Origin of the sequence: Tardiphaga sp. P9-11 (assembly GCF_008329525.1) — a bacterium.
In the GTDB taxonomy this organism is placed as follows: Bacteria; Pseudomonadota; Alphaproteobacteria; order Rhizobiales; family Xanthobacteraceae; genus Tardiphaga.
On sequence record NZ_NPKQ01000013.1, the window covers coordinates 1 to 57,543 of the forward strand.

General features: G+C 58.2%; 56 protein-coding genes and 2 tRNA genes. 11 read left to right on the forward strand and 47 right to left on the reverse strand.

Annotated elements, in window-relative coordinates:
• Positions 1-520: 520 nt before the first annotated feature.
• The 3 genes from CIW50_RS29795 to CIW50_RS26570 all read right to left on the reverse strand — a co-directional run bounded on the left by CIW50_RS29795 (position 521) and on the right by CIW50_RS26570 (position 2,239).
• Positions 521-652, reverse strand: a complete 132-nt coding sequence (locus tag CIW50_RS29795) for a hypothetical protein (RefSeq protein WP_283808866.1) — start codon at positions 650-652, stop codon at positions 521-523.
• Positions 653-656: 4 nt separating this feature from the next.
• Positions 657-1,010 carry a hypothetical protein gene (locus CIW50_RS26565; protein WP_149534165.1) on the reverse strand — a complete coding sequence of 118 codons (354 nt, stop codon included), beginning with the start codon at positions 1,008-1,010 and terminating at the stop codon, positions 657-659.
• A gap of 431 nt (positions 1,011-1,441) precedes the next feature.
• Positions 1,442-2,239, reverse strand: a complete 798-nt coding sequence (locus tag CIW50_RS26570; protein WP_149534166.1) for a hypothetical protein — start codon at positions 2,237-2,239, stop codon at positions 1,442-1,444.
• Between the two features lie 52 nt (positions 2,240-2,291).
• On the opposite strand from CIW50_RS26570, the gene CIW50_RS26575 reads away from it, so the two are divergent.
• From CIW50_RS26575 to CIW50_RS26585, 3 genes are all read left to right on the forward strand, one after another.
• Entirely contained in the window at positions 2,292-2,579 is a 288-nt protein-coding gene (locus CIW50_RS26575; RefSeq protein ID WP_149534167.1) for a hypothetical protein, read from the forward strand.
• A 266-nt stretch (positions 2,580-2,845) separates the two neighbouring features.
• The gene (locus CIW50_RS26580; RefSeq protein ID WP_149534168.1) at positions 2,846-4,141 is read left to right on the forward strand and encodes an NACHT domain-containing protein; all 1,296 of its coding nucleotides are present in this window, start codon (positions 2,846-2,848) and stop codon (positions 4,139-4,141) included.
• Positions 4,142-4,168: 27 nt separating this feature from the next.
• Complete coding sequence (locus tag CIW50_RS26585) at positions 4,169-7,018, forward strand: hypothetical protein (protein ID WP_149534169.1); 2,850 nt, start codon at positions 4,169-4,171, stop codon at positions 7,016-7,018.
• Positions 7,019-7,073: 55 nt separating this feature from the next.
• Here the strand turns inward: CIW50_RS26585 and CIW50_RS26590 are convergent, their stop codons facing one another.
• The 3 genes from CIW50_RS26590 to CIW50_RS26600 all read right to left on the reverse strand — a co-directional run bounded on the left by CIW50_RS26590 (position 7,074) and on the right by CIW50_RS26600 (position 8,344).
• On the reverse strand, positions 7,074-7,406 hold the full coding sequence (locus CIW50_RS26590; protein WP_149534170.1) for a helix-turn-helix domain-containing transcriptional regulator: 333 nt from the start codon (positions 7,404-7,406) through the stop codon (positions 7,074-7,076).
• A gap of 53 nt (positions 7,407-7,459) precedes the next feature.
• Positions 7,460-7,780 carry a type II toxin-antitoxin system RelE/ParE family toxin gene (locus tag CIW50_RS26595; RefSeq protein ID WP_149534171.1) on the reverse strand — a complete coding sequence of 107 codons (321 nt, stop codon included), beginning with the start codon at positions 7,778-7,780 and terminating at the stop codon, positions 7,460-7,462.
• Between the two features lie 111 nt (positions 7,781-7,891).
• Positions 7,892-8,344, reverse strand: coding sequence for a MarR family winged helix-turn-helix transcriptional regulator (locus CIW50_RS26600; RefSeq protein WP_246664475.1), 453 nt, complete (start codon positions 8,342-8,344; stop codon positions 7,892-7,894).
• 92 nt (positions 8,345-8,436) lie between these two features.
• Here CIW50_RS26600 and CIW50_RS26605 point away from each other — a divergent pair, with 92 nt between their 5' ends.
• The gene (locus tag CIW50_RS26605) at positions 8,437-9,336 is read left to right on the forward strand and encodes an SDR family NAD(P)-dependent oxidoreductase (RefSeq protein WP_197738403.1); all 900 of its coding nucleotides are present in this window, start codon (positions 8,437-8,439) and stop codon (positions 9,334-9,336) included.
• A gap of 364 nt (positions 9,337-9,700) precedes the next feature.
• Positions 9,701-10,459, forward strand: coding sequence for a hypothetical protein (locus CIW50_RS26610; RefSeq protein WP_149534172.1), 759 nt, complete (start codon positions 9,701-9,703; stop codon positions 10,457-10,459).
• Between the two features lie 334 nt (positions 10,460-10,793).
• Here CIW50_RS26610 and CIW50_RS26615 read toward each other — a convergent pair whose 3' ends face one another.
• From CIW50_RS26615 to CIW50_RS26630, 4 genes are all read right to left on the reverse strand, one after another.
• The gene (locus CIW50_RS26615; RefSeq protein WP_149534173.1) at positions 10,794-11,408 is read right to left on the reverse strand and encodes a DUF4238 domain-containing protein; all 615 of its coding nucleotides are present in this window, start codon (positions 11,406-11,408) and stop codon (positions 10,794-10,796) included.
• A gap of 97 nt (positions 11,409-11,505) precedes the next feature.
• Positions 11,506-11,757 (reverse strand): DUF4238 domain-containing protein, encoded by a 252-nt coding sequence (locus CIW50_RS26620; RefSeq protein ID WP_149534174.1) that lies wholly within the window; start codon positions 11,755-11,757, stop codon positions 11,506-11,508.
• 30 nt (positions 11,758-11,787) lie between these two features.
• The gene (locus CIW50_RS26625) at positions 11,788-13,236 is read right to left on the reverse strand and encodes a hypothetical protein (RefSeq protein ID WP_149534175.1); all 1,449 of its coding nucleotides are present in this window, start codon (positions 13,234-13,236) and stop codon (positions 11,788-11,790) included.
• Complete coding sequence (locus CIW50_RS26630) at positions 13,233-14,936, reverse strand: VPA1262 family N-terminal domain-containing protein (RefSeq protein WP_149534176.1); 1,704 nt, start codon at positions 14,934-14,936, stop codon at positions 13,233-13,235. Before CIW50_RS26630 ends, CIW50_RS26625 begins: the two co-directional genes overlap by 4 nt.
• A gap of 450 nt (positions 14,937-15,386) precedes the next feature.
• On the opposite strand from CIW50_RS26630, the gene CIW50_RS26635 reads away from it, so the two are divergent.
• Positions 15,387-15,716: a hypothetical protein gene (locus CIW50_RS26635; RefSeq protein WP_149534177.1), complete on the forward strand. Its 330-nt coding sequence runs from the start codon at positions 15,387-15,389 to the stop codon at positions 15,714-15,716.
• Here the strand turns inward: CIW50_RS26635 and mobQ are convergent.
• The 7 genes from mobQ to CIW50_RS26670 form a co-directional block, all read right to left on the reverse strand.
• Complete coding sequence (gene mobQ, locus CIW50_RS26640; protein ID WP_149534178.1) at positions 15,685-16,839, reverse strand: MobQ family relaxase; 1,155 nt, start codon at positions 16,837-16,839, stop codon at positions 15,685-15,687. The two genes, CIW50_RS26635 and mobQ, sit on opposite strands and share 32 nt — an antisense overlap.
• Before the next feature lie 381 nt (positions 16,840-17,220).
• Positions 17,221-18,060 (reverse strand): hypothetical protein, encoded by an 840-nt coding sequence (locus CIW50_RS26645; protein ID WP_149534179.1) that lies wholly within the window; start codon positions 18,058-18,060, stop codon positions 17,221-17,223.
• Between the two features lie 88 nt (positions 18,061-18,148).
• Entirely contained in the window at positions 18,149-18,766 is a 618-nt protein-coding gene (locus CIW50_RS26650; protein ID WP_149534180.1) for a hypothetical protein, read from the reverse strand.
• A 236-nt stretch (positions 18,767-19,002) separates the two neighbouring features.
• A complete protein-coding gene (locus CIW50_RS26655; protein ID WP_149534181.1) occupies positions 19,003-19,296 on the reverse strand; it encodes a hypothetical protein in 294 nt (97 codons plus the stop codon).
• Between the two features lie 161 nt (positions 19,297-19,457).
• Positions 19,458-20,126, reverse strand: a complete 669-nt coding sequence (locus CIW50_RS26660) for a DNA methyltransferase (RefSeq protein WP_149534182.1) — start codon at positions 20,124-20,126, stop codon at positions 19,458-19,460.
• Positions 20,123-20,329 carry a hypothetical protein gene (locus CIW50_RS26665; protein WP_149534183.1) on the reverse strand — a complete coding sequence of 69 codons (207 nt, stop codon included), beginning with the start codon at positions 20,327-20,329 and terminating at the stop codon, positions 20,123-20,125. Before CIW50_RS26665 ends, CIW50_RS26660 begins: the two co-directional genes overlap by 4 nt.
• A complete protein-coding gene (locus CIW50_RS26670) occupies positions 20,326-20,526 on the reverse strand; it encodes a hypothetical protein (protein WP_149534184.1) in 201 nt (66 codons plus the stop codon). The genes CIW50_RS26665 and CIW50_RS26670 overlap by 4 nt, the downstream gene beginning before the upstream one ends.
• Positions 20,527-20,925: 399 nt before the next feature.
• Here CIW50_RS26670 and CIW50_RS26675 point away from each other — a divergent pair, with 399 nt between their 5' ends.
• The 3 genes from CIW50_RS26675 to CIW50_RS26685 all read left to right on the forward strand — a co-directional run bounded on the left by CIW50_RS26675 (position 20,926) and on the right by CIW50_RS26685 (position 28,710).
• Positions 20,926-21,186, forward strand: coding sequence for a helix-turn-helix domain-containing protein (locus CIW50_RS26675; RefSeq protein WP_149534185.1), 261 nt, complete (start codon positions 20,926-20,928; stop codon positions 21,184-21,186).
• A gap of 326 nt (positions 21,187-21,512) precedes the next feature.
• Complete coding sequence (locus CIW50_RS26680) at positions 21,513-27,977, forward strand: hypothetical protein (RefSeq protein ID WP_149534186.1); 6,465 nt, start codon at positions 21,513-21,515, stop codon at positions 27,975-27,977.
• Positions 27,865-28,710, forward strand: a complete 846-nt coding sequence (locus CIW50_RS26685) for a hypothetical protein (protein ID WP_149534187.1) — start codon at positions 27,865-27,867, stop codon at positions 28,708-28,710. The genes CIW50_RS26680 and CIW50_RS26685 overlap by 113 nt, the downstream gene beginning before the upstream one ends.
• 128 nt (positions 28,711-28,838) lie before the next feature.
• On the opposite strand, the gene CIW50_RS26690 is transcribed toward CIW50_RS26685, so the two are convergent.
• The 12 genes from CIW50_RS26690 to CIW50_RS26745 all read right to left on the reverse strand — a co-directional run bounded on the left by CIW50_RS26690 (position 28,839) and on the right by CIW50_RS26745 (position 38,999).
• Positions 28,839-30,101 carry a tyrosine-type recombinase/integrase gene (locus tag CIW50_RS26690; protein ID WP_149534188.1) on the reverse strand — a complete coding sequence of 421 codons (1,263 nt, stop codon included), beginning with the start codon at positions 30,099-30,101 and terminating at the stop codon, positions 28,839-28,841.
• 133 nt (positions 30,102-30,234) lie between these two features.
• Positions 30,235-31,794, reverse strand: coding sequence for a site-specific integrase (locus CIW50_RS26695; RefSeq protein WP_149534189.1), 1,560 nt, complete (start codon positions 31,792-31,794; stop codon positions 30,235-30,237).
• A gap of 86 nt (positions 31,795-31,880) precedes the next feature.
• A tRNA-Phe gene (locus CIW50_RS26700) sits at positions 31,881-31,956 on the reverse strand.
• Positions 31,957-32,114: 158 nt separating this feature from the next.
• On the reverse strand, positions 32,115-32,291 hold the full coding sequence (yacG, locus tag CIW50_RS26705; protein ID WP_092145259.1) for a DNA gyrase inhibitor YacG: 177 nt from the start codon (positions 32,289-32,291) through the stop codon (positions 32,115-32,117).
• Positions 32,281-32,904 carry a Maf-like protein gene (locus tag CIW50_RS26710; RefSeq protein WP_149534190.1) on the reverse strand — a complete coding sequence of 208 codons (624 nt, stop codon included), beginning with the start codon at positions 32,902-32,904 and terminating at the stop codon, positions 32,281-32,283. Before CIW50_RS26710 ends, yacG begins: the two co-directional genes overlap by 11 nt.
• A 136-nt stretch (positions 32,905-33,040) precedes the next feature.
• Positions 33,041-33,508, reverse strand: coding sequence for an arsenate-mycothiol transferase ArsC (locus CIW50_RS26715; protein ID WP_149534191.1), 468 nt, complete (start codon positions 33,506-33,508; stop codon positions 33,041-33,043).
• 74 nt (positions 33,509-33,582) lie between these two features.
• Positions 33,583-34,080: a UPF0262 family protein gene (locus tag CIW50_RS26720; protein ID WP_089266102.1), complete on the reverse strand. Its 498-nt coding sequence runs from the start codon at positions 34,078-34,080 to the stop codon at positions 33,583-33,585.
• The gene (hisD, locus tag CIW50_RS26725) at positions 34,077-35,372 is read right to left on the reverse strand and encodes a histidinol dehydrogenase (protein WP_149534192.1); all 1,296 of its coding nucleotides are present in this window, start codon (positions 35,370-35,372) and stop codon (positions 34,077-34,079) included. The genes CIW50_RS26720 and hisD overlap by 4 nt, the downstream gene beginning before the upstream one ends.
• A gap of 103 nt (positions 35,373-35,475) precedes the next feature.
• The gene (locus CIW50_RS26730; protein WP_149534193.1) at positions 35,476-35,922 is read right to left on the reverse strand and encodes a DUF2948 family protein; all 447 of its coding nucleotides are present in this window, start codon (positions 35,920-35,922) and stop codon (positions 35,476-35,478) included.
• Positions 35,923-35,940: 18 nt separating this feature from the next.
• The gene (murA, locus tag CIW50_RS26735; protein WP_149534194.1) at positions 35,941-37,230 is read right to left on the reverse strand and encodes a UDP-N-acetylglucosamine 1-carboxyvinyltransferase; all 1,290 of its coding nucleotides are present in this window, start codon (positions 37,228-37,230) and stop codon (positions 35,941-35,943) included.
• Between the two features lie 126 nt (positions 37,231-37,356).
• The gene (locus CIW50_RS26740) at positions 37,357-38,022 is read right to left on the reverse strand and encodes a Rossmann-fold NAD(P)-binding domain-containing protein (RefSeq protein WP_149534195.1); all 666 of its coding nucleotides are present in this window, start codon (positions 38,020-38,022) and stop codon (positions 37,357-37,359) included.
• Positions 38,023-38,060: 38 nt separating this feature from the next.
• Positions 38,061-38,999 carry an SDR family oxidoreductase gene (locus CIW50_RS26745; protein ID WP_149534196.1) on the reverse strand — a complete coding sequence of 313 codons (939 nt, stop codon included), beginning with the start codon at positions 38,997-38,999 and terminating at the stop codon, positions 38,061-38,063.
• A 105-nt stretch (positions 39,000-39,104) separates the two neighbouring features.
• Here CIW50_RS26745 and CIW50_RS26750 point away from each other — a divergent pair, with 105 nt between their 5' ends.
• Positions 39,105-39,767, forward strand: a complete 663-nt coding sequence (locus CIW50_RS26750) for a TetR/AcrR family transcriptional regulator (RefSeq protein ID WP_149534197.1) — start codon at positions 39,105-39,107, stop codon at positions 39,765-39,767.
• A 21-nt stretch (positions 39,768-39,788) separates the two neighbouring features.
• Here CIW50_RS26750 and CIW50_RS26755 read toward each other — a convergent pair whose 3' ends face one another.
• The 5 genes from CIW50_RS26755 to CIW50_RS26775 form a co-directional block, all read right to left on the reverse strand.
• Positions 39,789-40,295 carry a hypothetical protein gene (locus CIW50_RS26755; protein ID WP_149534198.1) on the reverse strand — a complete coding sequence of 169 codons (507 nt, stop codon included), beginning with the start codon at positions 40,293-40,295 and terminating at the stop codon, positions 39,789-39,791.
• A 149-nt stretch (positions 40,296-40,444) separates the two neighbouring features.
• Positions 40,445-41,368, reverse strand: a complete 924-nt coding sequence (locus CIW50_RS26760) for an alpha/beta fold hydrolase (RefSeq protein ID WP_149534199.1) — start codon at positions 41,366-41,368, stop codon at positions 40,445-40,447.
• Positions 41,369-41,408: 40 nt separating this feature from the next.
• A complete protein-coding gene (locus tag CIW50_RS26765; protein ID WP_149534200.1) occupies positions 41,409-41,717 on the reverse strand; it encodes a UBP-type zinc finger domain-containing protein in 309 nt (102 codons plus the stop codon).
• A 20-nt stretch (positions 41,718-41,737) separates the two neighbouring features.
• Complete coding sequence (locus CIW50_RS26770; protein ID WP_149534201.1) at positions 41,738-43,447, reverse strand: FAD-dependent oxidoreductase; 1,710 nt, start codon at positions 43,445-43,447, stop codon at positions 41,738-41,740.
• 35 nt (positions 43,448-43,482) lie between these two features.
• Positions 43,483-43,695, reverse strand: coding sequence for a hypothetical protein (locus CIW50_RS26775; protein WP_149534202.1), 213 nt, complete (start codon positions 43,693-43,695; stop codon positions 43,483-43,485).
• A 330-nt stretch (positions 43,696-44,025) separates the two neighbouring features.
• Here CIW50_RS26775 and CIW50_RS26780 point away from each other — a divergent pair.
• A tRNA-Thr gene (locus tag CIW50_RS26780) sits at positions 44,026-44,100 on the forward strand.
• Between the two features lie 435 nt (positions 44,101-44,535).
• Here the strand turns inward: CIW50_RS26780 and CIW50_RS26785 are convergent.
• The 13 genes from CIW50_RS26785 to CIW50_RS26845 form a co-directional block, all read right to left on the reverse strand.
• Positions 44,536-45,051 (reverse strand): Lrp/AsnC family transcriptional regulator, encoded by a 516-nt coding sequence (locus tag CIW50_RS26785; protein ID WP_149534203.1) that lies wholly within the window; start codon positions 45,049-45,051, stop codon positions 44,536-44,538.
• A 224-nt stretch (positions 45,052-45,275) separates the two neighbouring features.
• On the reverse strand, positions 45,276-46,037 hold the full coding sequence (locus CIW50_RS26790; RefSeq protein ID WP_149534204.1) for an SDR family NAD(P)-dependent oxidoreductase: 762 nt from the start codon (positions 46,035-46,037) through the stop codon (positions 45,276-45,278).
• Positions 46,034-47,542 carry a class I adenylate-forming enzyme family protein gene (locus tag CIW50_RS26795; RefSeq protein ID WP_149534205.1) on the reverse strand — a complete coding sequence of 503 codons (1,509 nt, stop codon included), beginning with the start codon at positions 47,540-47,542 and terminating at the stop codon, positions 46,034-46,036. Before CIW50_RS26795 ends, CIW50_RS26790 begins: the two co-directional genes overlap by 4 nt.
• A 24-nt stretch (positions 47,543-47,566) precedes the next feature.
• Positions 47,567-48,556 carry an ABC transporter ATP-binding protein gene (locus CIW50_RS26800; RefSeq protein WP_149534206.1) on the reverse strand — a complete coding sequence of 330 codons (990 nt, stop codon included), beginning with the start codon at positions 48,554-48,556 and terminating at the stop codon, positions 47,567-47,569.
• Positions 48,534-49,556: an ABC transporter ATP-binding protein gene (locus CIW50_RS26805; protein WP_502707547.1), complete on the reverse strand. Its 1,023-nt coding sequence runs from the start codon at positions 49,554-49,556 to the stop codon at positions 48,534-48,536. The genes CIW50_RS26800 and CIW50_RS26805 overlap by 23 nt, the downstream gene beginning before the upstream one ends.
• 7 nt (positions 49,557-49,563) lie before the next feature.
• Positions 49,564-50,409 carry an ABC transporter permease gene (locus CIW50_RS26810; protein WP_149534208.1) on the reverse strand — a complete coding sequence of 282 codons (846 nt, stop codon included), beginning with the start codon at positions 50,407-50,409 and terminating at the stop codon, positions 49,564-49,566.
• Positions 50,410-50,412: 3 nt separating this feature from the next.
• Complete coding sequence (locus tag CIW50_RS26815; protein ID WP_149534209.1) at positions 50,413-51,381, reverse strand: ABC transporter permease; 969 nt, start codon at positions 51,379-51,381, stop codon at positions 50,413-50,415.
• Positions 51,382-51,395: 14 nt separating this feature from the next.
• Entirely contained in the window at positions 51,396-52,970 is a 1,575-nt protein-coding gene (locus CIW50_RS26820) for an ABC transporter substrate-binding protein (RefSeq protein ID WP_246664467.1), read from the reverse strand.
• A gap of 97 nt (positions 52,971-53,067) precedes the next feature.
• Positions 53,068-53,493 (reverse strand): PaaI family thioesterase, encoded by a 426-nt coding sequence (locus CIW50_RS26825; protein WP_149534211.1) that lies wholly within the window; start codon positions 53,491-53,493, stop codon positions 53,068-53,070.
• Entirely contained in the window at positions 53,490-54,503 is a 1,014-nt protein-coding gene (locus CIW50_RS26830; RefSeq protein ID WP_149534212.1) for a quinone oxidoreductase family protein, read from the reverse strand. The genes CIW50_RS26825 and CIW50_RS26830 overlap by 4 nt, the downstream gene beginning before the upstream one ends.
• A gap of 21 nt (positions 54,504-54,524) precedes the next feature.
• Positions 54,525-55,646 (reverse strand): M14 family metallopeptidase, encoded by a 1,122-nt coding sequence (locus CIW50_RS26835; protein WP_149534267.1) that lies wholly within the window; start codon positions 55,644-55,646, stop codon positions 54,525-54,527.
• On the reverse strand, positions 55,646-56,506 hold the full coding sequence (locus CIW50_RS26840) for a VOC family protein (protein ID WP_149534213.1): 861 nt from the start codon (positions 56,504-56,506) through the stop codon (positions 55,646-55,648). The genes CIW50_RS26835 and CIW50_RS26840 overlap by 1 nt, the downstream gene beginning before the upstream one ends.
• A 75-nt stretch (positions 56,507-56,581) precedes the next feature.
• Complete coding sequence (locus CIW50_RS26845; protein ID WP_149534268.1) at positions 56,582-57,301, reverse strand: aspartate/glutamate racemase family protein; 720 nt, start codon at positions 57,299-57,301, stop codon at positions 56,582-56,584.
• Positions 57,302-57,543: the final 242 nt, after the last annotated feature.

A 57,543-nucleotide genomic window follows, 5' to 3' on the forward strand; every position in this document is an offset into this window, starting at 1 on the left:
TCCACGATCAGCATCTCCGACCACCTGCTCTGTTACGAAGCAGGCAGCGCAACAGGCCAATGGTAGGGGGTCAATTTTGGACGCCGATCCCCCGGCTTACGGGGTCAATATTGCAGGCCGAATGACAGATTTGCTCCGCGACAGCCTCGACCCCGCGCCTCTGGTCATCACCACGTACATCAACGTGCATCCTGCGCAGACCCGTTGGAGCGGCTCTTCTTGTCGCTGTCGGCTGCTCCGATCCCACCCTAGCTGCTCAGTCGGCTGAAACTCCTTCCGGCAAGACAGGTGGGTCAAGCGGCTTCGTCTTCGACGCGAAATCAATCAGGCATTCAGCAAAACCCGCGCTGCTTATCCGCATTGGCGAGAAGCTTTCAAGACAGGCGCTCAAACGTCGCTTTGCGGGCACCGATGTCTATTACGCCAAGGGCGAGGGGTGCCTTACCTGCGCGGTCATCTCCGGGTCAGACGGACTATTCGACGTCGACTTCGACCAGGATGGCCAGACCGTCACCCGTCTTCAATCCATCGACAATCGCATCCGCGACGCCAATGGCAACGCGATCGGGTTATCACTCAAGAACGCCCTGGGTGCCGATACCGCGACCTGCGACGCCGGCGAGAGCACGACATGCGCATCCACCGCGATCAAGGGGCTATCCTACATCGTCACCGAAGGTAACCATTGCCCGATCACCGTTCAAGAAAGACAACCCACCGGAATCCCCGCCTGCGCCCGCATCGCTGGCTTCCAGCTCCTCTCTGCGGCGTCCACCTCTGAGGCACCGGGCGTCTACAACTACATCTGCAAATACCAAGGACAAGCTTGGCCGCTCAAGATCAATGCCGCGAAGAACATCCTGGAGTGGCGAAATATTGTCTATCGCATCAAGGAAGCGGAGGGCTGCGCCAAGTATGGTTGGCGCGCTGAGATGGATGGCATCGCGTTCAATTTCTGCACGGCAACTCAAGGCTACGCGGACTTCCAGCACAATGGCAATACGGTCCAATGCAATCTGCAGCGGCGCAAATTAAATATGCCATCGAGCGAAAAATAACCGGCTCGCTCTGTTGCCGCAAACTTTACGAAGTTTCCATCGAAGCCCGGACAGATTTATCTCTCGGAGGCATCGATGAAGCGAAGCATAAACAGCCCGTCTACCTGGACCGGGAAAGATCTAGCAGGCGAATGGCAGGTCACCCTCAAAATCGACGGTGTTCGCGCAATTTGGCATGAAGAGCTCGGCTGGCAGAGTCGTGCGAACAAGCCGCTCTACAACATTCCACCCTGGCAACCAGGACAGGCCCGCGACTGCGAACTCTACGTCCATTCCTTCCGCGACACCATCATCGCCAGCCGCACGCGTCTCCCGCACAGTAACACTCCGTCTATTCGTCAGCAGCATTTGTATGGGCTCGATCGACTAGACCCTCGACTCCACTACGCCCACGTGGTCATCATCGAGGCGAGGACGGGCACCGGGCAGGCGAACACAAGTCGCCGGTCGCGCAACCAGGTGCTTTGTAATGCCACGACCCAGTAGCGCATTGGTGGGTCGAAATTAAATCCGAAGATGGGACCACCGCTCATGCCCTTCACACTGCTAAGCGACAAATTCCCGCTAATTTGCCCCACAAAACGCGGATGCCTGGTCGCTACGACCCCATCAGGCAGCGTTTTCAACTGCTTAACCGCTAACATCGTAGCTGAGACTCGTCCCTCTCCAGCAGCATCTACACGATCGGACGTGTATTCCACTGGCAGGCCAAGCATTAGATGCGCGTCGAACTCAATCGTATGCTGATGACTCCAATTTTTCTCTTCTAACGCCACCAAACCGTTAGCCGCCAGCAAGCGAACGTAATATGGCCTCAACGCCACAACGCCAAAATCCAAGCCTTCTTCATCATCATCGATGAAGAACATGGGCGCATTCTTCAGATCAAAAGGAATTGGCAGATTGCTAATACGCCCCGCCCCAAAATTATCGCTCAGGACAGCATTGAGGATTTCGACCTCGTTACTCTTTAGTGCGTCGTGCAGCTCACTAAGGATGTGACCAGCGGTCAGAAAGAAGATCGCGCCCTCTATCGAGATGAGAGTGCCAGCATAGGCCCTGAAACTGGGGGCCTCGTTGGGCTTGTCACTCTCACGGAACGTGACGCACAGGGCGACCAAATGACGGCCGAAAAACTGAAGGAATTCAGATTCTCGTCTTTGCTCATCGGGTGTTTTCATGGCGAATCATATTAGCATCTGTCAGCAATGCTGTATCCACTAGAGACTGACCATGTCTTGGGCTCTAACGAGCATTCAAAATGGCATTCCATTCGTCGCAGCAGCCTGCGGATTGATATCCGCCGGATATTGGTATCTCGCGAGCCGCGTCGAGATCGCGCCACTTTGGCAAAAGCTCGGCACTCCTGAACCCGTGGTTCAGGAGTTGAGAGAAAGCGGTTGGATACACGGAATTATCGAAGCCGGAACGGAGTCCGCGCGCCTCAACAAGATTGCTGCAATTTGGACAGCAGTTGCAGTATTTCTCGGCTCCGTTTCGGCATTTTTGCCGAAACCGTAGCGCGGCAGATGCCTCCTATCGTCTCGCGAATCATCGCAGCCTGTTAGAAATCCAACGACAATTGTGCGAGACTCCTTTCTATGAGGGACAACTTTAGCCAGCAGACGAAGGAGATTATCGCCAAACAGGCTGGGTATCTTTGCTCCAATCCTGATTGCCGCGCACCGACTGTAGGTGCGGCGTTCGGAACCGACGGAATCCAAATTGTAGGTGTCGCATCACATATCGCGGCAGCATCGGTAGGTGGGCCCCGTTACGACGCTTCGATGACCCCCACAGAAAGGCGCCATCATAGTAACGGCATCTGGCTCTGTCAGACGCATAGCAAGCTGGTTGATGGTGACGATAAGACGTTCCCGGTGGACTTGCTGCGAAAATGGAAGCAAGACGCGAAAGAACAGTCCTTCGAAGCCCTGCTCAAGCCCAATGCCCCTCGGGCAGTTCGCATCCAAGGCGTTGACGCAGCCATTGAAAAACTGGTCGGCGCACTTGGTCTTCCAGCACAGGATGATTTGGAGAGCGTTGCCGGGCAACTGCACGCCAGTGCCGACACGGATCTCGCGGCCTTCATGCGCATGGCGGGCTGGCCACAGCACCCCATAGCATTGAACTTAAAACTGATTGAGGATGGAAAACAACGGCCGTTCCAGGCGTCTGGGCTCGCAGCAGCGATTAATAGTTTTAATGAGCTTGCCGTTATTTCCCCTCCTGGAACAGGTAAGACGACAACGCTCCTCCAGGTAACGCAGGCGATTCAATCCACGACCGATTCCGTCGCCGTATTCGTGCCCTTGGGCGAATGGTCGTCGCGTTCGGAATCTCTGCTGGGAACGATCGTGAGACGTGCGGCCTTCACGCAGGTTCGCGAACAGCACCTCATGTTGCTTGCTTACCACGGTCGCTTGGTTCTGGCGCTGGACGGGTGGAATGAGCTCGACACCACCGCGCGGAAGAGAGCGACGAGCGAGATTCGCCAACTTCAAAGGGAGTTTCCGCAACTCGGGATTATCATCAGCACCCGGCGTCGGGCGCTCGATATCCCGATTGGCGGCCCTATCGTCGAAATCGACCTCCTTTCACTTGACCAACAAATCGAGATCGCGCGGGCTTTGCGGGGCGCGCCGGGTGAGGCAATGATCGAAGAGGCCCGGCGGATAGCCGGAGTTCGCGAACTCATTGCAATCCCCCTTTATCTGACTGCCCTGCTCTCGCGGGCGCCCGGCGGGGCCATGCCGACCACCAAGGAGGAGGTGCTAAGGCTTTTTGCCATTCAACACGAGGAGTCTCCGGAGAAGGCCACTACACTGCGGGAAAGCCTTTTCGACTGCCAGCGCGCCTTTCTTACCGCGATTGCATCGGATGCGACCCGCTCGGCGAATACCGCTCTAACCGAAATCCGGGCCAAATCCGTTGTTAAGGCGATCGAGGACGAGTTGTCAGCAGCGGGCCATTTCACGGTCGCTCCGCAACCAACAGCTGTTCTGGATCTCCTGGTTGATCACCATACTTTGGTGCGCTCAAATGACGTCCTGTCCTTTCAGCACCAGCAGTTTCAGGAATGATATGCCTCGTTCGAGGTCGAGCGAACGATGCGAGCCGCCGCAACGGGCGATGCAGCTGCGTTAAGAACGCTTCGCGTTGAGATGTTGAACCGACCGGCTTGGGAAGAAGCCATTCTTTTTGCATGCGAGCGCCTGTCCCGACAGGACACCGCAGGAAACTCAACGATCGCCGCCGCCGTCATGGTGGCGCTCAAAATCGACCCTATTCTTGCGGCTGATATGATCTTCCGATCGTCTCCAGACGTTTGGGAGGCGGTTAAGGGCCGCATTGTCGCCTTCGCAAACCGTTGGCATAAGCCGGGCCAAGTCGATCGAGCTGTGAGATTCATGCTCACAACGGGCAGACCAGAATTCTCCGAAATTATCTGGCCCCTCATGCTCAATAAGGACGTCCATGCCCATCCTGGAGTGGTCCGGGCTGCTCGACGCTTCCGCCCGACAGTGCTTGGCGCTGAAATTACAAAGCGCATGGCTGCCGCGCCTGAGGTCGTACGTAAGAGCGTGATTTCCGAGATCGCCAGTCGGAGCGGTCTCGATGGCATTGATTTGGCCACACAGTTGGCCAAGGAGGACAATAGCGCAGACGTAAAATTCGAGGTCGTCCAGTCGCTAATCTTCCGTGGCGCAGATCGACATGCCCTTGAAGTACTGCAAACGGCGCCGCCAGAAGTCTGGTCGGAGCTGGCGAGAAAAGGCTACGCGCAGGAAGTTACCGAACCCACCGCAGCCGCGCGAATCGAGCAGGAGCGGCAACGACTCATCGCAGGCGAGCCCGATCCGTTGGTCCGCTTGGGTCTGATTTTGGAAGCACAGCCCCCCTCCCCTTCAGACATCGATCAGATTTCTAAGATTATAGCGGCGCCGGACTTTCCATTAAAATCCGACGGCGCCCTTTATAGTATCCGCCGACTCGCTGAAAGTTTTCCGGTGGACATCGCGAACGCCTTTAAAGCGCGGCTGTCCGCTGGTCTCGAATTGCCGTTCCACGCCGAGGAACTGCTGGCTGAGCTGGCCCCGGTCGACGACGGACCTATTGCGGCATTGGCCAAAAATTTGGATGGCTCGGACGTGATTGGAAACATCGCGGCCACCCTTGTTGGCCCCGAGACTGTAGGTGAACTGATAGACGCTGTACTCGACGCTAATTCGTGCGTCGACCGGGCGAGTCCCGATTTTCAGTCGATGATAGAACAGCGGAATAAAATCGAAACACGCGTTGCTTCATCACGCGCCCGGTCGTTCATTGAAGCCCTGCTAAACCGCAATATCACAACCGAGCCTGTGGAAATTAGCCTGCTGGCAGATCTGATGATGCGGCACGGAAGACGTGGATCTTCCGGCGACCTCATCGGCATCGACGGGGATAAAGAGGAAAGGATCGTCGCGCTTCTTCGACAATGGGGAAAGACGCTTGTGGAATCTAGGCTCTCCACGCGTTCTCAGATGGCATACGTCGCCGCAGCCATGGGCCGCACGGGTCTGCCGTGTTTAGCGGTCGACCTGAAGCGCCTTCTTCAAGAAGACCAGCGACGCCTGCGAGAGGGGTCTGACCCAAGTACATGTTGGACAACCTGGTATAGGACCGTCTTTCAGAAAATTGGTGGTGACGAGGCGGCGCGCATTCTCAAGGAACGTCTTGAGGATATCTCGTTCGGATTCGACGCCGCCTGCGCATTGATGGAGATATGGAAAAAAGCCAACGGCATTCCGGAACCTCAACCCCTGTGGAGGTCATGGCCTGACTTCTCAACCGTAAAGGCACGGCGGGTCGAACGAAAATTCCCTTCCGATGTCGAAACGCCCTTCGCTACAGCGATCTTCACTGCGGTCGAGCATCTGGTCGCCACTGAAAAATCCAAGGAGGAGCATGAGCTGGCAATCAAACTGACCCGGATTGCGTTGAGCATGCCCCATACAGAGCGAACATCGCTTGTTCAGAAGGTTTTGGAACTGCCAGAACCCATCAGAACGAAGCGTGAGCTTCTAGCCGCACTGGTGTTGGATGGAGAAACCATCGCGGCGGATCTTGTCCTAGAGGGGATCAAGACTTGGCTTGATGACGCGGCGGTGAATACCTGGCGATATGAACAGGGTATTTGGGAATTGGTTGGCTGGCTTGAACTGATGCCTTTCAGCGATCGGCCAGCAGAGCTCGTTGGCATCATTGAGACGGTCAGTAAGGTGCTTCCGTACACACATGAGCTGGAGCGCGTGGTCACCGCGTTGGTAAATTCGCCAGCGGTCGGAATAGAAGACGTCATCCTGCAATTGATCCGGAGATTTCCAAAGTTCGCAAATCATCATACGTGGGCGCAGGCCGTTCTCAGTCAGGGGAGCGCATCCTTTTTGCTGGACCTAGTGGAAGACGGCAGTCTGAATGGCCCCGGTCAAACTGACAGTTGGTGGTTGTCCGAACAAATAGCTGAACGATGCCGACTGAATCCGGACTTCAAGGCCGTAGTCGTCCAACGTTATCCGTTGTCGAGCCCGGGCAAGAGCCGTGAACTTATCGAGCTCGCCGCCTCGAAAATCGGAGACCCGACACTATTCATGGACATGGTCAGGAATTATGCGTCGAGTGGCAGACCCTTTGATGGCATTTTGGATATGGCCATTCGAGAAATGGGACTCACCAAGGAACCGACCGACGGCTGGAAGGGCGCTTATGATGTCCACCCCGTGCCACTGACAACCGTTCGAAAGGAGCTCTTCTCCATGCTGCTCGCCTCCCCACAAGAGGCCAACCTGGCAGAAGCTTGCCTTGTACAAATCGATCGGCTTCGTGACGACTACGGACAGGCAGAATTTGAACCGCGTCATCCGGACGTGGAAACAGATCGCGCTTGGCCGACTGCCGCCGAAGAGCCAACAGTCTAGTCACGTCGGAAGCTTTATAACGTTGGGACCAGCTCCATCTCATTGCGGTTTATTGTTACGCTGCCCGTTTCCTACTGCCGCTGGCGACCGCAAGATGAACGCCGGACACCCGCTGGAGCTTGCCGATAACGGCAAACAGGTTGTTCGCACGCGGATTTCCCTTGGGCCCAAACATGCGCATCAAGCTCTTTGAGGGCGTGCCGGTCGCTTTCGCCAGCTTCTCAAACCCAACGGTTGCATTGATGTAGTCACGGAGAACCGCTTTACCGACTTCGACCTCGCCAGCAATGAGCTGCTCCACGGCTTCAGTCAAAAGCGCTTCACGGAACGTTACATCACGCTCAGCGCGAGCCTTTACGGTCTCCTTGAAGTCTCGGGTTAGTGCCATTGGTTCTCTCCTGTTCGCTATTCGGGCTTTTGCCACAGGCCTGCGTTGCCCTCTCAACCTTTTTTGCGCTTCTTGTAGTCGGCCCATCGCTTCTGCGCTGTTACGATGTCCTTCTGCTGGCGGCTCTTCGTGCCTCCCGCCAACAAAATCACGAGACGGTCGCCATCCTTACCGAAGTAGACCCTATAACCTGGCCCGAAATCGATCCGGAATTCCTGGACCCCTGCCCCGACTCCCTTCACGTTGGAAAGGTTGCCAAGCTCTATGCGAGTCAGCGCAACCGTAACCTTGGCGGCGGCCTGGGCATTGAGATGCTCAAACCAGTCCCGGTACGGACTGTCTCCAGCTGCATCGAGGTATTCAAGGATCTGCACCCGTAGATAGTAACATATACGTTACCATACAAGCAAGCGGCATTTCATCCCTGACAGGGCGTCACCATCTTGTTCAAATTCAAACACTTAATCAGAGGAGGTGCGTGAACCTCACGTCGGGGATACGTCGGTGAGCTTGCGGAGCAGGTCTGTACACAGAGCCAGATCTTCCTCACTCCAAGATGCGATCCGCTCCTGAAATATTGCCCCTTTGGCCCGCATCGCGACATAGATCCGTCGGCGCCCCTCAGCGGTGAGTGACAGGACGACACCTCGCCCATCGGAAGGATCGGTTGAGGTCTTAACCAGCTTCAGGCGCACCAGCTCACGGGTCAGGCGACTCGCCGCGCTGCGGTCCATGGCAACGGCCTGCGCCACCGCGCTCGGCTTGGCCGGGCCAAACGTGTTGAGCCAGAGTGCGATATGGAAGGCGGCGGGCTGCAGTTCAGGATGAAATGTCGCCGCTGCCTGTGCGGTCAAAGCTCGGGCCTGACTCACCAGCGCGTTCAGCGCCCCGCCCAACGCAAGAATGCGCTGTTCGCGATGCGCACCACTTCCCTGCACCTTACCCAATCCCAATCCCTTTATTGCCGCCTGACTTATTGGCATTATAATTGACATAAGTCCACTATCTATCTAATGGATAAATCTCCATTATGAAAGACGTACTCATGCCGCAGCCTGTTCCGACCATCGTGATTACCGGAGCCACCAGCGGCATTGGTCAACGCGCGGCGCTTGCGCTGGCCCGCGAGGGCGCCCGCCTCGTCCTCACCGCGCGGAATCAAGCCAAGGCCGAGGCTACGCTGAAGATGATCGAGGCCGCCGCGCCGGGCACGCGGGTTGACGTCTACTATGGCGATTTCACCAGCCTCGCCTCGGTCGCGGCACTCGGACGCGAGATCATCGCGCACCACCCACGTATTGATGTGCTGATCAATAATGTCGGGATTCACGCCTTCACCCAGCGTATCACCGCTGATGGATATGCCGAGATGGTCGCGGTCAACTATCTGGCGCCGTGGCTCTTCACCAACATCCTGCGCGAAACCATGGTCCGCTCAGCGCCATCCCGCATCGTCACGGTCGCATCGGAAGCCTCGCGGCAGGGCGCCGGATTTGATCCGCTTGCTGCGCTCATAAACAAACGCCCCTTCACTGCACGGGGTTCTTCAGCGGTCTACGGCCAGACCAAATTGATGGATATCATGTTCTCGCAAGAGCTTTCACGGCATCTGAAAGGCACCGGCGTAGCGGTGAACTGCCTCTGTCCCGGGTTCAACGTGACAGGACTCGGACGCGAGCTGTGGTTTGCTGCCCCCCTCCAGCGGTTTCTGGCCTGGTTAAAAATCGGAAATCCCGAGCGCGGCGCTGGCATCATCGTGCGCCTGGCCACTGATCCCGCATTCGCGGAAGTGACCGGCGGCTATTTTTCCGTCAAGGACGCACGTCCGCTCACACCCGTGGCACCCGGCAACAATGAAAAAGCCCAGCAGGCGCTATGGAATGCAACAGTCAAACGGTTGAGTAACTTCAAACTTAGCCATATAGCTTAGTGGCTTGACACAGCGGCTTCTCAGCAAGCGCGCGTAGCATTGCTTCCGCGCCAAGCGACTGGCCGAAGCTATCGGTCGTAAGGGGGCTTTCCGGCCGCACTGCGGTTTAAGCCACGCCTAGCCTCTTGCTCCGCGAAAGCTTGCGGAGCCCCGTCGAAGCGGATTATCACATGGGATGTCTTGGTATAAGTAATCGCTCGACGGGGCGGCCTGGCTTATGTTCACACTCCGCAGTAATTGTCTTACGCGAGCGATTGGATCAGATATGGTCGGCTTGGCCGGTTTCGGGAAAATCGATAACGTTCCCCGCTACAAGCCACCACTTATTTTTATTATGAATTCCCGAGAAGATTGAGCTCACGGAATGAAAGAAATTCTAATCGCGATCTTGGGAGTAGCTTCCGCGATCTTCGGAGCAAAATGGTTCAATCCCGATTTCGATCACTTTCCTTACTTTTGGAAAAACAGCGACATCATAATTTCTAGCGATTTAGTATATGTACATTTCGATTTTTTCGCCGACCAGAAGAAGGACCAAGCCGTCGAAACCACCGCCAAAGGCGTACCGGTCTTTGACAAAGTGACGTATGTCGAGAATGTCGATATGCATCGCACGAGCGCCACATACACCATCCGACTTTCCAGCAGCGGCATTGAGCCTGAAATAAAAGCGATCGCACCAAAAGTTCGACCCACGTTAAAGCGTGCGCCAGGCGAAGACAAAACCGCGATCGAGTATACGGTGGAAGCTGAACTGGACCTTGATCAGAACAAAGAATATGCGCTGACCGGCGTGTCACCAAGCCCGCGCATGATTTATGTGTTTAGGAACGGTTTCCAAGGCAGGAACTCCCTGGGTGGCAAGGATGTGAAATACCCGACCGACAAGCTGACCTTAGTCTACAACTTTACTTCCATTCGATGGTCAGACTATGCCGAAACCCCTACGCCCTCGGCCTGCCTCAAACGCGCGAATGAGAACGATCCACGCCCCGTCGATGTTGAATGGCAGAATGGGATTGCTATCGTTGAAGCCGTCAAATTAAAAGCAGGTGACAAAGTTCGGGTCTACTGGACGTGGCGCGGCCAGAGCCCGCCTGTTTCCTGCATTGACGCCCTATGAACCGATTGCAAAGCGCAGGTAGCTTCAAGATAACCTACGACAGCAACCAGCCGTGAAAGCGTAACGACTACATAGCCCCCTGTTGTCGGTTGGACACGGGCCACGCGGCCGTAACGCCGCTTAAGCGATGCCAAGCCCCTTGCCGCGCCAGCACAGCCGGGTCAAGGCCGCGAAGCGCCCGCAGGGCTCGGCCTTGATGCCGTTGGGGTGGAGTGGCCCTTGCGTGAGGGATTGTCACCGGCAGGCGAAGACGCTCGTATGAAGTCGAGCGGCTTCGGGCAAAGCCTAAAGCCCGACTGCAGGTCACGCCATGCGCGAGTACTGACGACTGCTGTCAGGCGCCACCGCTGAATGACTGCTGGACAATCATCTGGCTCGCAATATTCAGGAAGCCCGTGCCGCTTGGCACGCGCGCGGTCACCGACTCGATGCGGTACGCGCGGTTCTTCTCGATAAACCTCGGAATCCAGTCGAGCTGGTCGCGATAGAACACACCGTCCTCCGCACTCCTGACCGGAAGCCGATTGATCGTCATGGCTTCTGTTCGCCCAATGCGCCGGTCGCGGAACGTAAATCGACGGAAAGAGAGATCTGGAGCCATCCCCCTCAGTCGCTCATCGGGCATGATGCGAACAGCCAGGTCGGGAGCCAGGGGAACTATCCAGTTGACCTGGCCGGTGTTGCCATGGGTCTCCAGCGCCACCGGATAATCGCTCGTAAAAAACGGGCTATCTGTTACCTGATTGCGCAGAACTTCCCACTGGGAGTTACCGAACACCGACACCCGCGCTATGATTGTCGAGATGCCAAGCGCCTGCGGATACTTCCCGTCGATGTCGACAACGAGCGTACCGTCAGCCAGCAACTCGGTCAGCAGCTTGTTTCCAAGAATATCAGGTGACCGTGGAATCTGGCCACTTCTCTCCAGCAGGGCGGCCTCGGATTCCACCACCGCCCGTAACGGGCCCGCGTGTATCCTCATCGCCGCAGGCGCGCAACACGTCACATAAGCCACAAACCCGGCGACAACATATACAGCCTCATGCTCAAACTCCCCTGCCCTTAACTGCGCCAAGGGAGACATTGTACTTGGGCTCGATCTCTTTCAAAAACTCCTCGATTGCGCGCTCGTCCTGCAAGTAAGCGTTCCTATTCCCCTCATCGATCCGGCAAATATCCTGAGAGCGCGGCGTAAACGCCTTCAGGTCGGACTTACGCACGGCATAAAGCCGCTCCCCTAATACAGGAGAGTAGAAATTCCGCAGGTGTAGCTGCGATACATAATGGTCAAGCGCCATGCCCTAAAAACGTCCAGTGGACGAACAAAATCATGCCATGCGATATTTCAACTTGAGATAATCGGTCTGCGTATCGGTGGGGAGATACATTCCGGCTTTGCACAACCAGTCCTCGTTACTGTTTGCCAGAACATACTCGGCGTGTGCGAAAGGCTGCAACCATGACAGAGAGCGATTCCAGTCCGCGACCATATCTGATGACGAGAGGTACCAGTTCTGATGTAGGGTAAGGGCCTTCGACACGATGTCTATGCGCACCTGCATCGCTGCATTCGGCCCAAGGCATTCAATGGCATACCCGACGATTGCGTAATCAAGAATCGACGCGCGTATTCCCAGCAGATGAGGCTGGGGGTCGAGTCGTCCAAAGTCCCATGTAAACCAGCGATCATAGGCCAGCTTCCACATCGCCTCACGTTGACTGCGGCTTGCACACGCTTGAAATGCACGCAAGCAAGTTGCCACATTCTCCCTGCCAGTGTCATCCAACGCCACATCATGCAATTGGACCGCAGCTATATATGCCTCAATCGCTGGTAACGGGACGCCCGCAAGCGCCGTACCAAGAGCTTCTTGAAGCCGAGGATACCGGACAGGATACCGATTAAAAATATCCATGAGCGTGCGCCAACGATCAGGGTCAGCGGACATTTTCGTTATCAATACGTCCAACCCAAGGACGGAAGGCGTTGGGTGGCCGCGTCCATAAACAGCGCTTCTGAGGGCAGCAAACTCGAAGTAAGGGCTAGAACACGCAACTGCCAGCGCGAGACAGGCCTCCTCATCACCGACAGCGCCTACAAACGAGACCGCAAGAAGAGCCTCATCAATTCCCGAGAGAACAACCAGCAGCTCATTTGGCCCGCATCGCGAAAGAATGCGCGTAGCCTGCGCTTGGAGAAGCGACGCAGAAACAAAGTCGCCGGAACGATCCAGACATTCGTTGATCTCCTTCCAATCCTTGGACGTATTAGCAGCTGCAAAACGTTCAACGGCGGCCTTTGTGGAGATCGGAGACTGGGTACGTAGCGGAGCATCGATGGTTACTCTGCAGGCTCGCAACATGGCCTGCAGTATTGCGACGAGTTGCTGGTTCGCCGCGAAGGGATTTGACAAAAGTCCCCACAACTCGTGGCCGATATCGCTCATGGTGCCAGCTACAAAAACCGCCGCAAGTGTCCGCTGCTGCGGATCGTTGACGGGATTCCATCCAGTAAGTTGTTCAACCATCCAGCGAAAAAGAGCGCTCCACCTTTCCATATCAGCCGGACTGGGGCGCACACCTGCGACACGGGCCAATTGAATAAAGCCATACTCACGACTAAACGCGTCACATAGCGCGTGACATTGATCCCAGTTGGTCAGCAGTTCCATCGGACGATCGATGGCTGCAAGAGCTGACAACACGCTAGCGGGGCCGCAAGCCGGGCCCGGATTACGCGCGCTAACCAGAACATCCGCCAGAACAGGATGCGTCATGGCGTTTTCCAGATGAGATGTTCGGGCTTTGCCAATTCATCCCATAGGTCGAGGAAGGCATCCATGATGCGACGCCCATCATCGACACGTTGCAGGATGTGGTGTGAGCGCCCGATCTGGTTGACGGAGATGCCGAGCGACCATGCAAGCGCACTGCCGTCTTCCTGTGGAAAGATAAGGAATCGGTCGTGAAACGGCCAACCGTCCTGGCCTGCCTTCATTCGATATTCAAAGCGAAGCCCAATGTTATTGGATTCCGCAGCCGTGAGTTCTTGCTGTTGAAGTTCAGCGAAGCTTGGTGGGGTCGGAGGCCGCAGATAGGGGATTGTAGCGCGAAGGACCGCAAGGGCATGGACCAGGAGCGATGTGAAAGTCGGCTTCGTGCGAACAGACTGGTGCGGGGGCTCGTTTGCGGCCGTCAAAGCACGCAAATCCGCACCACTGTGGATGCAATAAAACAGCGTCTTTAAAACGTCGTGCGCGGAAAGATATGGGTCCCACAACCAAGCGCCATATCGGCCGTGGCGGTTGATCAATCGGCGTATGTCATCCAGGGCTGATTCATGCATCTGGGAGGACGGTGCATCGCCCGGAGTATACTGCTTGAACAAGCTCTGTTCGACCAGGCGGTCATTCTCCTCGCGGTAGATCCGCGCACGCGCCCAATCAAAGGCACGTTGATCGGTGAGCGGGCCAACCGTAGAATTCATCGCACTCGAAACGCCAATCTGTACGCTCTGGTATTTTCCCTTACCATCCCTGACCTTAAAGGCCCGGGGCTCCGCATTACCCCCAAGGGCATGAATGCCAAAGTTGATCTGCCTTATGAATCCTGTGCGACCCTGGGCCGCGAGAAGGACGCCTTCCTGGTCGTCCCAGAGATAATTCTCCATCTGTCCATCACCTGCCGCCGTTGGCAAAGTCGCTTGAGGCGCAGCAATCGCTTGCGATGCATATCCATCGATGGCGTTATCGAACTCCGTCGCACTCACTGCCCTCAATGGACGCGGCGTCGCACTCGGGTGCCAAGCGAGGGTGATATGTGTGTCTCCCGACGCCCGTAACTGGGAAAATCGCGCCAAGACGACGGTCACAGGTATCTGAACAACGATATTGCCTAGCTTATCGGACATGCTGCCGATGCGTATTGGCACCCGCTCCATGACTTTGGCAGAGAGGTCTAACAACAACCGAGGTGTATCGAAAAAGGGACGGAAGCTGTGCTTCGTCTGGTCGATCAACTCAAATACATGCGCTCCGTTGTCGAAGTTGTTTTTAAGCAGCCTGTTCCAGGGGACCTCGAATGAACTGTCCGGTGCCACGAATACAGGTGTACCGGATGCCATCTCTCCAAGATCAAAGGTGCCGCTTGAGGATCGCCAAATGCCATCAAGGATATCGTTGAGGCAGGGCAGTATGGCTGCAATCGGCCGTACCGTGCGACGAATCCCAAAGAAGGAATCTCTAAAGTGAGGCAGGCGTATGCGTTCGCCAAGCCAAACCGGTTTCTCACTAACTCCGGCACTATGTTCTTCCGCCACCAGGAGAGTGAAGACGTTGGTCGTCTTACGCGTTGTGTTAGAAAATTCGAATATCTCGGTTATTTCAAAGTGCGTGTGAAACCCCACCACGCCCGGCACCGCAATTTTTGTAATCCGCGCTATCGCTCTCGCAAACGATAACTCGCGCTCTTTTGCCAACTCTTCCTTCGTAGGTCGTAGCGCTCGGGTCATCTTGTTCGACAATCGGTTTCGGTGAAAGTGACAGCGGGGGCCTCAAAACTAGAGGCTCCATGGCGATGATCACAGGTTTTTCGACTTAGCGCATCACTTCTGGCTAAAGCTTATAGCTTTCTCCCCAGTCTACGAGAGCAAGCCCACACCAATGTCGTGGCAAAAGCGCTACGCCACTGCCACGCATTTCACCAAGGTAGCTGTTGTGTACCATTAGTCGAGCTAGCATGGGGTCATGTCGCGCCCCCTCGCCCGCTTGCTGCTCGCATCATTGCTGATGGCAGTCGCGGCGTCAGGCACCAATGCCTTGCCCGTGATATCGTCTACTACCCCAGCCGCACGGCCTGCAAAGCAATCCGAGTGCAAGCCAGGCACTGAGCAGGTCAACCCGCGAACCGGCCGGAAGCAACTCTGCCGGTGAGAACCCTCGCCTTCCTCCTCGCTGCGTTCATGGCCCTGGCCATCCAGACGCATGCCCAGGACTGGTCAGATTTCGCGACCGTCAGCATGACCAACCCGAGCACACCGAAACTTACAGCCAACCGCCTCTGCTATACCGACGGGCGCGACCTCCTGTGCGACGGCGCCGCAGGCCTGCTGGTTACCAGCGGCACCATCGCCATCACCGGTATCCTCCGCCATCCGGTGCTGGCATCGAAGGTCAACTATCGCTCGTGGCGCAACTGGCGCTGGCGCGGCAAATACGACACTTGGCCTATTCCGGCATCCAGACACGCGACCGTGTGATGCCCCGCGTCCGCGAACCTAGCCTGTTGGCCCAGACGGTGCGCCGGACCAATTGACTCTCGCGCAGCCTCAGCAGCGCGAAGAAAAGAAGGTCAAGCTCGCTGAGCCAATAGGCGATCTCCGCCAGGCGCTTTTGCGCGTGCGCACGCGACGCCGCTCGCTGCTGTGCTGCCTCGGCTTTCGGCGTCTGCACCGCCTTCGCATAATAAACCTGCCGCTGGCGCAACCGCGCCATCTGCTTCTCCGCCTTGGCGGCAACCACCGCATACGTGCGCGCATTGCGCGCAAGCCGTTGCATGGTCCACTGGGCGCGGCTGCCGCGATCAAACTCGGGATATCGCACCTCGCGGCGCTCTACGGGAAACTTGGGCTCCCGCTTCCTTGGAGGACCCGCCTTTCGCGCAACGCTCTTCGGCGGTCGCTCCTTCCACGCCTTCCTCGCCTTCGGGCCGACGTGGATTTCAGGAACGCGCGACAACAGCACGGCCTCTCTCGCGTTTCCCTGTGACGCGGCGTCCTGCCGCCGCGCGGTGAAACTGCGATGGTCCACCCGGTCCCGATGACCGCCGCTCTCCAATGCGCGGTTCTGGTGCGCAGCCCATGCACTACGCCACGCAATCAGCATGGCGTCACTATTCCATTCGCGGGTCTTGACCCGCCGCAGGCCCCCTGCCCCGGCCTGCCGCAAGGTCAGCAGCACATGCGCATGGTGGTTGCGCGGATCGTCGCCCTTTTCCACCACGGGTGCATGGATGGCGATATCCGCCACCATGCCCAGCCCGACAAACTGCTCGCGGACAAAGGCGCGAACGAGCGCCAACCGCTCCTCGTCACTCAGCTCATGCGGCAAGGCCATGTTGATTTCGCGGGCAAGCTGGGCGTCGCGGCGCACCTCCATCGCTTCCACCCGATTCCATAATGTCTCGCGGTCCAGCAACCAGGACGCGCACCCTTCCGGTGCGACGATCTCGGCATGTACCACGCCGCGCCGCTTGCTGTAGTCCGCCACGGTGGTGTGGCGCTCATCTTTCAATCGCTCACCGGCCCGGTAAGCCGCCATCGCCACCACCGACCGGCCTTCTGACCGTTTCACCGGCTGTGCTGAAAGATGATATGAAGCCATTCCCCTCCCAAACCTTGTCGCGGGAACGACGCGCTACGGCCATTAGACACATCCCTGTGTCGGCCGTGCACCTATGTCGCGCAGCGATGTATAAGTGCGCCATTCCCTTCCCTTAGCATTCCTCAATCCGCTTTTGACGGCAATTGAGCAACAGGGGTTCGGGGAATATTTGCGCCACCAAAAGAATCAGGTAGGCGCATCAACTGCTCCGACGTGAACCCCAGCAAAGCGCTCCACAGTTCTTGCACATCGCCGGGAAACGCCGTCGCCAGCTCGGCCTGCAGATGCAAAAGCCTCGCGTCCAAGACTCGGGACTTTTCAAAGTAATTAGACAGATCGTTAGCCTCTCTGATCGTTCTGGTGACGCACTACGCAATCGTCTTATGGCTTCGGGTGCTTTGCTAGCCTATCGAGTACATCAATTGCCTTTTCGAATGGCTTGTAACGCTGCTCGATTTCTAGATCCAAATGCTTTGTCATGGCTTCTTCGGCCTTTTGCCTAGCGATCGGCTGGCATTTGGCGTCATTTGGCCAGCAGGGCCACACCGGACCGAAATCCCCTTTGTACGTGAAGCCATACTCAGCCATCTCGCCATGGCCTGGATACTTTATCGTAGGGCCCGAGTAGTACCCCTTTATGAGGGTTAGTCTCCGTGACGCAGCTTCGGTCAAGTCGACTTTAAATTCTAAGGCCTGTCGTCGGATGTTCGCAGACTCGTCCCTGATCTTCTCTTTCATATAGGTTTGGTAGATCACCATCTTGAGCAATTCGGCGGATGCTAACAAGTCGGCCGTTACGTCGCCGTAGGATTTGAAACCAACGATGAGTTCGTTCACCTGTAGGTCCGCATCGTCCAAGCGATGCACGCCCCCGCTTGCTTTATACTCTAGCATAGTCTCGACGACGGCCTGGTAGCGTCGGCTCAAGAGTTGGACGTCATACTCACTTAGCGCTTCGCGCATGACCTTTTGGAATAGCTCGTAGAGTTGTTGTGGGGTGATCCCTCCCGATCCGCTTGGGCCCGCAAATAGTGAGTCCAAGGCGGACTTTGCCAACCAAGATAGCACCGCGCCTGCCAATACCTCGACGACCCATGCCACTGTCAGGAATGCAAACACTTCCATCGGACGCATGTCGCCTTCTGAAGGCAGAAATTCCTTAGGGCGGTCAGCGACAGCTACGGGTAAATAAATGACAGGTCCGGACGGATTCAAAGGCATGCCTCTTCTCCAGAAATATCTGAATGAATAGAGTCTTCGGTAAGTCTAAAATTCAAAGCAAACGGTCGCTCTCGAAGACCGAATTCAGTTATCTTGTTTGGTTCCGTATTCCATTGAGTTGCGTGCCCAGATTATTCAGGATGACACGCTCCAATGCGCGGTTCGCTTTGGAGAAATCTGGCCGATAGGCAATTCGAGAGTCGAAGGACGTTCCTGCGCGCTTGCCGCTGGCGAAGCCAAAGCTCAATTTGTCATTATTCACTCGCGAGAGTGAAGCCATATTACCCGGTCCAACGAAATGAGTGAGTGTCCAGGTTGGTCCAGCTGAGTTGATACTTTTGGTCAGAGTAAAATTGACGATACCGCTAAACTCGCCGCCCGTCACGGACACGTCAGTTGTTTTAATCATGTCCGGCGTATCAAGCGCAGCTTCCACAATGCGCCTTAAACCGAGATTGCCAGCCAAGTTGGTGTCCGTTTCAGGACAGATGCCCAAGTCTCTATCTTTCTGCCACCAACGGAACAGCTCACGCATGGAATAGGTGAGATTGACGTTGAAGGTATCTTCCCTTGATTGGCTGAGGTTGGCCCCGACGTTGAAGGCGAAGTTGGGATAAGGCAAGTTGAACGACGGCGCCAAACCTCCGGTGTCGTTCACGTCCAGTGTCAAAAGCATCGCAACTTCATAGTCAAGGGTGAGCAACATTTGCTGATGCTTGAACGGCCGTTCAACGTCGGTTCGTACCATCCCAATTAGTTCGCACCTGATCCTTGCAACGATTGAGCTCGTATTCGGAACGCTCTCGCCGTAATTGGGAACGTCAAACTGGGGGAGGATGTTAGCACACCCGGAAAGCGCCACCATGAGCACGCATAGTGCAAGACATGGCCGCCATTTCGTGTACATCTTGGATACCGGTTGTCGGGATGAGCTCGCGTGTGTCACGTGGAGCACTCGCCTGGCGTCACCGGCAGATGAGGAAAACCTCCAGCTGCTTTCGCCAAATCCCGACATTCGTCATCAGTCTTTGCATTCTTGCATATGTCGGATTTTTCGGTGCCCGGAAACGAAATGAAGCACACACCTCTGACAGCCGTCGGGCTGACCAGCCGACTCAGTTGCTCTGCGTCTATTCGCTCCATTTCGTCCAGCGAAGGCAGCGTTCTAAAGAAACGATTTTGTACCCACGCGGAATACCATTGCATTTTTTGCGAAAGCGTAAGTACGTCAGGCATTGCAAGCTTCCCCACAAGCTCAATGGCCGGCAATTTGAAGCAGTAGATACTAGAATCTCGAAATTGCAACCAGAACGTTTGTCCATCGAAAAAACAATAGGGGCAAAAGATCCGCTATCCCCATTTGGGGGCGTCTCGGGCCACCGCGCGCCGTACGACTACTATTTTGAACCTTCCAGCGCGGACGCGTTCAAGCGGAGGCCTGCCGTGAAGTGATGCTTGGCATCCAACTCAATACCGACGTAACTGAATCCGGCGTTTTTTGCAGCCATCAGGCTGGACCCGGAGCCGCAGAACGGGTCCAGCACCACGCCATTTGATGAGCTGAAGCTCTCGGCCAAAGGGGTCAGGAGACTGATGGGTTTCTGCGTCGGATGAAAACGGTTGCCCGTATATTCCCAATCGCGGACATCCGAGAGCGGAGCTTCCGGCAACACGGCATCGCCCTTCACGAGCAAGTAAGCCTGTTCATGGCGGTGTTCGAAGAAGCGCTTTGAAGAAGCGTATTTCTTCTGAAAGACGACATGCCCGACAATCCTGAACCCTGCCTTGCGCCAAGCCAGGATGAACTTGTCGGCGGCATTCCAGCCGTAGAAACTCAGGCAGAATGAGCCGGGCTTGAGTACGCGGTACATCTCAGCAAATGCTGGTTCGAGCCATTCGTCGCGGTCATCATTGGCGATGGTCTGCCCATCGCGCGAACGATAGCGCACCAGATAAGGAGGGTCCGTCAGCACCATATCCACACTGGTGGATGGCATGCGCCGCATGACCTCGACGCAATCTCCGTGGATGACGGTATTGCGCACGCTGGCAAGAGGAAGGCTCATGATTGAACCTCCGTGTCGAGATACTCGGCGTGCCAGCCGTCTTCACCGCAATGGTTGGTGGTGAAGTGCAGAAGTCCGTCGGCGTTATACAGGGCTATCGCCTTGGCAAGCGCTTCCCGCTCGTTGTTCGCGAGAACGACAGCCTCGTATACGGTCCAGTCGGTGAACCTGACGACGTAGCGCGGCGAAGCGGCGGGGCTCATCGCCCCGCCTCCTGGTCGGCCTTCGGCTCGCGGATGACCAGTCGGCCATCAACGGGCACGCAGCTGAGCTTGATGTTGAAGCGCTTGCCGTCCTCGTGCGGCCACGCGGCCCCCACTTTGGTCCAGTAAGCCTTGTCGCCTTCGCCTTCGACCACGTAGACCGCGTAAGGTTTCTGGCTCTTTTGGTTTGTCTTCATCGGATTATCTCCCGTTTGTTTTGCCAGCTGCGCCAATCGCGGCCGGACGGGAGTGCTCAAGGACAAGAGGTTCAAGCAGCGGCGCAAGGAGGCTCCGATCGAGGGACCCTCCGGGATACGGTTGGATGCCTTGCGCCGGGGCGCCTCGGTCCTAACTTCCCGTCGTCACTGGCCGTGTATTGGAGATAGCCCTACAACGGGATGAGTCCCCAAGACGAAGCAGGAGCCCGATAAAGCAGGTTTCGCGGACGCAAACGAAGAGACCTCCCATCTGGATCGAGGTAGGGCCATTGCCCGGCTGGGAGGAAAGCTGTGGCTTTAATCCCGAGTGGGTCGACCCGGACCGCCAGTCAACTACGCTAGTCACATGCGCCAAGCGCCGGACCCGAGGTGACCAGGATGAAGAAAGCCAAGCCAGCGTCACCACGGAATGCCAACTCCATCGATGTGCATATTGCTGGGCAGATTCGCAGGATACGGCTTGAGCGGAACATGAGTCAGGACGAGCTTGGCGAAGCCATCGTCGTCAGCTTCCAGCAGATTCAGAAGTATGAGCGCGCCGCAAACCGGGTCAGTGCAGGCCGCCTGTACGAAATTTGCGTAGCACTCGATTTCTCGATCAGCCAAATCTTTGAGGGTATGACGCCCAAGCCGCGCTGAACCTCTGCCCGTCGGCGAGACCAGGGGCGGCAACTGCAAGGGCGGACACAGCCGAGGGGTATCACCCGGTCTGCACAAGCGCTGCGCGGAAGACTGAGGATACGGCAGTGGCCGAGCGCTCTTACGCGAACCCTTGCAGGCGCCAGGGGCGACGCCCCCTTAGCTCTTCTTCCGCGAGGGATCGGATCGCAAACAGAAGGAGAAGCTACATGAATGACAGCGAATCGGCTTAGCTGTAAGCTGCAACTCTGACAACGAGAAGGAGCGATAGTGCTGAACATTGTGGGGAACGTATCGCCAGGACCCCACTTAGGGCAGGTGCGGTAATGACTAGCGTCGAATCCCCGCGCTCTGACTCGTTGGGCGCTCGCGCGTCAAATGCAGGCGACCAATTTCATGAGCTTTGGGCACTGCAGCAGGCGCTCGAACTTCTAAACCCGTCCTTAGGCTTGAGCGCCCTCACAGTTGAAGGCGTGGCGACCGAGGCGGAAGAAAGCGACCGCTCAGTTTGGGACGGCGTCGATTGCGCGCTTTACTTTGGCGGACAGTCCTTGGAAAGCGCTGCCCACATCGACATCGCACAACACAAATACTCGTCGACCGACCCGGATCAAGATTGGACGGTCGCACGCCTCTCATACAACAAGAAGAAAGACGGCAACAATTCGGCGCTTCGGCGCTTAGCGGACGCCTTCAGTGGCGCGAGGAAGGTGATGCAGGCTGATGCTGGGCTGCGCGTCCGCTTTATCAGCAATCAGAACATCTCCAGCGCAGTGTCCGATGCGATCAGCGCAATAATTACGCCCTCTCCCTCGAAGCTCGATCCAAAGCTCACAAGCGATATTCAGAAAATCCAGGCGGCCACAGGACTTGACGGTGAAGACCTGAATGCCTTCCTTCGATGCTTGGATTTCTCGGAGTGCGGCAAGTCGTCAAGGTCCTCCCTTCGCCGGTCTATCACCCAGCATGTATCCCAGATTCTCGGCGAGGATGAGAGTGCGACCGTCCGTGAGCTGATGTCCCAAATCCGCGAACTGATGATGCCGGGGTATTCCCGCGCAATTGTCACCCGACAAATGGTCTTGTCGTGGTTTGGCGTGACGACCGAGACCGGGCTCTTTCCAGCACAAAGCGATTTCAAATCGATAACTAGTGCCATTCAGCGCGAACCCACAACCAGATTGTTTGAAGCGATCAGCCGTGGCGCTAAGGTAACGTGTCTGCACGGCGGGGCTGGATGTGGGAAGACCACGACCCTTATACAACTAGGTTCGGCCTTACCTCCGTCGTCCGTTCTATTGCTTTTCGATTGTTACGGCGGCGGACGTTATCTCTTTTCTAATGATCGCAGGCACCTGCCCGAACATGCGTTCACGCAAATCGCAAACGAGCTTGCCCTAACGCTTGGAATTCCGTTCCTACTCGCGCGCGGATCTAAAGCGCCACTACTTATCAGGCGGTTTCTCGAACATGTGAAACTTGCAGCCGGACTTCTGGCCAAAGCACATCCTGAAGCCTTGCTAGTTCTTGGAGTAGACGCCGCAGACAACTCGGTAACGGCCGCCGCAAAATCTGACCCGAAAGATTCCTGCTTCGTTACCGAGCTCGCAAATGCCGATCTATCGATACTTCCCAACAACGTGCGGTTGGTTTTCAGTGCGCGCACCGTCAGAAAAGGTACACTAAAGCTTCCCGCTAATGTCTCAGAAGTCCCCTGCCCGCCGTTCAGCCTTGAGGAAACAAAGCAGTTCGTAGCCCTTAAGTTCGCAACACCCTCCAAGGATTGGATAGAGCAGTTTTATGCTTTGTCGGGAGGCGTGCCGCGCGTTCAGGACTATGCAATGAGCGCAGGCAACGGCGATCTAGAGTCTACGCTGAACGCTCTGCGTCCTGGCGGCAAGAACGTGGCTGACGTCCTGCGAAAGCTCTTCCACGACGCTACAAAGCGGTCCGGAAATGATGGGCTGTATCCTACATACATGTCCAGTATTGCGGCCTTGCCCGCTCCCATTCCGCCGGCACATCTTGCCGCTGTCTGTGGAGTTCAGGAATCGGAGATTCTGGATTTCGTTCAAGACACAAGACCCAGCCTTCGCGTCGAAGAAGATGGAATTTCGATAGCGGATGAGGATGTTGAGGACTTCATCCGCACCGAGGGACAAGCAGAAATAGCAAAGGCGCGGCAGACCATTTGCGATCACTTTGCTACGGTCTATACCTCAGACACCTACGCCGCCGTGAACTATGCAGACCTCCTCGCCTCCGCCGGGAGAGCGGATGCCATCCTCCCCATTATTGAGACGGATCTCGCGCCAGCAGCTATCGCTGATCCCATCATTAGAAGAGAAGTCCAACTGCGCAGATTGCGACTTGCCCAGTCTGCTTGTCGGACTGCAGGTAACTCGGTCGCCAGCATGAAGGTCGTGCTGTTGAGTGCGGAAGCCTCAAAAGATGAAGCCTTCCTGGCGGATATCCTCAATCAGCACCCGGATCTTTCGACGCGATTTGCTCGATCGTCGCTGGTTAGGCTTGTATTATCGGATTCCGACAGAACCAAGAGCCAGGGGCGGGTTCTCATTCAGGATGCGGCGCGAGCTGCGCAAGCTGGAAACGTCATCCAAGCACGCGAACAGCTATACTATTACGATGAGTGGTTGGAACGTCGAAAGCGCGTGCCAGAGGAAGATCGAGGGGATTGGAAAGTCGAAACGGACGACCTGGTCGCCCGCATAGAAACCATAGCGCTTCTAGAGGGTCCTGCCAGCGCATATCAAGACATGATGCGTTGGAAGCCACCGCACGCCCGGATTCAGGTTGCGCTAAAACTCATTCCTCAGCTTATCGCGCGCGGCAACACAGGTATAGTGCAGAAGGCGGTGGATGACGGCCTCTTACCGTCGGCATGGAAAATCCTACTCCTCGTACCGCTGGCCCTATCGGGAGCAACGATTCAAGCTGAAGACCTAGAGCGGGCATTGCTCGGATTGCGTCGGGCATTGATCGCACCACTAAACGGAATTGGCTATGTATCGTCCCAGGATAGATGGACCCCTGAACTCCATGGGCTGGTAGTCACCGCATGCGAGATTGGTTTTTCCATTGGCGTCTCCGAACTATCAATTCGCAAAGCGCTGAAACTCATTGCCGATTTCGACCGGAAGTTTGACAAACAGTCCTCGTCCTTTGACGCCGACATCCTCGACATACTGCTGAGGGCTTGGCTCCTTCGACGGACGCTCGACAAATTGCCAACAACAGCCGACGAATTTCTAAAGTTCATCGATCCCGAAGGGAAGAAGCCAAAGGCGACGAATCCCCGAAAGAAGCGTCGTAGCGCGAAGGCAAAGCCGCAAGAGCGGTCGTCCTCGCCTCCACTCGACAGCGAACAACGGCAGATCGTCTCAACCGCGTTCAAGGTCTATGTGAGCCGCATCCCTTTGTTGCAACATCACGCCAAGAACGGAAGCATTGATGACACCCTCGTCGAGGAAATCACAGGCTTTGGTTATGAGGACTATCTATTCAAACGCCATGCAGGCATCGGCATCAAGCCGAGAGCAGCCCTCAGCGTTCTTAGTTTGATGCATCTTAGGGGAGCCTCCTGGAAAGCTCTTTTTACAAAAGCCGCCGGTTTGGCATCGTTCGATTATAACGACCCGTTTGCGCATCGCCTTGTCCCACTTTGGCGCTTCTTACTCTTGCGCGATGAAAGCCGTGATTTCGTCCTGCAGTCGCTTGCAGAGAGAAGAGACGGGATTCGGTTGGCGAGAGAGCCAGCTTCGGACAAGGTCAATGCTGCAATTGAGTTTAGTCGCCTTTCGCTGAATTTCAGCGAACCCGACGCGCGCGCTTTCTTTGAAGAAGCCGTCGTTCTGGCCCAGCAGATTGACCGGGAGGCAATGAATCAAATCGAGGTGCTTCATGCCCTCACCGTTCATTCCACGAAATGGAACCAGAATGCGAGGACGGCCGCGGTTCCTATCTCAGTAAACGTGTTCACTGAAATAGCAGAACGCCTTCGCAACGAAGAACATTTCCCATGGGAAGGAAGCATAAACTGCCTTGTACGGCTTCATGCGCCAACGGCCCTCGCGGCGGTTTCCCGCTGGTCGGACCAAGGCACGCACGGCCTCTCTGAATCCCTGCGATTGTTTCTGGCAGAGGTCACCCGACTTGGAGGCCTCTCTCCATCTGCTGCGACTTCGCTGTTGACCCTTATAGATTATGCTCCAGATCAGCTTAAGGCAGACATCGTCAATGGGCTGCGAAGCGTTGAGGAGGTGCCTGCCAACCTCGTCCTGGAAGAGTTGGCAGTGGAGTGCTTGCTGTTAGAGCAACCGGGCCTTATAGCCGCCCAAGCAGGGGTCTTGCTGGATGCTGCCAAACCCCTGAAGGGAGATCGCCTCCCCGCATTTCGACGGCTTGCTGAGACGTTTCAATATCTAGATGCCAGAAGAACAAGGCCACCAAAGGTGAAGGCCGAGAAGCGCACTGTCCCAAGTCTTGTCGGGCAACGCTTCGTTACCCAAGCAGCAATCGAGGCAGAATATGACGCCGCCCGCAAGACGGGCGGTTACTTCGACACCGTATCATTCCTGAGCCAGATGATCAGCGTCACCTCATCGCCGGGCGATCGTGTGCTCTTTCTTGATGCCTTGGCGATAAGCAATATTAACGCATTTAGCGAATCAACACGCGCATCCGTTATCCTGGCCGCTTTATCGGCATGGGAATCGATACCATCAGTCCAGCAGTGGTGCTCAAGGTCGCTACCATCCGTTATCGTGCATTGTTTCTCCGGCCTCACGGGCCGGTATTATGGCAGGCATCATTCTACTGGTTTGAAGGAATTGCTTGCGGCCACTCACCTTCCAGATTCCGATAAACTCAACATCATAACCGAAGCTCTAGAGGGCATCGGTCTTTCTCTAGGCGGCGAATCACTGTTCGGTATTGCCGAGCTCATGGCCATCCTCTTAACGTCTCAAGAGGCCCATGAAGTATTTGACTGGTATCTTTTTCGTCTGAACGAGCGCGTCCTACATGATGAGAAAGATCTGAAACCGGATGATTTGCCAGAAGATCTAAACGCTGCGGTCGGTCGCTTTCTCTTTGCGCTTATGAGCGACGTCGACACACGCATTAGATGGCGTGCAGCCCACGCCGCGCGACGACTAGCGAGAATGGATGACACCGCCTCTTTGAATGCAATCTACGCCAACTTCGACCGTGTATCAGATGACGTCTTTCGAGCGCCGTCCGCGCCATTTTATTTCTTGGCCGCGCGGCTTTGGGCCGCAATGGCCGCCGCGAGGATTGCGAACGAGGCGCCAACAGCTCTAATGGGCATTCATGCCAAACTCATTACAATTGCGCTCGATGAGACACAGCCTCATCTGCTCATTCGTGAACATGCCAAAGCCGCGCTCCAAGCACTGGATGACACGAAGCATGCCAAGCTTGATTCCGACCTAAAGAACAAAATTCGTAAGATCAATATCTCGCCGTTTAAGCCCAAGCAGCGCAAGGAAAACAAGTATCCCGGCATTGATCGAGGCGAAAGGAAGGATGAACGGCACCACTTCGGCTACGACACCGTGGAGCATATGCTATTGCCCGTTCTTAGGATGTTTGTTGGCCTTACGAAGGAAGAACTATTCGAGCGCCTGGAGTATTGGCTAATCGACCAATGGCACACACCCGACAAGGTCCACTATTGGGATCTTGAACCCCGCAAAAGCCGTTACAGCGACCGCGATCAGAGTCTCTCACATTCACATAAGGGCGGGCGGCCGCTCATTGAACGGTATGGATACTACCTTGAATGGAATGCCATACTCTGCGTGGTGTCCGAGTTTCTGCAGAAGTATCCATTGTGGAAGACGGACGATAGGTGGGGCTCATTTAGCTATTGGCTTTCTGAACTATCGCTCACGGAGTCGCCAGCATGGCTCTCGGACCTACGCGACCCGAAGCCGCTAGAAGATCAATTTTGGCTCCCCGGCAAGGAGGATGAAAGCAGATGGGTAAGCCGCACATCACATCAAGATTTCCTGGCCGCGCTGTTTCCCTCAGAGGGAAAGAATCGGAGCATTATCCGTGTGGATGGCTCCTGGGTCTCAGCGTTTCCGACGCGCGAAATGCGCACCGACATTTCCAGCGCTCTGATTAATCCAGCTACAGCATCATCACTCGCACGCGCCCTGCAGATGCGGAACGACCATCGATGGGGGTATCACTTCCCAGATGAGCGGGAAAACGAAGACGAATTTGATCGAGGGTTTAGTGTCATGCCATTCAAACTTACGGGATGGTTGATTGACATCAGAAATGATGGAGGACTCGACAAGAAAGACCCTTTCACAAACGCAATTGGTTCAGGTCGGCGCTCACTTGGTAAGGTCATTGAAGCACAGCTGAACTTGAAAGCAGCACCCCTGCCCGCGAAAGCCTGGAAAATGGAGGGGCTAACGTCAGTGGCAGCGGAGCAGATCATTTGGTCGGACCTACCTGAAAGATACGACGATGGTTCATGGAGATCGCGAGAAACGAAATCGCACGGCCATCTACTCCAGATTCAAGCAGACGTGCTATCGTCCTTCCTCAAATCAGAGAAGATGGATCTGATCGTTGGCGTTCACATCGAACGGAGGCTGGAGCAAGAGTATAGGGGCAGGCATGGCGGCGAAACAAAGAAAACCAAGTCGTTCGAGAAATTCTTCATCTTCCGTGCCGACGGAACGATCGAAGATTACCAAAGAAGTATTGGCACTTGGCGAAGCGCTCGTTGAGCAATTCAAGCTTAAGCCGGATGACGACATCTTGGGTCAGTGGATCACGCATCATCTCGCGGAGAAGTTTACCGAACACAAGAACGCCAAAGGTGCGGCAAAGGATGTTCTTGGTGCCGAGCTAGTCGACACTATTATGAAATTCTGGAAGCATCGTGCGGTTTTCCCACGTGGCGATGCACCTTTTGAGAACTACGATGCGATCATTCGGGCTCTGGAAAGCTTCGATCCGGATCGTGAGCGATACTTCAGCTATAGAGCCGCCAATGAAGCCATCGATGGCGCTACCCCTGCGTCGCGGCAGCTCATCGACCTTGCAAAAAGTTTGGACCGCGGAACGCGTGCCCTAGTCAACTTTTGCTTCACCTATGCCGCGTACGCCTCCGGAAAGCCGCCCAAGGCTTGGCTCGATGCAGCAAGGGTGCTGGAAGCAGACACCGACGTGAGGATTGTGAGGCGCTTTGTTGACGCAAGTGAAGCGCTTGACGCCTCCGAAAAGAGAGAACCAACCGCTACTGAACTTGAAATTGAAAGTCTTGTGGATGTGCAAGCCGACTTGGCCGCTCTTTTGGAGTCCGCAAAGATAATTGGAGAAGTCATTGATGCCCGTTTGAAAGGCTTAACAAGCAAGGTTGCTGATGGCAGGCCAGTCCACGTTGCTAAGAAGAGGTCTTCACAAACAGCCCCCAAAAACAGGAAAGCTACGTCGAAAAAGCGGCTGTCCGGGCGATAGGCCATTCGGCTCCAGCCAGTGACCACCTCGGTCTGACCAAGATTAGTAAGAGCGCCTATGCGCAAAAAGCGAACCGCTACCGGTTCGTAAAAGAGAAGGGCCCCTCGGCCCTCTAAGAAGCAGGCTGACTAGGCCTGCTCATAGAGTTCAGTATCGTCTTTGGGTCGCACTACGGGCTTCCGCCGCACCTTCGGCTTTGCTCGAACCACATTGATCGCCGCTGCATCCAGCCGATTCTTAATGTGAGCGGCATAGAACCTCTCAATCATCTCCACGCTGGTCCGGCAGTTCTTGGCAATCTGATAAATATCAGCTCCCTCCATCAACCGCATGCAGATGTAGGTATGTCGCAAACTGTACGCAGTCCGGCGATTGCCATCCCTATCAAGTTTGAGTTCGCTCCGATCAAGCACCCCGTTGAATAATTTGATGTGGTTGCCTGGAAACACGTGGTCCGTCGGCTTTGGCAATTGCGGCGCCTCGGTTGACGGCGGTGCCTTGGCCCTTGCCCGTGCTTTGCCCTGCTTGGTGTATTTGGGACGGGCCAGCAGCCGCTCGTATGGGCTCACCGCCATGGGCGTGCTCTTGCAGTAACCGATGCCCCGCTTGCCCCGCACCTCGATCTCCAGGATGCGCTCACCGCTGTGGGCATCTTCAACAATGGTCACGTCCCGATGCTGGAGGTTCTTGGCCTCATCCGGCCGCAGGCCGGTGTTTGCGAGGAACAGGACGTAATCGTGGACCTGCTCCGCCCTCCAGCGATGATGGATCTGGCTAGCCTTGGCATGGGCGCGGGTGGCACCGTAGAGCTGCTTGTATTCATCCGGGCTGAACCAGGGCCGGTGTACGACCTTGCCCGATGTCTTGTAGGCCGGTGAGAAATCCGGAAGGTGCGCGAGCCATTCGTGACGGATGGCCGTCTTCAACACCTGCCGGATGGTCACGATTTCATCGTGGATGGTGCTGCGGGCGGGCGCCTTGCCGGTCGTTGAAGTCGATATCCGGTGAACCCGGTACTCTTGGACCTTGCCTGGCGTGATTCGAGAAAGAGCTAGGTCTCCGAAGAAGGGCAAGAGGTGCAGACGCAGCCGAATGGCGTAGCCCTCAATCCACCGGGGACTGCGTTGCCCCTCGGTGATGACCTCATATTCCTTCTGGAACTGCTCCGCGGCTTGCCGGAAGGTTTTTTCGTTGATGAGCAAACCGGCCCGGGATTTTCCCCGCAGCTCCAAATACCAGTCCTCGGCGAACTGCTTGGCGTGGGCGAGGCTCTCTTCCTTCGTACTGATTCGCCGGTTCCGGCCTTTCAGGTAGGTGGAGCACTGCCAGTAATTGCTGTTCTCACGTTTATAAACGTGGAGCTTACCGCCCATCAATTCATGGGTGATCATCCTGACCTCCTTCCACGGTGTTTTGTGTAACACCTGTGTAAGGGGGTTTTTCACAAAAAATGGGCTATGGAATCACCATAACCCATTGGAATGTTTGGTTGCGGGGATAGGATTTGAACCTATGACCTTCAGGTTATGAGCCTGACGGTCCTTTAGTCGGATCAATGTTCAAGTGAGGGATCTTACAGATTTCACGATACAATGCTTCGACCGGAAATTCCCCGTACGCGTCAGCCACCGATTTTGAACCATGACCGGTCATGGCCTCCAGAATATCTTTCGCGAGGCTGTAGCGACGTCCTAGCGTCTTCATGCGGTGGCGCCAAGAGTGGCTCGGAGAGATGCGAGGATCCGTGATGCCAAGTTGCCTAACAAAGCGCCCGATCACCTTTGTCCCGTTGCCACCGCGCTTCCCGAATTTGTCTGGCGGTAGCTCGGAGAATATGGGGCCGGCTTTTTTCTGAAGGGCAAATTTCAGAAAACCACTTTCCTCAAGAGCCGGATGCACCGGAATAATTCGCTCGGATCCTGCCGTCTTCACCGAGCCAGCTTCCGGCATGATTTTCATGCACCAGATGCCGTCGATCTCGACCACGTCCTCGCGACGCAATTGGCAGATCTCAGATACGCGAGCTCCGGAATAAGCCCCGATCCATGGCACCCAACGTTTCACCGGATCCGAAGACGCCGTTGCGGCGACCAGAACAATTTTAGCCTCCTCGTCGGTGAAGCTTCGCTTCTTCTCACTCTGCTTGCTTCGAGTGTCGAGCGAAATTCCATCCGCAACATTCGAGCTCAGCTTCTTATTGGCGACGCCCCACTGAAGGATCGCCCGAACTGGTGCGAGTTTGGCATCCTGGATCGTCTTGGGCCGAAGACCCTCGGTCAACATCGCTTCTTTCCAGCGAACCATGTCGTCGCCAGTAAGGGCCCGAGCATTGTCATGCTTTAAGAACGCGACCAGCTGTTTCACGACGCGTGACCATTCATACAACGTCTTCTCAACAGGACGGCGCTCTTTAGCCCAACCGTCAACCAGATCGTTGAATGCGAATGGCTCCTGAGAGGGCATTGAAGGTAAGATAGGCGAGCTGCTCGCAGCGATAGGCGCCGCCGCGCCGACGCCTTGCGACAGCTGCTGCAAAGCGACACTGGCACGCTGAACCGCAGCTCCGATCGCGCGAGCCAATATCCTGTTGTCGCTTCCGGCCAGTCGAAGGCCGACATTTGAGGCGCAGCTATCGGCCCATTCCAGGCACCACCGCTCCATTTCTCGGACCCGTAGCTCATCCCTATCTACGACGATCGCAGCGGCGTCGTAGAGGAACTCGTAATTCGCCGAGATCGGGCTGGGCTGAAAAAGCCGCGGACCTAGATCCACGCGCCAATCAGTCTGCTGGCTCGGATTTTCCAGGTATCGCTGTAACCATCTGTCGTAGAATGCCGCGGCAAGATGATGCGCCTCACGCTCACTCAGGCTCTTCTGGCCGGATCTGAGATTGGCCCATTTCGCCTCGATTTCAGCCAGGGCGGCGGAATGCTTCACTTTCGCCAGCGCGGGATCCTTGGTCCCGAGCGTGCGAAGTTCCTCACGCTTTCCCACGAGCGTAATGAGCTCGTCCGGAACGCGTTTTCGCAGCCAATAGATCCCCGTTTTGGGGTGCTTCCAAGGACGTGACATTGCAAGGGGCATGTGTATCACCCGTGTGTATTACCGGGTAGCCCTCAAGTCATTGTTTTCACTGAATTGTCTTTGGGGACAAAGGCTTAGTAAGCCTATGGTGCCCAGGGGCGGGATCGAACCACCGACACTGCGATTTTCAGTCGCATGCTCTACCAACTGAGCTACCTGGGCGCCGCCCCGGATCAGGTCCAGGGAGCGCCGGTTTATAGTCAGCCAAATCGGCCCTGTCCACCCGCCCGATGGCAATTCTGTGAACGAAGATTTTGCCGTCAAAACAATGGGAAATGGCCGCTTCGGATTGACTGGCGCAGCGCGATCGCCCGTCGCGCCTATTCGGCATCCTCGTCATCCGTCGGTTTGCCGGGAATCGCATAGGAGCCCGACAGCCAGCGATTGAGATCGACATCACGGCAGCGCTCGGAGCAGAACGGCTTGGACGCCTCGACAACGGGCTTGCCGCAGATGGGGCACGGCTTTTCGCCGGATTTGGACGCTTTAGCTTGCATTCAACCAACCGAAACGGATCGGGAAGCCTTCGCCTCCGAGCAGTGACACGGTTTCGTAAAGCGGCAGGCCGACAATATTGGTGTAGGAGCCAACCATCTTGACCACAAAGGAGCCGGCGATGCCCTGCACGGCATAGCCACCGGCTTTGCCGCGCCATTCGCCGGAGCCGATATAGGTCGAGATGTCTTCCTCGTTGAGCCGCTTGAAGCGTACCTTGGTCTCGATCAGCCGCTGCCGGAAGCTTTCCTTGGGGGTCACGATACAGACCGCCGTGTAGACGCGGTGGTTGCGGCCCGACAGCAGGCGCAGGCACTGCGAGGCCTCATCGACCAGCTCCGCCTTGGGCAGGATACGGCGGCCGACAGCGACCACGGTATCGGCTGCAAGAATGAACGAGCCGCGCAGTTCGTCATCGAGCTGGACGGATTTGAGCGCAGCTTCCGCCTTGGCGCGGGCCAGACGATTGGCGCAGGCGCGCGGCAACTCGCCCCGCTTCGGGGTCTCGTCGACATCGGCGGGACGCAGTGCATCGGGTTCGATCCCGGCCTGATTGAGCAGGCTCAGACGGCGGGGCGAACCGGAGGCGAGAACGAATTTGGGACGGCCGAGCATGCGGGCTGATGATCCTGGAAATGCGGCCGGAACCTATCGGAAGGGGGATGGTGAGACAACTGCCTCCACATACTCGTCATTCCGGGTTCGCTCGCCAAGGGGCGAGCGCCCCGGAATGACGAATGTGCTTTAGCATTTACCCGCTGGCAGCGCCGCCTTTGGCGAAACGTTTGCGGATACGCAGTAACAGGCCATCGCAGACCTCGCGATAGGCGGCCAGTTTCTGTTCGCGGTTACCTTCGGTTCCCGTGGGATCCACAGTCGGCCAGTATTCGACCTCAGCGGCATCGGTGCGCGTCAGGTCCAGCGCCTTGTGATGCGCCTCCGGCGAGAGCGTGATGATGAGATCGAAATTGAGCCCTTCCCAATCCTCGAGTTCCGCGAAGGTCATGGGCTTGTGCCTGGAGATGTCCTGGCCGAGCTCGGCCATCACGGCCACCGCGAAGGGATCGAGCTCCCCCTTTTTCACCCCGGCGGATTTCACATACAGCGCCTGCGGGAACATCTGCTGCAACAGGCTGGCGGCCATGGGCGAACGCACGCTGTTCTGGCCACAGGCAAACAACACCGCCTGCGGCGTGCGCGCGCGTGGCGGCGCGGCCATCCGCTTACGCTCGCTTTTTCTGGCGCATGACCTGGTCCGAAAACCGGAATCCACTTTTCGGGATCATGCGTTGCTCAGCCCTTCCAGTGAAGGACAGAGATCAACGTAAAAAGTCGCCGCGATGTCTCGAAGTCGACCCGCACCTTGCCGGCCAGGCGTTCCTGCAGCGTCCGCGAGCCTTCATCATGGATACCGCGGCGGCCCATGTCGATGGCTTCGATCTTGTCCGGCGTGGCCGTACGGATCGCCTGATAGTAGCTGTCGCAGATCATGAAGTAGTCCTTCACAATGCGGCGGAACGGCCCGAGCGACAGAAGGTGCGCGACGACAGGGGTGCCGTCCTCGCGGCGGATGTCGAACATCAGCCGGCTGCCGGTGATGCCGATATGCAGCGTAAACGGGCCGACATGCGCACCTTCCGGCGCGAACAGATTCTGCTCGATCAGGTCGTAGATCGCGATCGCGCGCTCATGCTCGATATCCGGCCCGGAACGGCCGATCGATTCCTCATCGAGCGTCACCGCCACGATGCGGTTGTTGCTGTCATCCTCTGGTGGAGGGGCGTTACTCATCGCAAATTGAGGCGCAATCCGACTGAACGTGCGTGGGCATCGAGACCTTCGGCCTTGCCCAGCGTCATCGCAGCCGGTCCCAGCGCCCGTAGCTGATCCGGCCCGCACTTCAGGATCGATGTTCGCTTCATGAAGTCAAGTACGCCTAGGCCCGACGAGAATCGCGCCGAGCGCGCCGTCGGCAAAACGTGGTTCGAGCCGCCGACATAATCGCCGATAGCTTCCGGCGTATGATTGCCCAGGAAGATCGCGCCGGCATTGCGGACCTTCAACGACAGGGCATCGGCATCTCTAGTCATGATCTCAAGATGCTCGGCGGCGATGGCATTGGCCAGCTTCACGGCCTCGTCCATTGTCTGTACCAGAATGACAGCGCCATAGTCGTCCCATGACGCCTGCGCGATGGCCGCGCGCGGGAGCGTGGTAAGCTGCGCCTCGACCGCGCGGATGACGTCATCGGCCAGCGCCTTGCTGTCCGTGATCAGGATCGACTGCGCATTGACGTCGTGCTCAGCCTGCGCGAGGAGATCCGCCGCAATCCAGTCGGCATTGGCGGTATCGTCGGCAATGACCAGCACTTCTGAGGGGCCGGCGATCATGTCGATGCCGACCTTGCCGAACACCTGGCGCTTGGCTGCGGCCACATAGGCATTGCCGGGACCAACGATCTTGGCCACCGGCGCAATGGTCGCGGTGCCATAGGCCAAAGCGGCCACGGCCTGTGCGCCACCGACGCGATAGATCTCGGACACGCCACCAAGCTTCGCCGCGGCCAGCACCAGCGGGTTGAGCTTGCCGTCCGGCGACGGCACCACCATCACCACGCGCTCCACACCGGCGACTTTGGCCGGCACGGCATTCATCAGGACCGACGATGGATAGGCAGCAGTCCCCCCGGGCACATAGAGGCCAACAGCGTCAATGGCGCTCCAGCGCCAGCCGAGCTCAACGCCCAGCGCATCGGTGAAGCGGTCGTCCTTGGGCAGCTGGCGCTTGTGAAACAGCTCGATCCGGTCGCGGGCGAATTTGAGAGCGTCGACGGTCTCGACATCGCAAGCGGCGACGGCGGCATCGACTTCGGCCGGGCTCACGCGCAAGCCGGAGGCGCTGAGGTCCAGCCGATCGAACTTGCGGGTGGCCTCCAGCAGCGCTGCGTCGCCACGGGCGGCGACGTCATCGACAATGGCGCGGGTGGCAGCCTCGATATCAGCAGCGACTTCACGCTTCATGGTCAGGAAAGCATTGAAGCGCTGGGTGAAATCGGCGCTGGCGGTATCAATACGAATTGGCATTCTGGTGTTCCGGCGGGGCCTTGCCGGCCAAGGCCCCCTGCTCAATGGCGCGGCGGCTAAGGGCCGTCAACCCTGTGCTGCCATGGAAAGGATGAATAGCGGATCAGGCGTCCAGGCCGGAGGCCTCGGTGCCGGCATCGCTGGTCAGATCGTCCGGGCCGAGATCGGCCAGTTCGACCTCAAGGCACTCAACGTCGAGCCGCAGGGCACCGCCGCCGGCAAACATTAGGACCGCGCTGCCGCTCGGCGCCTCGCCATGATGGAATTCAATGCCAAGCAGTTCCAGAGCGACATCGGGCGTGTCGAGATCGATATCCCTGGACTTGCAGGCCAGCACGCGGTCGAACCGCAGCGCCGAGACCAGCCGGCGCGGCGTGACTTCCCCTGAAATCGTCTGATCCCAGTCGAGCCGGCTCATGCCGACCACGAGCCGCTTCTCGCTTTGCCGCCAGATGATGTCGCCGACATTGACAGCCGCATCCTGCACATGCGCGGAAATCACCGCGAGGTCGTCGGCATCCAGTGCAATCAGCTTGCGTTGACCCGTCACGACGCCCCCTAGAGAACCCTATCCGCTGATGCGCTCGATGGTTGCGCCGCAGGCGGACAGCTTTTCCTCGAGCCGCTCGAAACCGCGATCGAGATGATAGATGCGGTTGACCATGGTCTCGCCTTCCGCGACGAGGCCGGCAATCACCAGAGAGACCGAGGCGCGCAGGTCGGTCGCCATCACGGGCGCGCCGCGCAGCTTGGCCGTACCGTCGATGGTCGCGGTTTCACCGTCGAGGTGAATTCGCGCGCCGAAGCGTGCCAGCTCCTGCACATGCATGAAGCGGTTCTCGAAAATCGTCTCGGTGATATGCGAGGAGCCCGAGGCCGTGGTCATCAGCGCCATCAACTGCGCCTGCAGATCGGTCGGGAAGCCCGGGAATGGCGCCGTCGACACGTTCACCGGCTTGATGCCGGAGCCGTTGCGCGAGATGCGGATGCCGTCATTGTTCGGCGTCACCGTCGCGCCAGCCTCGACCAGTACGTCGAGCGCCGACTGTAGCAATTCAGGCCGAGCGCCTGAGAGCTGCACGTCGCCCCCGGTCATCGCCACGGCCATGGCATAGGTGCCGGTCTCGATGCGATCCGGCAGTACGGTGTGGCGTGTGCCATTCAGCTTGGCCACGCCCTCGATGGTGATCGTCGTGGTGCCGGCGCCGGTGATGCGCGCGCCCATCTTGTTCAGGCAGTCGGCGACGTCCACGATCTCCGGTTCACACGCCGCATTCTTGATGACGGTCGTGCCCTTGGCCAGCGTCGCGGCCATCAACGCGACATGGGTGCCGGACACGGTGACCTTGGCGAAATCTATCTCGGCGCCCTTGAGGCCGCCGGGAGCCTTGGCGATGACGTAGCCGCCGTCGATGGTGAGCTCGGCGCCGAGCTTCTCCAGCGCCATGATCAGCAGATCCACCGGACGAGTGCCGATGGCGCAGCCGCCTGGCAGTGACACCTTGGCTTCATGCATGCGCGCCAGCAGCGGCGCGATCACCCAGAACGAGGCGCGCATCTTCGAGACCAGCTCATAGGGCGCAGTGGTGTCGATGATATTGGCGGCGGAGATGTGCAGGGTCTGGCCCTGATATTCATGGTCGCCGGGACGCTTGCCCGCCGACATGATATCCACGCCGTGATTACCGAGAATACGCTGCAATTGCGCGACGTCGGCCAGACGCGGCACATTGTCGAGAATCAGCGTCTCGTCGGTCAGCAGACCGGCGATCATCAATGGCAGCGCCGCGTTCTTGGCGCCCGAAATCGGGATTGTGCCATTGAGTTTGCTGCCGCCGACGATGCGAATGCGATCCATACCGATTCCCGCTGATTGCTGTGCCCCGACTATAGGGCGGATGGCCTCTTTAAAGCAAAAGCGTCGAAATTTGCGGTTTTTCGATGAGGCCGGCCGCAAATCTGTAAAAGGGCCGAATCGGCCGGTTTAGGCACCGACCAGGTTGATATCATCCGTCTCAAGAATGGGCTTGGAATAGCCGTTGCGAACCACCCGTATCATGGCGCGACCGAGTTTTTCGGTCGTCGTGACGTATTTCGGCGCGATCCGGTTCAACAACGACCATAGCGGCCCGGTGCCCGTATAGATCGCCTGCACCCAGCCGGTCTTGGACCTCACACCGTGCAGCGGCTGGATGCCCCCGGGGCGAAACATGTAGGCCGCCCTGAACGGCAGCTTGAGCAGATCGTTCTCGGTCTTGCCCTTGACCCGCGCCCACATCACGCCGCCTTGCTCGGTGCTGTCGGTGCTCTGGCCGGTGACGTAAACGAAAGTCATCGCCGGATTGAGCCGCACCAACGTATTCGCCACCACGAGGGTGATGTCGTAGGTAATCCGGCGATAGTCCGGCTCGCTCATGCCCAGCGAAGAAACCCCGAGGCAAAACAGGCAGGCGTCATAGCCCGTCAGGTCAGGCGCGATGGCCGACAGGTCGAAAAGATCACTATGCGTGATCTCACGCAGTTTGGCATTGCTCTGGCCCGTCGGGCTCCGCCCGACGACGAGAACCGCTTCAACTCCGGGATCCAGCAGGCATTCGCGTAGCACGCCCTGCCCGACCATGCCGGTTGCGCCGAAGAGGATGACTTTCATCTGATTTCCCGTCGCCTCGTCATTGCTGCATTCCGAATTCATGCAGCGGCCGCGACCTGATCGAACGATACGCTGGTCAGTTCAGCCGAGACATCCCACAGGCGTGCCGCCACGGCGGCGTCTTTGGCCTGTGGCATAATTTTCGCGGGGACCGGCGGACCCTTCATTTCGTAAAAGCCACTGGGTCCATAATACCCGGCCTTCTGAGCGTGCGGAGAAGTCGCAGCAAACAAGGTCGGCAATGCGCCGCTGGCTGCAGAATGGCTGAAAAGCGGGCCAAGCACCGCGCCGGCCAATGCCATCCATCCGGAATTTCCAGGCCCCTTGGCGATCAGATCGGTGCGCGCGAAGCCCGGATGTGCGGCATTGCTCATCAGCCCCCACCCGTTGGCATCGCTTCTGCGCTGCAACTCGATGGCAAAAATCAGCATAGCAAGTTTCGACTGGGTATAGGCCTTCCCGGGCGAATAGGAGACCATACCCTGCAGGTCGTCGAAATCGATCTTGCCGGAGCGGTGTGCGAGGCTGGAGAGGTTCACCACGCGCGGCCCATTGGCCCGGCGCAGAAACGGAAGCAGTCGCGCGGTGAGCGCGTAGTGGCCGAGATAGTTGGTGCCGAACTGCATCTCGAAATCATCAGCCGTCGTCTGCCGCACCGGCAGCGCCATCACGCCGGCATTGTTGATTAACAGATCGAGCGACGAGTACATCGCGCCGAAACGGCGCGTAAATGATGCGACTGAGGCGAGGCTGGCCAGATCAAGGGTCTCATAACTGACAATGGCATGAGGACATCGCTCGCAGATTCGATCAATCGCCTCACTACCCTTGGTGTCATTGCGCCCGGTCAGCACGACCTCGGCGCCGGCCCCAGCAAGCGCCAAAGCCGTTTCGAAACCGAGGCCTCCAGTCGCGCCGGTTACAACGGCAAGTTTGCCTGCCATAGGCGGAATGTCCCTGGTGGTCCAATCGCTCATCTCTGTCTCCCCACATCCGATCAGCGGCGCGAACGCCTGCGCAAGGCTAAATGTGCACTCAGTGCAAATTTGCAATAGGTGCAGGCAGGTCTTATCTTGAGGTCGATGAACACCGCCAAGCCCCTGAAATCAAAACCGAAAAGCAATGCTGCCGGCAGCACCGCAACCGCGGGGCTGCGCGAACGCAAGCGTGAACAGACCCTGCAGCGGCTGACGGAAGCGGCCATGAAGCTGTTTCTGGCCAAAGGCTACGAGGCCACCACGCTGGACGACATCGCAACCGCCGCGGAGATTTCGCGCCGCAGCTTCTTCCATTATTTCGCATCCAAGGAAGACGTCGTGGTGGCTTGGCAGGACCGTAGTGCCGATGCCATGACCACCGCGATCGCTGAACGCCCTGCGGAGGAATCGATGATCACCGCGGCCGAAAACGCGATCCTGACGATGACCCGGCATCTCAATCCCGAGGACGCCATCGCCATTGCGCGATTGAAAAAAGAGACACCCGCGCTGCAGGCGCGCGAACAGGTCAAATACGAGAAGATGGAGCGCGCAATGGCTGAGGCGCTTGCGGCGCGCGCCAGCGACAAGGCCGGTCGGACGAGGGCGCGGCTGGTAGCGATGATCACCACCGGCGCTATCCGGATTGCGAGCGAGAACTGGCTGACCCAGGGCGCACGCGAGAAACCGGACTTGCTGGTCAGGCGCATGTTTGCGGATATCCGGGCGGCCCTCGACGAGCCGCCCACACGGAAGGCGAAGACCTAGCCGCCCGACGCTTTCTTGCGATCAGGCAAACCCGCCAGACAGCGGGCGAAACTTCCTGATAGCAAGAAAGGTCGTGACGACGAAGAACACCAGTACGATGCCCTGAACGATCGCAAAAGGCGGCTCGCTCGGCGGCACGCTCGGCGCCAGCGCGTGCAGCGGCGGCACCTTCAGGAAGCTCTGGATCACCAGGACGAACACGTTGAGATAAAGCGAGATCATTGCGGTCAGCACGTAAATCCAGCGCCATGGCCCCGCCAGCTTCTGGCCGTACAGCGCTAGACAGGCGATCGCCAACAGCACCAGCGAAATGATGCCGATGACATGCGACGGCAGCAACTTTTCGACCGGGAAAAAGAAGCCGGTCACGCTGGTCAGGATCGTCGTCAGCAGAAACAGACCGGTCCAGCCGCGCATCGTAGTGGACTTCAAGAGACCGACCATCGCAATCAGGCCGGCAACGATGCCGACCAGGCTAAGTACAACGTGAACCAGCGTGAATGTCGCCAAACTCATCCCTAAGACCATGATGCACCCCTGCTTTAGAACTCCTCAAATCTTAGGGTGCAGCACGGGAACTTGCCAATGATTTTTGGCTGACACTCATCATATACATTTGCGTGCAGGGCGCCGTTTCGTTCAAGACTTTCGCGTTCGATCAATAGAACCGCGCAATCCTACTTGTTGAGAAATTCAACCAGTTTCGGGATCACCTGATCGGGGGCCTCTTCCATCAGCCAATGACCGGCGCCCTTGACGATGACCCCATCGACATTGGTGGCGACCAGACGCCCCTGCTCGATCAGGAATGCCCCACCAGCCTTCTCGCCGGAAAGAACCAGCATTGGCATCGGCAGCTTGGTCTTGGAGAGCTCTGAGAATTCTGCAGCATCCTTCTCGAAGGCGCGGAAGACCTCGAAGCCCGCCGCCATGTGGCCGGGTTTCGCATAGGCCTTGGCGTAGAACACGCGATCCTTCTCCGGCACCGACTTCTTCGGATCGGCGGCAAAATCATTCCAGAAGTGCTCGAGGTAAATCCGCTCGCGGCCCGCAACCAGTGCCAGCGGCGTCTTACCGTAGAAATGAAAGTGCCAGAGATCGCGCAGCAGCCAGACATGCGTCCAATCGCCGACACCAGGCAAAAAGGCATCCATCAGCGCGATGCGATCGACTTCGCTCGGATATTGCGCAGCATAGGCATAGGCGACCATCAGGCCGATGTCGTGGCCGACAATTTTCACCTTGGGATATTTCAGGCTAACCACCAGCGCATGGATATCGCGCGCCATCGCCGCCTTGTTGTAGCCATCAGCCGGCGCGTCGGAATCGCCGAAGCCGCGCAGATCCGGTGCGATCACCGTATGACTGGCCGCAAGTTTCGCAATCAGTGGGCGCCACATATGGCTGGTCTCGGCATAGCCGTGCAGCAGCACGATCGGATCGCCCTTGCCCGCAATGAGATAATGCAGCTTAACGCCGTTGACGGTGGCGAAGTGGCTTTGCGGAGCTTGCGCCGATGCGGATACGGGGAGAAACGGTGCTGCCAGGACGGCCAGCAGCATACCGAGCAAAGCCCGACGTCCGATCGTAAAAATGTACATGATGTCCCCACTGAAACATCGCCCGAGTCGGGCGATCATCTCAGTAGTAGCGCGGAATCGGCCCGTTGTGCGGAGTCTTTCGATCCGACAAATCGAACATGACTTCGTCGACATAGCACCAACCCCAACCTTCGGGCGGATCATAGCCTTCGATGATCGGATGCTTCGTGGCGTGGAAATGTTTGGTCGCGTGCTTGTTCGGGGAGTCGTCGCAGCACCCGACGTGACCGCAGGTCCGGCAGATCCGCAAGTGCACCCACATACTGCCCGTCTTCAGGCATTCCTCGCAGCCGAGTGCGCTCGGCGTAACGTCGCGAATGCCGGAGATATGGGTGCAACCTTTGGACATGAGGATCTCCCGTTGCTGGCCTAAAGGGTCGGAGTGGCCGCATCGCCGAGAAAACCATGCAGCGCTGCCACCACCTGGGCGCCCTCGCCAATCGCGCCGCCGACGCGTTTGACCGAGCCCGAGCGTACATCGCCGACCGCAAAGACGCCGGACACCGACGTCTCCAGCGCCTGCACGCTGCGGCCATTGGAGGGGATCCCCGTGATGATGAAACCATGACGATCGAGCGTGACGCCGCAATCCGCCAGCCATTCGGTGGCCGGATCGGCGCCGACGAACAGGAACAGATTGCGGATGTCAGCGCAGGACTCCTCGCCGGACAGCCGACTACGGGTGCAGATCCGTTCGAGCCCCGCTTCATGCGTGCCTTCGAGCGCGACGACTTCGGTGTTGAACACCAGCTCGATATTTGGTGTCGCCTCGATGCGCTCGATCAGATAGCGCGACATGCTGGCACCGAGGCCGCCGCCGCGGATCACCATATGCACCTTGTTGGCCTGACTCGCGAGAAACACCGCCGCCTGACCTGCAGAATTGCCACCGCCGACCAGGTAGATTTCCTGCTCCCTGCACAGCCGGGCCTCGATCGGAGATGCCCAGTACCAGACGCCGCGACCTTCGAAATCGGCGAGCCTCTCGATGTCCGGCCGGCGATAGCGTGCGCCCGATGCCACCACGATGGCCTTGGCACGCATTACATCGCCGTCGTCGAGTTCAAGAGCGAACAATCCGTCCTTGCGTGAACAGTCCAGCGACTTCACGGCCGCCGGGATCATGATATCGGCGCCGAACTTCTGTGCCTGATTGAAGGCCCGTGCCGTGAGCGCCATGCCGGAGATGCCGGTGGGAAAGCCGAGATAATTCTCGATCCGCGCGCTGGCGCCGGCCTGCCCTCCGAATGACTTGGCATCGCATACCGCAATCGACAAACCTTCCGACGCGCCATACACCGCGGTGGACAGGCCCGCAGGTCCGCTGCCGACGATGGCGACGTCGTAGGTCTTGCCCTTGGCGATATGGCTGATCATGCCCATCGCGCGGGCGAGTTCGGAGAATGACGGATTGCGCAGCACCGTGCCGTCGGCGACCACCACCAGCGGCAGATCCTCCGGCGACGGCGTATAGCGCGCGATCAGATCGGCGGCGTCCTTGTCCGTTGCGGGATCGAGCAGATGATGCGGATAGCCGTTGCGGCTGAGAAAGCCCTGCAGGCGGATGACATCGCTGGAATTGGCCGCGCCGATGAAAGCCGGACCGCCGGCGCTGCCCTGCAGGAGGTTCACCCGACGCAGGATCAGCGCACGCATGATGCGCTCGCCCAGATCCGCTTCCGCGATCAGCAGCGCGCGCAGCCGTTCCGGCGGAATCAGCAGCGTCTCGACATCGCCTTCAGCGTGACCGTCAACCAGCGCGACGCGGCCCGACAGTTGCGCTATCTCGGCCACGAACTGTCCGGTGCACTGATCGGCCACCGGCGTAATGCGGCCGAAACCGTCGCGCTGGGTGATCGCCACATGTCCGGACAGCACCACGAACATGCCAGGACCGGGCTTGCCGGTCTCGAACAGGCAATCGCCATGCTTGTAATGCCGGATCTCACCGAAGCGGCGCATCCGCTCGATCTCCGCCGCCGTCAGCACGGGGAAAGTCTGATCGTGACGCGGCAGCGCTGCCCGCGGCGCATAGACCGGCAGCTCGGCGCTGGATGATGCCTGGGATTCTGATGACATTTAAACTCGCATGCTCACGCGGAGGATAGGTGCCATCAATCCCGATCTGGATCGACGGGTCTTGAACAGAAGTCCTGTATCTTATCGGCATCCGATGACGCCTCGACTGCGACGGCATCGCCAGCCTGGCTGGCGCGCCCGCGCATTTGCACCTTCCGGCGCTTGAGATTTTCACGCAGCGCCTGGCGCAGCCTGTCCTGACGGGCAGTTGCACTTTCCTTGACGGGTTTGCTCGGCGTATCAGTCATCGGCTGTCACGGTCGATCGAATGGCGTGCAGAGCGCCGAATTGGATCCTGTGACTCCATACATAACCACCTTCAACGGATCACGCGAGATATCGACTTCGAGATGATGATCCGGCCAAAGAAGGCTCTGCCGGCGGTTGTCGAGGCCATGGGGAACCGGATCGACCCGCCAATGGCGAAGCGCAAGGCGGCTGCAACCGCAACAGGCCGACCACACCCCTGTTATAATGATGCATTCGAAGTGCCAGCCGCGCTTGCGCCGCCCGCGACCTTGTGGCAAGGATCGCCCCGCTTGGTAGGCGCCCTTGAGGCTGATTCCTGTACCCAGCATGCTGCCGTAGCTCAGTGGTAGAGCACTCCATTGGTAATGGAGAGGTCGACAGTTCAATCCTGTCTGGCAGCACCATCATTTTCCCTGATGAATCAATAGATTATCCTAACTGAGCCACCTGACAGTCAGGCATCTGACGGCAGAACAGAACGGGAAATCGCGCTTGAATACGGGGAATATCCGGAGACTCTGTTCCCGGCCCGTTCCAATCGCCCAGCATAAGCAGCCATATCACCGGACTCAAACGAACTGGAAACAGCCTCCCTTCGCGGGGGCGGTACGCTTGTGGCTTTGAATGATGGACCAAAATCGAGATGATCGCTGAATCCCGCCCTAACCCGCGGGTTTTTCGTTTGGCGCACATAATGCCTCTGCCGACCCCCGTCGAACCGTGGAAGACGCAGATGCGATCGGCCGGCACGTACTGCTCTAGCCGGAAATTGTGGAACGGTGCTGCCCGCAGCACACGCACGATTACACTCCATACGGCAGCTTCGGAGCCGCGGCATCTCAATGCGACAGGGAATGCGCCGCCGAAGATATATCGCCCCTGCCCTGCTTCACCGAAGCATTCATGAGCGGCAATTCGGTCGTCGACTTGATCTGCTCCATCGTGAACATTGACGACACATCATGCAGATCAATCTTGGCGATCAGCCGCTGATAAAGATCGTCGTAGGCCCGGATATCCGAGACCACAGCCCGGATCAGATAATCCACGTCCCCGCTCAAGCGATAGAAATCGACCACTTCGGGGAAACTTACGACGATTTTCCGGAAGCGCTGAACCCACTCGGCGTTATGCTGGTTCGTTCGCACGGCGATGAAAACGCTGACACCCAGATTCAGCTTATCTGCATCCAGCAACGCGACGCGTCGCTTGATGTAGCCAGAGCTTTCGAGCTTCTGGATGCGACGCCAGCACGGCGTGGAACTCAGACCGACGCGATCGGCGAGGTCCTGCATGGAAAGGCTACTGTCTACCTGGAGTGCCGCGAGAATTTTGCGGTCGAGCTCGTCGAGCATGTTGGCCTCCGATGAAGGGTGCACGCAGAATATTTCTGCCGTTCATTACCATCGTGACGCAATGCTATTGCGAGATCTGGAAGTTCGCGAGCATAAACAATTGTCACCGCTGCGCATTCGAGCAGCAGGCTGGCGTCAAAAGCGACGCCTCCGCTAACGCAGCGCCAAGAGGAATTCGCCAGCACGTATCGTTATATCGGCTCGTTGAATGAACTTGCGGCTCGCTAAAGTCGCTGCCCACCGCTGGCGTCGATCTGCTGGCCAGTAACCCAACCCGCCTCGTCCGACGCGAGAAAGGCGACGATCCTGGCGATATCGTCGGGCTGCCCGACCCGACCAAGCGCGATTGTCTCAGCCACGGCGCGGCTGGCCACCGGATCGCGCGCGACGATGTTCATATCGGTCGCGGTTGCACCGGGCATCACGGAATTCACCGTGATCTGTCGACCACCGAGATGAACGGCCAACAAGCGACTCAACGCTTCCAGGCCCGCTTTGGCCGGCGCATAGGCGGCCATTGTCGGATAGGCAGAACGCGTCCCCATCGACGAGATGTTGATGATACGGCCGCCATTGCGAAGATGCGGCATCAACGCCTTGATGAGAAAGAATGGCGATTTCAGATTGGTCTGCAGCAGAAGGTCGAAGTCGTCCTCAGAAATGTCCTCGATGGTCGCGCGTTTTCCTACGCCCGCGTTGTTGACCAGAATATCGAATGCAGGGCTGCCATAACGCTTGGTCAGTTCGGCACCTAGATCAGCGGCCAGCGAAGTTGCGCCACGGCGTTCCGAAAGATCGGCCTTGGTGGCAAAGGCATTACCCCCAGCGGCGGCGATGGCCGCCACAGTCGCATGCGCCGCATCGACCGAGGCATTGTAATGGATCGCGACGGTTGCGCCGTCCTTCGCCAAGCGTAGCGCGATCGCCCGCCCGATCCCCCGGCTTGCGCCGGTGACCAGTGCGATTTTTCCCCCGAGTCCGCTCATGCGGACCAGCCGTGACTGGCTTCCAGGCTACGCGCCCGATCGATCAGCGCCTTGCGATCGATCTTGTTGGTGCCCGCCCAAGGCAGTTCATGGACGAATTCGACCCGCCGGGGGTGCTGATACGCCGGACCATTTGCAATGGCGAACTGACGAATGTCGTCGAAGCTCGGCGTGGGCTGCTCGCGCGTGACGATAAAGGCGACCGGCACCTGGCTGCGCTCTTCGTCGGGCAACGGCACCACCGCGGCCTGCTGGACCTGCGGGTGACGTTCCAGAAGCTTCTCGACTTCGCCTGGATAGATGTTCTCGCCGGAGCAGACGAACATGTCGTCGGCACGGCCTACGAAGAAATAGAAGCCGTTGGCATCGCGGCGCATCACATCGCCACTGTAATACCAGCCGTCGGTCAACACCTTGGCGGTCTGTTGCGGCAGATTGTGATAATGATCCAATACCGCGGGATTGCGCATCAACAGCACGCCTTCATTCTCGGTACCATTGACGAGCCGGACGTCTTCCAGACGGATCGGATACCCCAACCCCAAGGGCGGCGTCGGAATCTTGTCGGGATGCGGACCGAACACAGCCGGCCCTGCCTCCGTAGTACCGTAGCCCATCGTCATTACGACGTTAGGCAGTGCCTGCTTGATCCTGTCCCACAGACCCATGGTCATCGGCGCCGATCCAAGCATCAGGCGACGAACCGAGGTGATATCATTCCTCGCCAGCAGTTCCGTTTCCTTGACGACACGGGCCCACATGGTGGGAACGGCCGTGGCCGCCGTCACCTTGTACTTGGCAATGGCCTCAATATAACTGCGGGTCTCGAACGATGGCAGCACCACCACAGACGCGTTCTGGGCGAAAATCGTCTTGATGGCGAACAGGCCATTCATGTGAAACAGCGGCTGCGCGATGATGTAGCGATCATCCTGATTGAGCGCACCGCTGGTCCGTGTCGAGATCGCCCAGAGTTGTCCGTAATGCGATAGCGGTACGCCTTTGGGCCGGCCGGTGGAGCCGGAGGTGTAGAGCATTTGCCCGACCTCTTCCTGCGTCGTCTCGACGGCGGTGAACGCTGCGGGCTTGATGGTCGCAGTAAAGCCACTTGAGCCGCTGTCGTCGAAATTGATGATGGGAATGCCGTCGCGCACCATCGGCCGATTGGCATTGTCGACGAATGCCAGCGCGATCTTCGCGTCGTCCATCACAAAATCGACCGTGTCGCGCGCAGCCTTGATATTGACCGGAACAGCGATGCAGCCGGCGCGCATGATGCCGAAATAGCACATGATGTATTCGGCGCGGTTAAACGACAGGATCGCGATATGCGTGCCGCGCTTGTAACCGTTATCGACAAGATACTGGGCGACCCCGTTTGCCATCTCGTCGATCTGACGGTGCGTGTAGCGCCTGGGATGCGCGGGATCGATCAGATCGATGACCGCCTCCCGATCAAGGTTACCGCTGCGATCGATCAGGTCACCGAGATTATTCCACCGCATTGGCAATGCTCCACTTCTGAGAACTCAATTGGCTACTCGCGCAACCCGCGGCAGCGCCGCGGGTTGTTCAAGTAGATCGTAGTGACAGGCCACCTTGCGGCCATCGGAGACATCGCGCAGCATCGGTCGCTCCTCGCGGCAAAGCGCCTGAGCGTAGGGGCAGCGCGTACTGAAGCTGCAGCCTGGCGGCGGATTGAGCGGGCTTGGCAGTTCGCCCTGCAGCACACTGCGAGCGTGGCTCCGTGCAATGCGCGGATCGGCGATCGGCGCGGCGGCGAGCAAGGCCTCCGTATAAGGATGCGCCGGTCTATCCCAGACGTCCTCGCTGCGGCCTGTTTCGACGATCCGACCGAGATACATCACGATCAGCCGGTCCGAAATATGCTCGACGACCGACAGATCGTGCGAGATGAACAGATACGACACGCCCGTTGCCTGCTGCAGGTCCTCAAGCAGATTGATGACCTGCGCGCGCACCGAAACATCCAGCGCGGATACCGGCTCGTCGCAGATGATTACCTTGGGCTTGAGCGCAAGTGCACGCGCAATGCCGAGTCGCTGGCGCTGGCCGCCGGAGAACTCATGCGGATAGCGCCGCATCGCATCGGCGGGCAGACCCACCTGCCCCAATAACTCAATGACACGATCCTTGATATCGCGGCGCGTCCAGCCGGCCACGCTAAGCGGTTGACCGACGATGGTGCCGACATCGTGGCGTGGATTGAGAGACCCATAGGGATCCTGGAAGATCATCTGCATCGATTTTCGCGAGGCCTTCAACGCGCCGGCCTGCATCCGCGTGACATCATCCCCATCGAGGAAGACGCGTCCATCGGACGTCGGCACCAGACGCATGATTGCCTTGCCCAGGGTGGACTTGCCGCAGCCGGATTCACCGACCAGACCCACGGTCTCGCCGGGCTCCAGGTCGAAACTCACATCGTCGACCGCACGCACGACGCCCTGTGCGCTCTGGTATTGGACGCAGAGACTAAGCACCGATAGCAGCGGCATCGCGCGATAACTCCTTCTCGGCAGCAAAACAGGCGGCGGAACGGTGCGGCAGTAACGGCGCCAGCTGCGGTCGCTCGGCACGGCAGCGATCGAATACATCGGGACAACGGTTCTGGAAGGCACAACCCTGCGGCAAATCAGACAGCGCCGGCACGTTGCCCGTAATTTCGACGAGACGGCTGCCACGTCGGCGCTGTGCCGATGGCGTCGCCCCCAGCAGCCCCCGCGTGTAGCGATGCAGCGGCCGCTCGAACAATGCCTCCACCGGCGCTTCCTCGACCTTGCGGCCGGCATACATCACGGCCACCCGGTCGGCGACTTCAGCAACCACGCCAAGATCATGGGTGATAATGATAAGTCCCATATCGGAGGAGGACTGCAGCTCCTTCATGAGTTCGATGATCTGCGCCTGGATGGTGACGTCGAGCGCCGTGGTCGGTTCGTCGGCGATCAGGAGCTTCGGCCCACAAGCAATCGCCATGGCGATCATGACGCGCTGGCTCATGCCACCGGACATCTGGTGCGGATAATCGTTGAGGCGGCGTTCCGCATCCGGGATACGCACCCGGCGCAGCAACTCGACCGCGCGGTCTCTCGCCTCGTGACGCGACACGTCATTGTGGCGCCTGATTGCCTCGATCAGCTGATCCCCAACCGCGACCACAGGGTTCAGCGATGTCATCGGATCCTGGAAAATCATCGAGATGTCTTTGCCGCGCACTCGCTGCATTTCGCGCTCGGACAGGGCAGCGAGATCACGCCCCATGAAGCGGACGGCGCCACCGACGATCTTTGCGGGCGGGTTCGGCAACAACCGCATGATCGCCAGCGCCGTCAACGACTTGCCACAGCCGGATTCACCGACGATGGCCAGGGTCTCGCCGGCCGAGACTGTCAACGACAGTCCATCGACCGCAGGCAATACACCGCGGCGGGTGAACAACGATACCTGCAGGTCTTCGATCGAGAGGATTGGCGTTGGACCGGCTTTGCTGCCCATGATCATCTCAGCGATCCCGCAGCTTGGGGTTAAGTGCATCGTTGAGGCCATCGCCCACAAGGTTGAGCGCCAGCACAGTGAGCATGATCGCAAGACCCGGCACCGCGCAGATGTACCAGGACGAGCGAATGAGTGTCCGGCCGTCCCCAATCAGCTGCCCCCAACTGGTGACATTGGGATCGCCGAGCCCGAGGAATGCCACAGCGGACTCGAACAGGACGGCTCCGGCAACGACCAGTGATGACAGTACGATCACCGGCGGCAATGCATTCGGCAGTATCTCGCCGAACATGATCCGCAGACTACCCATCCCCATGGCCCTGCAGGCCTGCACGAATTCGCGATCGCGCAGCGACATGAATTCGGCACGCGTCAGCCGTGCGATCGGCGTCCAGGTCACGACACCCACGGCGATGGTGACATATTCGATCTTTTGCCCGAGGATCGACACGATGGTCAGCACGAAGATCAGGTTCGGGATGGTCTGGAACAATTCGGTCATGCGCATCAACAGCTCGTCGACCCAGCCGCCGACATAGGCAGCCGTGGCGCCAACGGTGATGCCGATGATGGTGGCGGTGAGACTGGCGCAGAGGCCGATCAGCAGGGTGGTGCGCGCGCCATAAGCCGTCATCGCCGCGATATCACGCCCGAGCGAGTCAGTCCCAAGCGGATAGCGCGGCGACACGAAAGGCCAGATCTCCGGACGCCCGACGATGCGCAGCGGATTGCGCGGGAACCACCATGGCGCTGCGATGGCGACACCGATCACAACAAGCACCAGGAACAGCCCCACCAACGCCGCGCGGTTGCGGGCGAAACGCCGGGCGAAATCGATGAAGAGAGCGATCATGGATTACCTCGCCTTGATGCGGGGATCGAGCCGCAGATAAAGCAGGTCAACCGTTGCGTTGCAGACGGCGACCAGCAGCGAGCCGAGGACGAGCACACCAAGCACCATCGGGAAGTTGCGACTCATCACACTGTCGAACAGCAGGCTACCGATGCCGGGCCAACTAAAGACGGCCTCGATGACGACGCTGCCGCCGAGCATGGTGCCGAGCTGCAATCCAAGCAGCGTGACGATCGGCAACATCGCGTTGCGCATCACATGCGCCATGACCACGCGACCGCCAGACAGGCCTTTGGCACGCGCCGTCCGCACGAAATCAAGCCGGGCGACCTCCAACATTGAGGCCCGCATCACGCGCGCGAAGGTCGCTGCGTAGAACAACCCTAGTGCCGTTGCAGGGAGGACGAGATGATGCATGACGTTCAGCACGGCACCGACGGCGGTCTCGTCCACACCAATGGTGCGCATGCCGCCGACTGGAAACCAGCCGAGCTTCACCGCAAACATCACCGTCATCATGATGCCGAGCCAGAAGCTTGGCGCGGCGAAGAAGAATACTGCTCCGAGCGAGATCAGGTTGTCCCAGATCGTGTTGACCTTGATCGATGCCAACACACCGGCCGTGACGCCGACAAGCAACGCGATCCCGATTGCTGCCAGCATCAGGATCAGTGTCGCCGGCAGCTGCTGCACAATCACATCGAACACCGGAGCGTTCTGCCGGTACGAATAGCCAAGATCGAGCCGCATCACCGACCAGATATATTTGGCAAGCTGCACCGACACCGGTTGATCGACGCCGTAGGTATGACGCAGCTGATCCAGCATCTTCGGGTCAGTGATCTGCTGCTCAGACGTCATGACGTCGAACAGGCTCCCCGGCGCCAGATGGATCAGAACAAAATTCATCACAATGACCGCGAAGATCAGCGGAATAATTTGCGCGAGCCTGCGGATGATGATGCGACGCACGTTTACCTCCGCTCTCAGCGATCCAGCCAGACCTCGGCCCAGCTTTCGCCCATGAAATCCGCCGTCAGCGAATGATCGCGAACATCAGAACGAGCGATCGTCACGGGTTCGAGATCGACCATGGGCAGGATCGGCGCATCGATGGCTGCGAGCTTGTCAAACTCGTGCACCAGGGACACGCGCTTCTTCTCGTCGGTTTCGACGGCCATCTTGCCGACGATCTCATCCATCTTCGGGTTCGAATATCCGGTCGCGTTGCGGAAAGCGGCGCCCTTCACGATGCCGTCGGTGGTGTAATATTGGGTCGTCTGCGGGATCAGCTCGATGCTTCCGGAATTGTTGGAGACAGCGACGTCATACTCATAATCGCTATAGATGCGCTTCAGCGAGGTCGCACGATCAGGAATCGCCAGTTCGACAGTGATATCCACGTCCTCAAAGGCCTGTTTCAGATACTGGCCGATCTTGACGTTCTCTTCGAACCAACCTGCCGAGACGAGGCTCATCTTGAAGCGAGAGCCGGATTTTACCGGATAGCCGGCGGCGTCGAGCAGCTTCGCCGCCTTCTTGACGTCGAACGGGTAGTCCTGAACGTCCTTGGTGAAGAAGATGGAGTTCGATGACGGGATCGCGCCGATCGACGGATGCGCGCGACCGAAGAAGATCGTGTCGGAGATGAAGCTGCGGTCGATCGCATGCATCAAGGCCTGACGCACCTCGCGCTTCTTGAAGATCTCGCGACGCTGATTGAACTCGACGCTAGTGATCCACGCCGAGTTGGAATAGCCCTTGGTCTCGGCGATGAATTTCTTGGTACCGATCAAGCGCGCGATGTCAGGCGCCGGAATCGGATTGAAGGTTCCGATATCGAGCTGGCCTGCCTCAAACGCGGCCGAACGCGACGCCGGATCGCGCCACCAGCGGATCACCAGCTTGTCGACATACGGCATGCCCGCATTCCAATACGCGTCGTGCCGGACGAATTCGACGTGGCTGCCGCGCACCCACTCCTTGACCTTGAACGGACCAGTACCGATTGGCGTGTTGTTGACCGGATTGGTGATGATATTGCTTCCGGCATAGATATGCTTCGGGATCACGAGGCCTGCTTTGCCGGCCAGCACCGACTTGAGGAAGAATTCCGGCACCGGCACCTTGAACTTGAGCACGACCGTCAGCGGATCGACAGCCTCCGCTCCCTCAAGCGCGTCAAGCGTGACGCCTGCCGAAATCGGCTTCCAATACTCCATCGCGTTGAAGACGAGATCGTCAGCAGTCAGCGGCTTGCCGTCATGCCAAGTGACGTTCGGACGAAGCTTGATCGTATAGCTGCGAAAGTCTTCGGCCGGCTTGATATCGAGGGCAAGGACGGGTTCGAATTTGAGATCCACCGTCAGTCGAAGCAGGCGCTCGAACACCTTGGTGGAGGTGAAGTAAGGACTCGATCCGCCGCCTGCAGGCACGAACAACGACTGAGGCTCGAAACCGCCCCAGGTGCCAACCAGCGTACCACCGCGTTTCGGCGCGCTCGCCACGGCGCTCGAAGAACCGGCGAAACCAGAGGCCAAAACGGCACCCGCTGTGGTCATCAGAAAATCACGCCTGGTAAAACCGCTCATTGTTCTTCCTTTGTTGGAAACAGGAACCGGGCCCGTCGCGCGGGTCCGTCCCCGCTTTCTCTTTGACCTAGAGTGTCGAATAGGTGCCGCGCCCGATCGCCAGCAACGTCCCTTTCTCGTCGAAAACATCGACGTCGGCGACGCCGACGCTCTTGCCGGCGCGACGTACGCGCGACACCGCGACCAGTGCGGTATCGACAGCCGGCTTCAGGTAATCGACGCGAAAATTCACCGTCGGCAGACCGCGCCCGACCATCATGCCGACGGCGAAATCGCCGACGGTATCGATGACCGAGGCGATGACGCCGCCATGCCACTGCTTGGAGCCAGGCCTGCGCTCGAATTCCGGCCGCATCGGCGAGCGCATCGTCACTTCCTGCGTCTCCGGATCGGCCTTGATCACCTCAAGGCCGAGGAACAGGTTGAACGGCGACACATCCAGCATCTGCTGAATCTCGGGGGCCGTCAGGATCTTGACGTCGGGCTTGCTCACGGCGTCACCACGACTTTGCCGAATACCGCACGGTCCTCAATGACGCGTACAGCTTCCTTCGCTTCTTCCAGCGGATAGGTCTTGTCGATCAGCACCTGCAGCTTCTTGGCCGCGACGAGATCGAACAGCTTGGTGATATCGTCACGTTCCCAGCCGTTGGAGCCCTTGATCTCCAGTTCGAAGGTCCAGATGAAGCGAATATCTTCCGTGGGTGAGTAGCCGGCGGTCGCGCCACAGGTCAGGATGCGACCACCAAGCTTCAGGCAGCGCAGCGATTTCACCCAGGTATCGCCGCCGGTGAAGTTGACGACTACATCGACACCACCACCTTCGACAAAGCGCCGGCGATGCGGCTTGCCGTGGCGCTCATAGATCGTCTTCATGAAGTCGGACTGGGTGTAGAGGATGATTTCATCCGCGCCGAGTTCGGTCAGGCGCTTGCCCTTCTCCTCGCTGCCGGCACAGGCGATCACATAAGCACCCGCCAGCTTGGCAAGCTGCACGCAGCACACACCGACGCCGCCGCTCGCGCCGAGGATCAACACTTTTTCACCGGCCTGAATCTTGCCGATCGAATTCATCATGCGGATCGCGGTGCCATAGGCGACCGGGAGCGCCGCTGCTTGCTCGAAGCTCACGGCTTCTGGAATCTTGACGAGCTGATGCGCCTTGGCGCGGCAGAATTCGGCGAGGCCGCCATCCTGGGTCTCGCCCATCAGGCCACCTTCGACACGGTTGACCGGATCGATCAGCACGCGATCACCGATGTTCCAACCGGTGACGCCCGCGCCAAGTTCGGTGATCTCACCGACCACGTCGAGGCCAATAATGACAGGCAGCGGCACCTTGATGCCGGGCATACCGCGGCGGGTGAAAACGTCGTGATAGTTGATCGACGAAGCCCGCACGCGGATGACGACGTCGCCCTCGCCGGCCTTCGGCGTCGGATAATCCGCCATGAATTGCAGCTTATCGTTATCGCCGTGTTCGTGAAGGACAACTGCTCGCATGATCTATCTCGCTCCGTTGGTTCAGGCTGCGACGGAGAGGGACCAGCTTGCTAGCCCCTCCACCGCCTGTTGAGTGATGGAAATGGCTTGCTCTGTGGTCTCCTCACGCCAGTGCGATGACACCGGAACGAAGCAATCGTGCAGGTCTGCGCGCAGCATGCGAACGCGCTCGCTGTCTGTCTCGGCCTTGAACTTCAGCCAGAGATCGAGCTGCAGGGCGCGACGAACCTTGGTGCCACGCGTGCCGAATTCGATCACAGCGCCGACCATCGGTCGCACGCCGAGGAACCTGGTCATGCCGTGAAATACGAGTCCCTGATAATTGGGCCGCGTAAAATTGTTCGGCTTCTGGCCGACGATGCGGTCACGCCCCCACCAGCGCACGGCTTCCGCATGAAGTGCGTCACCTTCAGGGTTGAAGCACAGAAAGAAGGACTCGCCGAAATCACCGATGCCTGTATGCCAATCAATGAAGCCGACGCGCTCGGCCGCACCGAGATGATCGGTAACCACTGTCTCCAGAGTCAGATTGGACCACTCCCGCCCGGCGCCGCCATAATTGGAGCCATCCGGGAAGTCGTACTGCCCGCGCGCCAGCGTATCGAACAGACCGTCGTCACCATGCGCCTCCTTGAAGGATTCCACGGCGTCGGCGTAAATCTGCAAGGCTGCTGGCGTCCAGTCCTCGGGAAGCAGATGCGGATATAGCTTTGCATAGCCCGGATTGCCCGGACGGGGAGCGGCGAAATCGATGAAGTTGCGATTGAGATCGACATTGTTCTCTGTAGTTCGCGTCCCCCAGGCAAAGCCGTAGGGGTTGATCGCGTGAACGAAGAGAACCGACACGCCGCGCGGAAGGGCGCGTGCAAAATTGCTCTGCATCCAGCCGATCTGCGCCGCCGAACCGCTGAGGCCTTCGAGGCCGTGAGTACCGCTGAGGATCACCAGTTGCGAAGCTGCGCGCGGATCACCGAGCCGCGCCACGTCGATGCACAGATCCTGGCCATTCGGACCCTTGAGCGCCGGATGGGCATAGGTGCTCAACGCAGCTCCGACGTCATTCGCAGCGTTGCGAAATTTCACGCGCGCGCCGTCATAATCGAGCGCAAAGCTCCGGGTAAAATCATTGGGGAGCGGTACCATCACGCCGTGAACCCCAGAGCGACATTGGCAGCGTCTGTATGCGATACGATGATGCCGCCAGCATAGGGCTTGAACGAGACACCGACCGCATCGAACACGGCGCGTGGCCTGTCGAGCGACGCAACCTTGAACACCAGCGCGACCATGCGGTCAGTGCTGTCCTCGCTGACCAGCGCCGCGCCGGCATAGCGGTCGGCCACGACCGCAGGATCGAGCACGAAGATCGTCGCAGCACCGGCGTTGAACGAAAATCCACCCGCGGTCGGCATTAGCAGCGGCGCACCAAACATGCGCTCATACAGCGCTGCAGTTCGCGCCGGCTGCTGCGAGGCGATGACAAATTCGACGATTTCAGTCGCACCATTGGCATGCGCCTGCCATTCCGGACGCCACACCAGTTCCGGCGTATCGTGATGACAGAAGAACGTACGTCCGTTCTGCACTTCGTCGCCCGCCACGCGGATGACCTTGAAATGCGCATCTTGGGTGCCGCCCGGTAATTCGACCGGCCGCGCAAAGCTCATTGGCTCCATCACGGGAACGGCATTGTCCTTCAACGTCGCATAGACCAGATCGGCATCGACCGACTTGAAAACCAGACCGCTCAATCCCGGCGGATGTGCCCAGAGATCTGCGCGCATCGTTTCACGCCCCGGCAGATAGCCAAGCAATTCGAGATAGTTCGTGCCGAAGATCGCAAGGTTGTTGCTGGAGCCGAGCGTATGGTGGCCCCGCTCCGTCAACTGGAAGCCGAGGCGAACATATTGTGCAGCAGCCTCATCAAGCTGGCCCATCACGTTGATGACGACGTGATCGAGAACAGGCGAGATCTTCCGTTGAACAGCACGCATATCACTCATACGAAAACCTCATTGCCTTCCAGGTTAGGGAGATCAGCAAGATCGATGCCAATCCAAAGATCAATCACGCCGATGTCATGCAGCACGTGGTCGCGGTTCTTCCTTCGCCATCGAAAAGGCGAGCGCTGCGTCCGCGTGAAGAATTGTTGAATCAAAGACGGGAAGATCGATGTGCTCGGGGCCGATCAGCAGACAGATTTCGGTACAACCGAGAATTACGCCGTCAGCGCCACGCTCTCTTCCTCGTGCAATTGCATCGAGATAGAGACGACGCGAATCCTCGCGAACAACGCCTTGGCATAGTTCATCGAAGATGATGTCGTGAATGAATGTACGATCGGCCTCAGCGGGAATAACGGGATCTAGCCCGAACCCCTGGCGCAATCGCGTCACATAGAAATCCTGTTCCATCGTGTAGCGCGTTGCCAGAAGTAGCGGCCGCTGCAGCCCTGCAGCCTTCACGGCGGCGCCGGTAACGTCGGCAATGTGAAGAAGCGGGATCGACACTGCTTGCTGCACTTCGTCGGCAAGCTTGTGCATTGTATTCGTGCAGATCAGAATGCAACCAGCACCGCCCCCTTCCAGATCGCGGGCGATGTCAGCGAGAACCTGGCAGGCCTCGTCCCAACGCCCTTGTTTCTGCAAGCTGACAATCGCGTCGAAATTGATCGAGCGCATCAGGATATCCGCGGAGTGGAGCCCACCGAGTTCGGCGCGGACCTGCTCGTTCAGCCGGCGATAGTAAACAGCAGTACTTTCCCAGCTCATTCCACCAATCAAACCAATCGTCCGCATTACTATTGCTCGCTCTGTCCAGTCGATGTGCTTGACGGAACGATAGCATCGGTGCCGCGCAATCCGATTGCGGATCGCAGTCATCATACTCAGTTTGCCTGAGAAGAAACTTCATAGTTCGAGCGATCGGCGGAATAGGATTTCAAATTTTCCGTTCCGTCGCATCAACGTTTCTTCGCTCGGTCCTGACAGACCAGAATGATGCAACGACGTGCAGCGCCGGAGTCGCCGTGCGTGCCGCG

Coding starts and splice junctions, on each gene's coding strand:
- CIW50_RS26655 (WP_149534181.1), bottom strand. CDS start 19,296: ATGCCTGACGTACTTACGCTTTCGCAAAAAATGCAATGGTATTCCGCG.
- CIW50_RS26665 (WP_149534183.1), bottom strand. CDS start 20,329: ATGAGCCCCGCCGCTTCGCCGCGCTACGTCGTCAGGTTCACCGACTGG.
- CIW50_RS26710 (WP_149534190.1), bottom strand. CDS start 32,904: ATGCTCGGCCGTCCCAAATTCGTTCTCGCCTCCGGTTCGCCCCGCCGT.
- murA (WP_149534194.1), bottom strand. CDS start 37,230: ATGGATCGCATTCGCATCGTCGGCGGCAGCAAACTCAATGGCACAATC.
- CIW50_RS26650 (WP_149534180.1), bottom strand. CDS start 18,766: ATGTTGCTCACCCTTGACTATGAAGTTGCGATGCTTTTGACACTGGAC.
- CIW50_RS26830 (WP_149534212.1), bottom strand. CDS start 54,503: ATGCGAGCAGTTGTCCTTCACGAACACGGCGATAACGATAAGCTGCAA.
- CIW50_RS26795 (WP_149534205.1), bottom strand. CDS start 47,542: ATGCGGTGGAATAATCTCGGTGACCTGATCGATCGCAGCGGTAACCTT.
- CIW50_RS26660 (WP_149534182.1), bottom strand. CDS start 20,126: ATGAGCCTTCCTCTTGCCAGCGTGCGCAATACCGTCATCCACGGAGAT.
- mobQ (WP_149534178.1), bottom strand. CDS start 16,839: ATGGCTTCATATCATCTTTCAGCACAGCCGGTGAAACGGTCAGAAGGC.
- CIW50_RS26685 (WP_149534187.1), top strand. CDS start 27,865: ATGGCGGCGAAACAAAGAAAACCAAGTCGTTCGAGAAATTCTTCATCT.
- CIW50_RS26720 (WP_089266102.1), bottom strand. CDS start 34,080: ATGAGTAACGCCCCTCCACCAGAGGATGACAGCAACAACCGCATCGTG.
- CIW50_RS26690 (WP_149534188.1), bottom strand. CDS start 30,101: ATGATCACCCATGAATTGATGGGCGGTAAGCTCCACGTTTATAAACGT.
- CIW50_RS26675 (WP_149534185.1), top strand. CDS start 20,926: ATGAAGAAAGCCAAGCCAGCGTCACCACGGAATGCCAACTCCATCGAT.
- CIW50_RS26585 (WP_149534169.1), top strand. CDS start 4,169: ATGCGAGCCGCCGCAACGGGCGATGCAGCTGCGTTAAGAACGCTTCGC.
- CIW50_RS26680 (WP_149534186.1), top strand. CDS start 21,513: ATGACTAGCGTCGAATCCCCGCGCTCTGACTCGTTGGGCGCTCGCGCG.
- CIW50_RS26785 (WP_149534203.1), bottom strand. CDS start 45,051: ATGCTCGACGAGCTCGACCGCAAAATTCTCGCGGCACTCCAGGTAGAC.
- CIW50_RS26750 (WP_149534197.1), top strand. CDS start 39,105: ATGAACACCGCCAAGCCCCTGAAATCAAAACCGAAAAGCAATGCTGCC.
- CIW50_RS26760 (WP_149534199.1), bottom strand. CDS start 41,368: ATGTACATTTTTACGATCGGACGTCGGGCTTTGCTCGGTATGCTGCTG.
- CIW50_RS26740 (WP_149534195.1), bottom strand. CDS start 38,022: ATGAAAGTCATCCTCTTCGGCGCAACCGGCATGGTCGGGCAGGGCGTG.
- CIW50_RS26775 (WP_149534202.1), bottom strand. CDS start 43,695: ATGACTGATACGCCGAGCAAACCCGTCAAGGAAAGTGCAACTGCCCGT.
- CIW50_RS26820 (WP_246664467.1), bottom strand. CDS start 52,970: ATGACCACAGCGGGTGCCGTTTTGGCCTCTGGTTTCGCCGGTTCTTCG.
- CIW50_RS26715 (WP_149534191.1), bottom strand. CDS start 33,508: ATGGCCGCGCCGCCACGCGCGCGCACGCCGCAGGCGGTGTTGTTTGCC.
- CIW50_RS26790 (WP_149534204.1), bottom strand. CDS start 46,037: ATGAGCGGACTCGGGGGAAAAATCGCACTGGTCACCGGCGCAAGCCGG.
- CIW50_RS26810 (WP_149534208.1), bottom strand. CDS start 50,409: ATGATCGCTCTCTTCATCGATTTCGCCCGGCGTTTCGCCCGCAACCGC.
- CIW50_RS26770 (WP_149534201.1), bottom strand. CDS start 43,447: ATGTCATCAGAATCCCAGGCATCATCCAGCGCCGAGCTGCCGGTCTAT.
- CIW50_RS26570 (WP_149534166.1), bottom strand. CDS start 2,239: ATGAAAACACCCGATGAGCAAAGACGAGAATCTGAATTCCTTCAGTTT.
- CIW50_RS26835 (WP_149534267.1), bottom strand. CDS start 55,646: ATGGTACCGCTCCCCAATGATTTTACCCGGAGCTTTGCGCTCGATTAT.
- yacG (WP_092145259.1), bottom strand. CDS start 32,291: ATGCAAGCTAAAGCGTCCAAATCCGGCGAAAAGCCGTGCCCCATCTGC.
- CIW50_RS26670 (WP_149534184.1), bottom strand. CDS start 20,526: ATGAAGACAAACCAAAAGAGCCAGAAACCTTACGCGGTCTACGTGGTC.
- CIW50_RS26845 (WP_149534268.1), bottom strand. CDS start 57,301: ATGCGGACGATTGGTTTGATTGGTGGAATGAGCTGGGAAAGTACTGCT.
- CIW50_RS26800 (WP_149534206.1), bottom strand. CDS start 48,556: ATGCCGCTGCTATCGGTGCTTAGTCTCTGCGTCCAATACCAGAGCGCA.
- CIW50_RS26645 (WP_149534179.1), bottom strand. CDS start 18,060: ATGCCTTTGAATCCGTCCGGACCTGTCATTTATTTACCCGTAGCTGTC.
- CIW50_RS26805 (WP_502707547.1), bottom strand. CDS start 49,556: ATGGGCAGCAAAGCCGGTCCAACGCCAATCCTCTCGATCGAAGACCTG.
- CIW50_RS26765 (WP_149534200.1), bottom strand. CDS start 41,717: ATGTCCAAAGGTTGCACCCATATCTCCGGCATTCGCGACGTTACGCCG.
- CIW50_RS26590 (WP_149534170.1), bottom strand. CDS start 7,406: ATGGCACTAACCCGAGACTTCAAGGAGACCGTAAAGGCTCGCGCTGAG.
- CIW50_RS26745 (WP_149534196.1), bottom strand. CDS start 38,999: ATGAGCGATTGGACCACCAGGGACATTCCGCCTATGGCAGGCAAACTT.
- CIW50_RS26695 (WP_149534189.1), bottom strand. CDS start 31,794: ATGCCCCTTGCAATGTCACGTCCTTGGAAGCACCCCAAAACGGGGATC.
- CIW50_RS26755 (WP_149534198.1), bottom strand. CDS start 40,295: ATGGTCTTAGGGATGAGTTTGGCGACATTCACGCTGGTTCACGTTGTA.
- hisD (WP_149534192.1), bottom strand. CDS start 35,372: ATGCCAATTCGTATTGATACCGCCAGCGCCGATTTCACCCAGCGCTTC.
- CIW50_RS26610 (WP_149534172.1), top strand. CDS start 9,701: ATGAAAGAAATTCTAATCGCGATCTTGGGAGTAGCTTCCGCGATCTTC.
- CIW50_RS26840 (WP_149534213.1), bottom strand. CDS start 56,506: ATGAGTGATATGCGTGCTGTTCAACGGAAGATCTCGCCTGTTCTCGAT.
- CIW50_RS26625 (WP_149534175.1), bottom strand. CDS start 13,236: ATGACGCATCCTGTTCTGGCGGATGTTCTGGTTAGCGCGCGTAATCCG.
- CIW50_RS26575 (WP_149534167.1), top strand. CDS start 2,292: ATGTCTTGGGCTCTAACGAGCATTCAAAATGGCATTCCATTCGTCGCA.
- CIW50_RS26580 (WP_149534168.1), top strand. CDS start 2,846: ATGACCCCCACAGAAAGGCGCCATCATAGTAACGGCATCTGGCTCTGT.
- CIW50_RS26620 (WP_149534174.1), bottom strand. CDS start 11,757: ATGGCGCTTGACCATTATGTATCGCAGCTACACCTGCGGAATTTCTAC.
- CIW50_RS26605 (WP_197738403.1), top strand. CDS start 8,437: ATGAAAGACGTACTCATGCCGCAGCCTGTTCCGACCATCGTGATTACC.